At 64.1% G+C, this 55336-nt stretch carries 53 protein-coding genes, 1 tRNA gene and 1 riboswitch (1 of these 55 cut by a window edge); of the genes, 23 read left to right on the top strand and 31 right to left on the bottom strand.

The features are described 5' to 3' along the window. Nucleotides 1–118, bottom strand: partial view of a TetR/AcrR family transcriptional regulator gene (locus ACKUUH_RS10245; protein ID WP_407949818.1) — the 5' end (the start) only. It extends 533 nt beyond the left edge of the window; only the first 118 of its 651 coding nucleotides appear in the window; the start codon lies at nucleotides 116–118; the stop codon falls past the left edge of the window. 273 nt (nucleotides 119–391) lie between these two features. On the opposite strand from ACKUUH_RS10245, the gene ACKUUH_RS10240 reads away from it, so the two are divergent. Genes ACKUUH_RS10240 through ACKUUH_RS10230 form a run of 3 tightly spaced genes read left to right on the top strand, consistent with a single transcriptional unit; the run spans nucleotide 392 to nucleotide 2663 of the window. Further along, nucleotides 392–901: a PaaI family thioesterase gene (locus ACKUUH_RS10240; protein WP_407949817.1), complete on the top strand. Its 510-nt coding sequence runs from the start codon at nucleotides 392–394 to the stop codon at nucleotides 899–901. Next, complete coding sequence (locus ACKUUH_RS10235) at nucleotides 898–1347, top strand: PaaI family thioesterase (protein WP_407949816.1); 450 nt, start codon at nucleotides 898–900, stop codon at nucleotides 1345–1347. Before ACKUUH_RS10240 ends, ACKUUH_RS10235 begins: the two co-directional genes overlap by 4 nt. Next, nucleotides 1344–2663, top strand: coding sequence for an MATE family efflux transporter (locus ACKUUH_RS10230; RefSeq protein ID WP_407949815.1), 1320 nt, complete (start codon nucleotides 1344–1346; stop codon nucleotides 2661–2663). The genes ACKUUH_RS10235 and ACKUUH_RS10230 overlap by 4 nt, the downstream gene beginning before the upstream one ends. Before the next feature lie 163 nt (nucleotides 2664–2826). Here the strand turns inward: ACKUUH_RS10230 and arsC are convergent, their stop codons facing one another. From arsC to ACKUUH_RS10215, 3 genes are read right to left on the bottom strand one after another with little or no spacing between them, the layout of a single operon-like run. Next, the gene (gene arsC, locus ACKUUH_RS10225; RefSeq protein WP_407949814.1) at nucleotides 2827–3177 is read right to left on the bottom strand and encodes an arsenate reductase (glutaredoxin); all 351 of its coding nucleotides are present in this window, start codon (nucleotides 3175–3177) and stop codon (nucleotides 2827–2829) included. 18 nt (nucleotides 3178–3195) lie between these two features. Continuing rightward, nucleotides 3196–4254 (bottom strand): quinone-dependent dihydroorotate dehydrogenase, encoded by a 1059-nt coding sequence (locus ACKUUH_RS10220; protein WP_407949812.1) that lies wholly within the window; start codon nucleotides 4252–4254, stop codon nucleotides 3196–3198. 5 nt (nucleotides 4255–4259) lie between these two features. After that, a complete protein-coding gene (locus tag ACKUUH_RS10215; protein ID WP_407949811.1) occupies nucleotides 4260–4628 on the bottom strand; it encodes a DUF952 domain-containing protein in 369 nt (122 codons plus the stop codon). Between the two features lie 189 nt (nucleotides 4629–4817). On the opposite strand from ACKUUH_RS10215, the gene ACKUUH_RS10210 reads away from it, so the two are divergent. Further along, nucleotides 4818–5462, top strand: coding sequence for a S24 family peptidase (locus ACKUUH_RS10210; RefSeq protein ID WP_407949810.1), 645 nt, complete (start codon nucleotides 4818–4820; stop codon nucleotides 5460–5462). A 3-nt stretch (nucleotides 5463–5465) separates the two neighbouring features. On the opposite strand, the gene ACKUUH_RS10205 is transcribed toward ACKUUH_RS10210, so the two are convergent. Continuing rightward, nucleotides 5466–6311: a hypothetical protein gene (locus ACKUUH_RS10205; protein WP_407949809.1), complete on the bottom strand. Its 846-nt coding sequence runs from the start codon at nucleotides 6309–6311 to the stop codon at nucleotides 5466–5468. Between the two features lie 100 nt (nucleotides 6312–6411). Next, nucleotides 6412–8070 (bottom strand): lysine--tRNA ligase, encoded by a 1659-nt coding sequence (locus ACKUUH_RS10200; RefSeq protein WP_407949808.1) that lies wholly within the window; start codon nucleotides 8068–8070, stop codon nucleotides 6412–6414. A 188-nt stretch (nucleotides 8071–8258) separates the two neighbouring features. On the opposite strand from ACKUUH_RS10200, the gene ACKUUH_RS10195 reads away from it, so the two are divergent. The 3 genes from ACKUUH_RS10195 to ACKUUH_RS10185 are packed head-to-tail and all read left to right on the top strand — an operon-like array spanning nucleotide 8259 to nucleotide 13559. Then, complete coding sequence (locus tag ACKUUH_RS10195; protein ID WP_407949807.1) at nucleotides 8259–10142, top strand: sensor histidine kinase; 1884 nt, start codon at nucleotides 8259–8261, stop codon at nucleotides 10140–10142. A 54-nt stretch (nucleotides 10143–10196) separates the two neighbouring features. Beyond that, nucleotides 10197–13118 (top strand): ATP-dependent DNA helicase, encoded by a 2922-nt coding sequence (locus tag ACKUUH_RS10190; protein ID WP_407949806.1) that lies wholly within the window; start codon nucleotides 10197–10199, stop codon nucleotides 13116–13118. A gap of 30 nt (nucleotides 13119–13148) precedes the next feature. After that, entirely contained in the window at nucleotides 13149–13559 is a 411-nt protein-coding gene (locus ACKUUH_RS10185; protein WP_407949805.1) for a tellurite resistance TerB family protein, read from the top strand. Between the two features lie 73 nt (nucleotides 13560–13632). Here the strand turns inward: ACKUUH_RS10185 and ACKUUH_RS10180 are convergent, their stop codons facing one another. Then, the gene (locus ACKUUH_RS10180) at nucleotides 13633–14364 is read right to left on the bottom strand and encodes an XAC2610-related protein (RefSeq protein ID WP_407949804.1); all 732 of its coding nucleotides are present in this window, start codon (nucleotides 14362–14364) and stop codon (nucleotides 13633–13635) included. Between the two features lie 232 nt (nucleotides 14365–14596). Here ACKUUH_RS10180 and ACKUUH_RS10175 point away from each other — a divergent pair, with 232 nt between their 5' ends. Both ACKUUH_RS10175 and ACKUUH_RS10170 read left to right on the top strand, forming a co-directional pair. Beyond that, nucleotides 14597–15436, top strand: a complete 840-nt coding sequence (locus tag ACKUUH_RS10175; RefSeq protein ID WP_407949803.1) for a sterol desaturase family protein — start codon at nucleotides 14597–14599, stop codon at nucleotides 15434–15436. After that, a complete protein-coding gene (locus ACKUUH_RS10170; RefSeq protein ID WP_407949802.1) occupies nucleotides 15433–15966 on the top strand; it encodes a SixA phosphatase family protein in 534 nt (177 codons plus the stop codon). The genes ACKUUH_RS10175 and ACKUUH_RS10170 overlap by 4 nt, the downstream gene beginning before the upstream one ends. Before the next feature lie 14 nt (nucleotides 15967–15980). Here the strand turns inward: ACKUUH_RS10170 and ACKUUH_RS10165 are convergent, their stop codons facing one another. Further along, entirely contained in the window at nucleotides 15981–16964 is a 984-nt protein-coding gene (locus ACKUUH_RS10165; protein ID WP_407949801.1) for a transporter substrate-binding domain-containing protein, read from the bottom strand. Between the two features lie 375 nt (nucleotides 16965–17339). Here ACKUUH_RS10165 and ACKUUH_RS10160 point away from each other — a divergent pair, with 375 nt between their 5' ends. Together ACKUUH_RS10160 and ACKUUH_RS10155 are read left to right on the top strand one after the other, a co-directional pair. Continuing rightward, entirely contained in the window at nucleotides 17340–19199 is a 1860-nt protein-coding gene (locus ACKUUH_RS10160; protein WP_407949800.1) for a glycosyltransferase family 2 protein, read from the top strand. A gap of 66 nt (nucleotides 19200–19265) precedes the next feature. Then, a complete protein-coding gene (locus tag ACKUUH_RS10155) occupies nucleotides 19266–19790 on the top strand; it encodes a PleD family two-component system response regulator (protein WP_407949799.1) in 525 nt (174 codons plus the stop codon). Between the two features lie 4 nt (nucleotides 19791–19794). On the opposite strand, the gene ACKUUH_RS10150 is transcribed toward ACKUUH_RS10155, so the two are convergent. Continuing rightward, complete coding sequence (locus tag ACKUUH_RS10150; protein ID WP_407949798.1) at nucleotides 19795–21327, bottom strand: malonate--CoA ligase; 1533 nt, start codon at nucleotides 21325–21327, stop codon at nucleotides 19795–19797. A gap of 71 nt (nucleotides 21328–21398) precedes the next feature. Next, on the bottom strand, nucleotides 21399–23375 hold the full coding sequence (locus ACKUUH_RS10145) for a BCCT family transporter (protein ID WP_407949797.1): 1977 nt from the start codon (nucleotides 23373–23375) through the stop codon (nucleotides 21399–21401). 212 nt (nucleotides 23376–23587) lie between these two features. Here ACKUUH_RS10145 and ACKUUH_RS10140 point away from each other — a divergent pair, with 212 nt between their 5' ends. Further along, a complete protein-coding gene (locus ACKUUH_RS10140) occupies nucleotides 23588–24208 on the top strand; it encodes a hypothetical protein (RefSeq protein WP_407949796.1) in 621 nt (206 codons plus the stop codon). A 256-nt stretch (nucleotides 24209–24464) separates the two neighbouring features. Here the strand turns inward: ACKUUH_RS10140 and ACKUUH_RS10135 are convergent, their stop codons facing one another. From ACKUUH_RS10135 to ACKUUH_RS10125, 3 genes are all read right to left on the bottom strand, one after another. Continuing rightward, entirely contained in the window at nucleotides 24465–25778 is a 1314-nt protein-coding gene (locus ACKUUH_RS10135; protein WP_407949795.1) for a DsbA family protein, read from the bottom strand. Nucleotides 25779–25887: 109 nt separating this feature from the next. Continuing rightward, a tRNA-Gly gene (locus ACKUUH_RS10130) sits at nucleotides 25888–25961 on the bottom strand. A 46-nt stretch (nucleotides 25962–26007) separates the two neighbouring features. After that, nucleotides 26008–27027, bottom strand: coding sequence for a DUF2804 domain-containing protein (locus tag ACKUUH_RS10125; protein WP_407949794.1), 1020 nt, complete (start codon nucleotides 27025–27027; stop codon nucleotides 26008–26010). Between the two features lie 85 nt (nucleotides 27028–27112). Here ACKUUH_RS10125 and ACKUUH_RS10120 point away from each other — a divergent pair, with 85 nt between their 5' ends. Further along, on the top strand, nucleotides 27113–28063 hold the full coding sequence (locus ACKUUH_RS10120; protein WP_407949792.1) for a radical SAM protein: 951 nt from the start codon (nucleotides 27113–27115) through the stop codon (nucleotides 28061–28063). A gap of 134 nt (nucleotides 28064–28197) precedes the next feature. Then, complete coding sequence (locus ACKUUH_RS10115; protein WP_407949791.1) at nucleotides 28198–28614, top strand: hypothetical protein; 417 nt, start codon at nucleotides 28198–28200, stop codon at nucleotides 28612–28614. 66 nt (nucleotides 28615–28680) lie between these two features. On the opposite strand, the gene ACKUUH_RS10110 is transcribed toward ACKUUH_RS10115, so the two are convergent. The 3 genes from ACKUUH_RS10110 to ACKUUH_RS10100 are packed head-to-tail and all read right to left on the bottom strand — an operon-like array spanning nucleotide 28681 to nucleotide 30948. Further along, on the bottom strand, nucleotides 28681–29406 hold the full coding sequence (locus ACKUUH_RS10110; RefSeq protein ID WP_407949790.1) for an LrgB family protein: 726 nt from the start codon (nucleotides 29404–29406) through the stop codon (nucleotides 28681–28683). After that, entirely contained in the window at nucleotides 29403–29780 is a 378-nt protein-coding gene (locus tag ACKUUH_RS10105) for a CidA/LrgA family protein (RefSeq protein WP_407949789.1), read from the bottom strand. The genes ACKUUH_RS10110 and ACKUUH_RS10105 overlap by 4 nt, the downstream gene beginning before the upstream one ends. Before the next feature lie 10 nt (nucleotides 29781–29790). Beyond that, complete coding sequence (locus ACKUUH_RS10100) at nucleotides 29791–30948, bottom strand: 2'-deoxycytidine 5'-triphosphate deaminase (RefSeq protein ID WP_407949788.1); 1158 nt, start codon at nucleotides 30946–30948, stop codon at nucleotides 29791–29793. Between the two features lie 140 nt (nucleotides 30949–31088). Next, nucleotides 31089–31168: riboswitch (SAM riboswitch) on the top strand. A gap of 39 nt (nucleotides 31169–31207) precedes the next feature. Here ACKUUH_RS10100 and metZ point away from each other — a divergent pair. From metZ to argE, 3 genes are all read left to right on the top strand, one after another. Next, nucleotides 31208–32398: an O-succinylhomoserine sulfhydrylase gene (gene metZ / locus ACKUUH_RS10095; protein WP_407949787.1), complete on the top strand. Its 1191-nt coding sequence runs from the start codon at nucleotides 31208–31210 to the stop codon at nucleotides 32396–32398. Nucleotides 32399–32590: 192 nt separating this feature from the next. Continuing rightward, nucleotides 32591–32983, top strand: a complete 393-nt coding sequence (gene apaG, locus ACKUUH_RS10090) for a Co2+/Mg2+ efflux protein ApaG (protein ID WP_407949786.1) — start codon at nucleotides 32591–32593, stop codon at nucleotides 32981–32983. A gap of 85 nt (nucleotides 32984–33068) precedes the next feature. Next, a complete protein-coding gene (gene argE, locus ACKUUH_RS10085; RefSeq protein WP_407949785.1) occupies nucleotides 33069–34247 on the top strand; it encodes an acetylornithine deacetylase in 1179 nt (392 codons plus the stop codon). Between the two features lie 3 nt (nucleotides 34248–34250). On the opposite strand, the gene ACKUUH_RS10080 is transcribed toward argE, so the two are convergent. From ACKUUH_RS10080 to ACKUUH_RS10060, 5 genes are all read right to left on the bottom strand, one after another. Further along, nucleotides 34251–34871, bottom strand: coding sequence for a hypothetical protein (locus ACKUUH_RS10080; protein ID WP_407949784.1), 621 nt, complete (start codon nucleotides 34869–34871; stop codon nucleotides 34251–34253). A 14-nt stretch (nucleotides 34872–34885) separates the two neighbouring features. Then, nucleotides 34886–35845, bottom strand: coding sequence for an Hsp33 family molecular chaperone (locus tag ACKUUH_RS10075; RefSeq protein WP_407949783.1), 960 nt, complete (start codon nucleotides 35843–35845; stop codon nucleotides 34886–34888). Between the two features lie 28 nt (nucleotides 35846–35873). Then, complete coding sequence (gene argF / locus ACKUUH_RS10070) at nucleotides 35874–36803, bottom strand: ornithine carbamoyltransferase (RefSeq protein ID WP_407949782.1); 930 nt, start codon at nucleotides 36801–36803, stop codon at nucleotides 35874–35876. Continuing rightward, on the bottom strand, nucleotides 36800–38011 hold the full coding sequence (locus tag ACKUUH_RS10065; RefSeq protein ID WP_407949780.1) for an aspartate aminotransferase family protein: 1212 nt from the start codon (nucleotides 38009–38011) through the stop codon (nucleotides 36800–36802). Before ACKUUH_RS10065 ends, argF begins: the two co-directional genes overlap by 4 nt. Nucleotides 38012–38381: 370 nt before the next feature. Further along, entirely contained in the window at nucleotides 38382–39191 is an 810-nt protein-coding gene (locus tag ACKUUH_RS10060; RefSeq protein WP_407949779.1) for an ABC transporter permease, read from the bottom strand. 379 nt (nucleotides 39192–39570) lie between these two features. On the opposite strand from ACKUUH_RS10060, the gene ACKUUH_RS10055 reads away from it, so the two are divergent. Further along, nucleotides 39571–40086, top strand: a complete 516-nt coding sequence (locus tag ACKUUH_RS10055) for a GcrA family cell cycle regulator (protein ID WP_407949778.1) — start codon at nucleotides 39571–39573, stop codon at nucleotides 40084–40086. Nucleotides 40087–40196: 110 nt separating this feature from the next. Here the strand turns inward: ACKUUH_RS10055 and phoB are convergent, their stop codons facing one another. From phoB to ACKUUH_RS10020, 7 genes are all read right to left on the bottom strand, one after another. Beyond that, nucleotides 40197–40892, bottom strand: coding sequence for a phosphate regulon transcriptional regulator PhoB (gene phoB / locus ACKUUH_RS10050; protein WP_407949777.1), 696 nt, complete (start codon nucleotides 40890–40892; stop codon nucleotides 40197–40199). A gap of 142 nt (nucleotides 40893–41034) precedes the next feature. Next, the gene (gene phoU / locus ACKUUH_RS10045; protein WP_407949776.1) at nucleotides 41035–41751 is read right to left on the bottom strand and encodes a phosphate signaling complex protein PhoU; all 717 of its coding nucleotides are present in this window, start codon (nucleotides 41749–41751) and stop codon (nucleotides 41035–41037) included. A 46-nt stretch (nucleotides 41752–41797) separates the two neighbouring features. Next, nucleotides 41798–42619 carry a phosphate ABC transporter ATP-binding protein PstB gene (gene pstB, locus ACKUUH_RS10040; protein WP_407949775.1) on the bottom strand — a complete coding sequence of 274 codons (822 nt, stop codon included), beginning with the start codon at nucleotides 42617–42619 and terminating at the stop codon, nucleotides 41798–41800. 40 nt (nucleotides 42620–42659) lie between these two features. After that, nucleotides 42660–43943: a phosphate ABC transporter permease PstA gene (gene pstA, locus ACKUUH_RS10035; protein ID WP_407949774.1), complete on the bottom strand. Its 1284-nt coding sequence runs from the start codon at nucleotides 43941–43943 to the stop codon at nucleotides 42660–42662. After that, a complete protein-coding gene (gene pstC / locus ACKUUH_RS10030; RefSeq protein WP_407949773.1) occupies nucleotides 43936–45315 on the bottom strand; it encodes a phosphate ABC transporter permease subunit PstC in 1380 nt (459 codons plus the stop codon). Before pstC ends, pstA begins: the two co-directional genes overlap by 8 nt. Nucleotides 45316–45400: 85 nt before the next feature. Further along, entirely contained in the window at nucleotides 45401–46441 is a 1041-nt protein-coding gene (locus tag ACKUUH_RS10025; RefSeq protein WP_407949772.1) for a substrate-binding domain-containing protein, read from the bottom strand. 190 nt (nucleotides 46442–46631) lie between these two features. Beyond that, a complete protein-coding gene (locus tag ACKUUH_RS10020; RefSeq protein ID WP_407949771.1) occupies nucleotides 46632–47942 on the bottom strand; it encodes an ATP-binding protein in 1311 nt (436 codons plus the stop codon). A gap of 220 nt (nucleotides 47943–48162) precedes the next feature. Between ACKUUH_RS10020 and ACKUUH_RS10015 the strand changes: the two genes are divergently transcribed. Next, nucleotides 48163–49014 carry an SDR family NAD(P)-dependent oxidoreductase gene (locus ACKUUH_RS10015; RefSeq protein ID WP_407949770.1) on the top strand — a complete coding sequence of 284 codons (852 nt, stop codon included), beginning with the start codon at nucleotides 48163–48165 and terminating at the stop codon, nucleotides 49012–49014. Nucleotides 49015–49158: 144 nt separating this feature from the next. Here ACKUUH_RS10015 and ACKUUH_RS10010 read toward each other — a convergent pair whose 3' ends face one another. Further along, complete coding sequence (locus tag ACKUUH_RS10010; protein ID WP_407949769.1) at nucleotides 49159–49791, bottom strand: TetR/AcrR family transcriptional regulator; 633 nt, start codon at nucleotides 49789–49791, stop codon at nucleotides 49159–49161. A 103-nt stretch (nucleotides 49792–49894) separates the two neighbouring features. Here ACKUUH_RS10010 and ACKUUH_RS10005 point away from each other — a divergent pair, with 103 nt between their 5' ends. From ACKUUH_RS10005 to ACKUUH_RS09990, 4 genes are all read left to right on the top strand, one after another. Further along, a complete protein-coding gene (locus tag ACKUUH_RS10005; RefSeq protein WP_407949768.1) occupies nucleotides 49895–50809 on the top strand; it encodes a metal-dependent hydrolase in 915 nt (304 codons plus the stop codon). Next, nucleotides 50806–51318, top strand: coding sequence for a hypothetical protein (locus tag ACKUUH_RS10000; protein ID WP_407949767.1), 513 nt, complete (start codon nucleotides 50806–50808; stop codon nucleotides 51316–51318). Before ACKUUH_RS10005 ends, ACKUUH_RS10000 begins: the two co-directional genes overlap by 4 nt. A gap of 365 nt (nucleotides 51319–51683) precedes the next feature. After that, a complete protein-coding gene (locus ACKUUH_RS09995) occupies nucleotides 51684–52574 on the top strand; it encodes an alpha/beta fold hydrolase (RefSeq protein ID WP_407949766.1) in 891 nt (296 codons plus the stop codon). Nucleotides 52575–52655: 81 nt separating this feature from the next. Further along, entirely contained in the window at nucleotides 52656–53096 is a 441-nt protein-coding gene (locus ACKUUH_RS09990) for a GFA family protein (protein ID WP_407949765.1), read from the top strand. A 169-nt stretch (nucleotides 53097–53265) separates the two neighbouring features. On the opposite strand, the gene ACKUUH_RS09985 is transcribed toward ACKUUH_RS09990, so the two are convergent. Both ACKUUH_RS09985 and ACKUUH_RS09980 read right to left on the bottom strand, forming a co-directional pair. Further along, nucleotides 53266–53955, bottom strand: coding sequence for a TetR/AcrR family transcriptional regulator (locus ACKUUH_RS09985; RefSeq protein ID WP_407949764.1), 690 nt, complete (start codon nucleotides 53953–53955; stop codon nucleotides 53266–53268). 31 nt (nucleotides 53956–53986) lie between these two features. Beyond that, the coding region (locus ACKUUH_RS09980) for a hypothetical protein (protein WP_407949763.1) at nucleotides 53987–55336 on the bottom strand (1350 nt) is incomplete at its 5' end.

The raw sequence follows: 55336 nt of genomic DNA, 5'->3' as shown, positions 1-55336 counted from the left end.
CAAAGACGATCTTCGCAGCGTCGAGAATCGCTTCCCGATTGTTCTTCTTCGTGCGTTCGCGCTTGCCGAGCGCTCTCGCCGCCTCGGCCGGCGGCGCGTCCTCAAGATCGGTGCTCACACGGCACCGCCTTCCCCTGCCGGGGTGTCCTTGTCACTCATCATCCCTCCGGAGGGACCGGAGCGTGCGGGGCTGCCCCACCCCGCCCGCCGGTCCCGCGATTCATGCCGATACGGCCAGCCTACCCGAATGACGAGAATCGTCAACTTTTCGACACGAGGAAGGAGCCTGAAAAGCTCTTTTTTTTCAATATGTTAAAATCATTACTGGCTTGCAGTGGCGCGACGGAGCCGATGGCGCTATCAGAACGTCTCCCGGACCAGAGGTATCAGAATGAGTAACCCCAACTTCACACCCGAGCACATCGCCATGATGAAGAATGTGCTGATCGAACATGTGCCGCATGCCAAGGCCATCGGCATGACCGTGGAGGACGCGAAGCGGGGCGAGGCATGGCTCTCCGTTCCCTATTCCGAAAACCTGATCGGCAACCCGGAGACGGGCGTGATCCATGGCGGCGTCATCACCTCGCTGCTCGACAATGCCTGCGGCATCGCGGTGCAGCTTGCGCTGGCAGAACGCCAGTCCATCGCGACGCTCGACCTGCGGATCGACTACATGAAACCCGCGACGCCGAAGCTCGGCCTGATGGCGCATACGCATTGCTACAAGGTGACGAAGAACATCGCCTTCGTGCGCGGCACGGCCTATCACACGGATGAGGACGATCCCATCGCAGCCTGTGTCGGCACTTTCATGCTGGCGGCGAACCGGGCGATACCCGTTCCCGTGACGGCGGAAGCGATGAAAATTCTTGCGAAGAACAAGGACGGCGCGGCATGAGCGAGAAGACCCCCATCGACGTCAATGCGCTGATGCAGGCGATCCCTTACGCGCGCTATCTCGGCATCACTGTGGACCAGCGCGGCAACGAGATCACCACGGTGCTGCATTTCTCGCAGCATCTCATCGGCAACCCGGTGTTGCCCGCGCTTCATGGCGGCGTGATCGGCGCCTTCCTCGAGACGACGGCCATTGCGCAGCTCGCTTTCGAGTTTGCGGCGGGCGATGCGAGCGCCGCCGCACTGCCGAAGCCCATTGGGCTCACCATCGACTATCTGAGATCCGGGCGGCCGATGGACACTTACGGGCGCGCGGAAATCACCAAGCAGGGACGCCGCGTGGCGACGGTGCGCGCGGAAGCCTGGCAGGACGACCGGTCGCGGCCCATCGCGACGGCCCATGGCCATTTCCTGCTGCAGGCGGCGGACGACGCACCCGCATCATGAACGCGACGACACCGGCGCGGGTGAGCCATCGAGCGGTTCTCACCATCGCGGTGCCCATCGTCATCTCGAACATCTCGACGCCGCTACTCGGCATTGCCGACACCGCCGTGATGGGGCGGATGGGCGATCCGAAATATATCGGCGCGGTGGCCATCGGCGCGCTCATCTTCACCATGGTCTACTGGACCTTCGGCTTTCTGCGCATGGGCACGACGGGGCTGACCGCGCAGGCGCTGGGGGCGATGGACGGCGAAGAGATCCGCGCCGCGCTCGGGCGCGCGCTCCTCATCGCCGGCGCCGTGGGCTTCGCGCTCATCGCGCTGCAATGGCCGATCCGCCTTGCCGCCTTCGCGCTGCTCGATGGCGGCGAGGAAGTGGAGAGCCTCGCCCAGACCTATTTCGACATTCGCATCTGGAGCGCGCCCTTCGCACTCGCCAATTACGCGCTGGTCGGATGGTTCATCGGGCTTGGCCGCGCCAATGTCGCGCTGGTGCTGCAGGTCTTTCTCAACCTCGTGAACATCTTCTTCAATATCGCACTGGCGCTGGGGCTCGGCTGGGGCGTGGCGGGGATTGCCGCCGGCACGCTGATCGCCGAGGTGGCGGCGGCCATTGCCGGGCTCGTCATTGCAGCACGGTATCTGCGCTTCTATCCGGGGCAGTGGACGCGGGCGAGGCTCATGGATGCGCAGCGCCTGGCGAAGACCGTCGCGACCAATCGCGACATCATGATCCGGACCATCGTGCTGATGTTTTCCTTCGCCTGGTTCACCGCGAAGAGCGCGGAGGCGGGCACGGTGACGCTCGCGGTCAATTCGATCCTGCTGCAATTCGTGTCGGTGAGCGCCTTCTTCCTGGACGGTTTCGCGCTGGCGGCGGAAGCGCTGGTGGGCAAGGCCTTCGGTGCCGGGCGGCGGGAGGATTTCGATCGCTCGGCCTGGCTTTCGACGGGGTGGGCGGCGGGCATCGCCTGCGTGCTGTCGCTCGGGATTTTCGTTTTCGGTGGCTTTGTCATCGACTTCCTGAGCATCGACCCGGAGGTGCGCGCCACGGCACGGAACTATCTCTTCTGGGCGGCCCTGCTACCGGTGCTGTCCGTCTGGTGCTATCAGCTCGACGGCATTTTCATCGGTGCGACGCGGGGCGCGGAAATGCGCAATGCGGCGCTCGCCTCCAGCGCGCTCTTCCTCATGCTGTGGTGGCTGTTCCTGCCCTATGGCAATCACGGATTGTGGACGGCGCTGACAGGCTTCAACCTGATGCGGGCTGCGTCGCTCGGGTTTTACTATCCGAGGTTGAGAAGAGAACTGGCGTAGGAACCGGCGACCGGCTCTCTGAAAAGAAAAGGAAAGACGTGGATGGCCCGAATAAATCGGGCCATGACGGAAAAAGGTAAAGTCGGCGCAAGGGGCCCTGGATGCCCGGGTCAAACCCGGGCATGACGCATTTGTTTGAAAGACGAGCGAGAACTCAGCAGCGCTAAAGGATTTCCAGCACGCTTTCGGGCGGGCGGCCGATCCGCGCCTTCGTGCCCGAGACGACGATGGGGCGCTCGATCAGGATCGGGTTGTCGACCATGGCGCGAATGAGCTTTTCGTCTGTGAGCTTCTCATTGTCGAGGCTGAGGGTCTTGTAGACCTCTTCGCCCTTCCGCATGAGATCGCGGGGCTTCATTTTCAGCTTCTTCAGGATCGCCTGAAGCTCCACGGCGCTGGGCGGGGCCTTCAGATAATCGACGATCAGCGGATCGGCCCCGTGCTCTTCGAGCAGGGCGAGCGTGGCGCGCGACTTCGAGCAGCGCGGATTGTGATAGATGGTGGGGCGTGCCATCGCGTTGTTCCTCCGAAGTTAAAGCGTCACGTCCGCGCCGACCGCATCCTTCAGATGCGCGAAACCGTCCGCCGCGAGGCGGGCCGCGATGTCGCGCTTGATGCGGGTGACGAGCGCGGGGCCCTCATAGGCGAGCGCGGAATAAAGCTGCACGAGCGAGGCGCCCGCGCGGATTTTCGCATAGGCGTCCTCGCCCGAGCCGATGCCGCCGACGCCGATGATCGGCAGGCGGCCTTTCGTGAGGCGGTACATGTCGCGCAACACCGACGTCGACATTTCAAAGAGCGGCGCGCCGGAGAGGCCGCCCGTCTCGTTCGCGTTGAGGCCGGTGACGAGACCTTCGCGGGCAATCGTCGTGTTCGAGACGATGAGGCCGTCGAGACCTTCGGCCAGCGCGACGTCGGCGATGTCGGCGAGTTCCTCGGCGACGAGATCGGGCGCGATCTTGAGGAGCACGGGCGTCGGCCGCACGCGGTCCGTGCGCCTCGCCGCGAGGACGCGCGCCACGAGCCCGGCGAGTTCGGCCTTGCCCTGCAGCGCGCGCAGGCCCGGCGTGTTGGGCGAGGAAATGTTGACGGTGAAATAGGAAGCGAGCCCGTCGAAGGCGCGGATGCCGGCTTCGTAGTCGGCGACGCGGTCCGCCGAATCCTTGTTGGCGCCGATATTGACGCCGACGATGCCGGGCCGGCCGCGCCGCGCGAGAAGACGCTTCTTCAGCGCCTCGTGGCCTTCATTGTTGAAGCCCAGGCGATTGATGACGGCGCGGTGAAGCGGCAGCCGGAAGACGCGGGGACGCGGATTGCCGGGCTGCGGGCGCGGCGTCACCGTGCCGACCTCGGCAAAGCCCATGCCCAATGCCAGCATGGCGTCCGGCACCTCGCCGTTCTTGTCGAAGCCGGCCGCGATGCCGACCGGATTTTCGAAATGAAGACCGAAGAGATCGATCGCAAGCGAGGCGGGATCGGGTTCGCGCTGACGCGGAGCAAGCCCCAGGCGAAGCGCGCGGATCGTCAGGCGATGCGCGGTTTCGGGCTCGATGAGGCTCGTGAAGGGCCGGGCAAGCGGGAAAAGATCCATGGCGCTCAGCCTTTCTGCCCGGCGACATGCGGCGGGAAAACATGCTCCCCGTCCTCGCCGACCGGCAGCGGATCGACGCGGGCGACCGCTTCGAGCGAAAGCACGTCGTAGAGATGCGGGAAAAGCGCGCCACCGCGCGAAGGCTCCCATTTGAGCGCCTCGCCGAGCGCCGCCGCCTCGACCGCGACCAGAAGCAGGCCCTTTCTCCCCGAAAAATGGCGCGAGGCCGTTTCCGGCGCCTGTTCGGCGGTCGAGAAGTGGATGAAGCCGTCGTCGAGATCGACCGCGGAGCCGATGTAGCGGCCTTCGGCCTCGGCGGCGATCCAATCGTGTTCGCTCACGATCTTGTAGACGAGGCCGGCATCCGGCGGCATGGCGATCCTTTCGGGAAGGCGGAAGACGCGGCACTTTAACGAGCACGCCTGCGAGCGACAAGCCGCGCCCCGCGCCCGGAGATGGGAATTCGATCCGCATTTCGGCTGGGCCAGAAGGCAAGGCCTGTGGCATGATTTCCATATTCTGGCCCTCGCGCCCGCGCGGAAGACAGGAATTCATTCAGGCCCATGACCCGCTCGCTTTCCCATGGCCGTCTCTGGGCGGCGATCGACAGGCTTGCCGCCCGGCACCGGCTGACAGCTTCCGGCCTTGCCAAGGCGGCGGGGCTCGATCCCACGACCTTCAACAAGTCGAAGCGCGTGACGGCGGCGGGGCGGCCGCGCTGGCCCAATACGGAGAGCCTGGCGCGGGTGCTCGATGCGACGGGCTCGTCGCTCGAGGCCTTCCTCGCGCTTGTCGCGGATGGCGAGAGCCCTGCCCGGCCGAAAAGGCATGTGCCGCTGATCGGCCTTGCGCAGGCGGGACGCGGCGGCTTTTTCGACGATGCCGGCTTTCCGGCGGGCGCGGGCTGGGAAGAGGTCGCCTTTCCCGACTTCAAGGACGAGCATGCCTATGCGCTCGAAGTGAGCGGGGACAGCATGGAGCCCTTCTACCGCGAGGGCGACATTATCGTCGTGTCGCCCGCCGCCGATGTCCGGCGGGGCGACCGCGTGGTGGTGAAGACGGTGGCCGACGAGGTCATGGTCAAGGTGCTGGCGCGCATGACGGCGAACCGCGTGGAACTCAAATCGTTCAACCCGGCCTATGACGACCGCGTGCTGAAGCCGGAGGAGATTCTCTGGATGGCGCGGATCATCTGGGCGAGCCAGTAAGCCTCAGCGCTTGCCGGGCACGGGAGCGCCATCGGACTTCGGGACCGTGCGGCGGCCAAGGCCCACGGCGACAAGCCGCGCAACCTCCGCCCTGTCATCCCTTTGCAGCGCTTCCCTCAGCGGCAGGGCGGAATCACGCAGGATGGTTTCGAGCGCGGTGCGCGGCTCACGGGCGAGCAAGCGATCGAGCAATTCCTCCGCGCGGGCGCTGTTCGCCGCGCCGTCAATGCCGGCGAGCTGGAAGGCATATTGCCAGGCAATGGAAACATTGTCCGGATCGAGGATGAGAGCGCGCTCATAGGCCTCGATCCCGGCGCGGAGGGAGGCGCCATAAATCGCGGCGCCGATCATGCCGCCTTCATAGACGATTTCGAGGTGCCAGCCGCCGAGCGCGGCATGGGCCCAGGCATTGTCCTCGTTTATCGCAAGCGCCCGGTCGATATGGTCGCGGGCTTCCGAGCCCCATCCCTCGAAATGCGCCTTGATGCCGCCCATGCTGCGCGACACGAGGCCGAGCCCGACGGCGACGGCGAGATGCGCCTCGGGCACGTCGGGTCCGCGCGCGACGGCGCGGCGCGCATCCGCAAGTCCGGCATTGAAACGGCGGAGACGCTCATCGCCCGTGGACCGGAATTCGCCGCGCACCATTTCCGCGCGCGAGGCGAGCGCATCGCCCTTCGCAGAGCGGAGCTTGCGCGCGAGGGCGGCGGCATGAGCGAAATTTCCGGCGTCGAAAGCGGACTGCGCTTCGGCGAGGCCGCGCTCCAGCGCGCCCGCCGGGGAGACGGCAAACAGAAAAACGAGAAGCAGAACGGCGCTTCGCCAGGGCCGTCCCCACAATTTCCGCACGCTTCCGCTCCCCGTGCCATCCAACCGGGCGACACCCGACCGGCCCATGTTCGGCCATGAGACAAGAGGGAGCAACGCCGAAAACGTAGCGAAGAGAAGATCAGTCTTTCGAGAGGTCCTCGCCCGCGAGCGCGCGGCGGATGAGTTCACGCGTGTTGTCGATGCCGTAGAGCGCGGCGAACGAACCGAAGCGCGGTCCGCGGTCCTGCCCGAGCAGCACCTGATAGATCATCTGGAAGAAAGCGACGGAGACGCCGGGGCCGCCTTCCGGGCTCTTCTTCGCGTGATCCTGATAGCGCTCGATGCCGCGCGCCACATCGAGCAGGGCATTCTGGATCGTCTCGCCATCCGCGCCGGAGGGCAGCGTGGCGAGCTTGCCGGAAAGCACCTGCAGCGCCGCGGCCTCAACCTCGTCGGGCGCACGAAACACCTTGGCCGGCTTCACGAAATCCTCGAAGTACCGGATCGCATAGCCGGCCAGCCGGTCGAGTTCGGGATGCGTATCCGGCGTCACGCCGGGCACATGACGCAGGATGAAGCCCCAGAGCACCGCCTTGTCATGGGCATGGGAAGCGCTGACGAGGTTCAGCAGCAGCGCGAAGGAAACCGGCAGCTCGATCGCAGGCGGGTTGCCGTTGTGGATATGCCAGACCGGATTGTTCAACCGTTCCTTCAGGTCCTGACGCGGATAAGCGGCAAGGTGCTGGTAGTACTCGTCGACGGCGCGCGGAATGACGTCGAAATAGAGCTTCTTCGCCTGGCGCGGACGCTGGAACATGTAGAGCGCGAGGCTCTCGGTCGGCGCATAGGCCAGCCATTCGTCGATGGTGAGGCCGTTGCCCTTCGACTTTGAAATCTTCTCGCCCTTTTCATCGAGAAAGAGCTCGTAGACGAAATGCTCCGGCGGACGGCCGCCAAGCGCCCTGCAGATATTGTCGTAGATGCCCATGTTCGGCCCGTGATCCTTGCCGAACATTTCGAAATCGACGCCGAGTGCCGCCCAGCGCGCGCCGAAATCCGGCTTCCACTGGAGCTTCACATGGCCGCCGGTGACAGGCAGCGTGGTTTCCTCGCCGTCCTCGTCGTCGAAGGTGATGGTCGCGTCCGCGACATTCACCTTCTTTATCGGCACGTAGAGCACGCGGCCGGTCTTGGGCGAGATCGGCAGGAAGGGCGAATAGGTGGCGCGGCGCTCCGGCCCAAGCGTCGGCAACATTATCGCCATGATGTCGTCGTAGCGTTCGGCCACGCGCTTGAGAATCGCGTCGAAACGGCCCGACTTGTAGTAGTCGGTTGCGCTGGCGAACTCGTATTCGAAGCCGAATGTGTCGAGGAAGCGCCGCAACATCGCGTTGTTGTGATGGCCGAACGAAGGATATTCGTTCGTGAAAGGATCCGGCACCGAGGTGAGAGGCATGTGCAGATAAGGCTCGAGGAAGGCGCGGTCCGGCACGTTGTCCGGAATCTTGCGCATCCCGTCCATGTCATCGGAGAAGCAGATGAGGCGCGTCTCGACACCCGGCATCAGGACTTCAAAGGCGCGGCGCACCATGGTCGTGCGCGCCACCTCGCCGAACGTGCCGATATGAGGCAACCCGGAAGGTCCGTACCCGGTTTCGAAGAGGACGGTGCGCGAGGCACCGCCTTCCCTCTCAAGCCGGCTCACGATTTTGCGCGCTTCCTCGAAGGGCCAGGCCTTGCTGACGCGGGCGGCTTCAAGAAGTTCGGACGGCGCTATGGCGGCGGCTTGCGAGGACATCTAGTCTACCTGGAGAAAAGGCTTAAGGCTTTGTCAAGCGGGCGGACCCTATGCTCTGCCCTATCCTCAGTCAATGCGGGGATCGCCCCGCATGACGGGCTCTGGGCAAACCTCGCAGCGACGAACAGGCGCTTGTCCGGGAGGCCACATCCCAGTGTTTTGCGGCTGTATGCCCGGAGAGACAGAAAGTGACGAATAGCCGGCCCGCCCCATCCGGCGAGGGCAAAAACCCGCCCGAAGACCCCGCGCCCATGTTCGGGCCGGTTCGTCGCGCCTATCCCATCGAAACAAGAATCGACGCCGAACAGGTGAAACTGCTGCTCTCGCTCGGCGAGGCGAGCCGCTTCACGATCTTCGGCGCAATTGCGGTGGTGGGCGCCGCGTTCTACGAGACCGCGCCGCTGTGGACGATCGCGGTTGTCGCGGCGATCCAGCTCGTTGCTCAGTTCCTGTTCGACCGCGTGCGCGCCGGATTCCACGCCGATCCGGATGCGGACGTCAATGCGCCCAAATGGGCACGCCGCTATGCATTGGTGACGATCATCAGCGGTTCGACATGGGGCGTGGGAGCTTTGCTCTGGCTTCCCGGAGCGTCCTTCGCACATGAAATCTTCTACGCCCTGGTTCTTGCCACGCTCATCATGGCGACGGCGATCACGCGCGCAAACCATCCGCCTGCCGTGGTCTTCTATTCCATCTCCGCCTCGCTTCCCGCTGTGGCGATGCTGCTCTGGCGCGCCGATCCGCTTTCGATTGCGACGGTGCTTCTCGCCGCCATGTTCTTTGCGACCGTCGTGGGCTGGACGCGCCGGATCAACGACCGCTACCGCGAGGCGTTTCATCTGCGCTTCGAGAATGCCGACCTCGTGGAACGCATGGCACGCGCCCATGCGGCGACCGAGCAACGCCGCCGCGATGCGGAGGATGCGGAGACCCGAGCCAGGGCGGCCGCTGCAGCAAAGCAGGAATTCCTCGACATCATCAGCCACGAATTGCGCACGCCGCTCGACAGCCTGCGCAACATGGCGCGCTATCTCGCCGACGAAGCGACGACCGACACGCAATTCAAGATCGCCGCTTCGGTGGAGGAGACGAGCCAGCTTCTCCGGCGGCTCGTGGACGACATGCTCGATTTCTCGGAGATCGAAGCGCATTCGCTGGAACTGAAGCCGAGCAGCTTCAATCCGGTGGAACTTGCAGCCGGCATCGTGCGCATGACGCGGCATCAAGCGGTCGACCGTGGGCTTTCGCTCGAACTCAACGCGGCGCCCGACACGCCACCCCAAATGCATGCCGATCCCGACCGCGTGCGGCAGGTGCTGATGAACCTCGTCAGCAACGCGATCAAGTTCACCTATCAGGGCGGCGTGGTGGTGAGCGTGGCGCCGCTGAAGGCGCCCGGCGGCGAGACCGTGCTGCGCTTCTCCGTGACGGATACGGGCCCCGGCCTTTCGACGGAGGCGAAGAGCCACCTTTTTGAAGCCTTCGCGCAGGGCGCGGATGCACGCGATTTCCGCTTTTCAGGCAAGGCCGCCGGGGCGGGCCTCGGGCTGCCGATCAGCGACCGGCTTGTGCGCATGATGGGCGGACATATCGGCGTCGACAGCACGCCGGGCCAGGGAAGCTCGTTCTGGTTCCTGCTGCCGCTGGAACCGGGCGAGGCCGCCGATTACTTCGCCTCGCTGCGCGCCGAAGCTCAGCCCGGGCCGGAAGTGAGGCCGGAGAGGCTGATCGACCACGACCATCTCTATGCGCTGGAGCTCAAGCTGGGCGGACAGCACATCACCGACTACCTCGTGGCCGCCCTCGAGCGCGTGCTCGAAATTCATCGCGAAATCGAGCATGCGCGGACGATGCGCGACGGCGGCGCGCTGGCGCAGCATGCGGGCGAGCTCAAGGCGGCGGCGTCCGATATCGGGCTCACGGCCGTGGCGCTTGTCGCGGAGGATATTGCCAGGGCGGCGTCTCACGGGGAGGCGGATGCCGCGCTCGGCGCCGTTCCCCGGCTGCAGCAGAAGATCACCGCGACCTGGCGCGCTCTCGCCAAGGCCTATCCGAGCCTGGCGGCCTGAGGCCGGGCCGTCCGGCAATTTCATTGCGGCGGCGCATGGCTATACTCGCCGCCAATGCCACAGCGTTTCCCACCCGATTCGAGCTTTCCTTCCGGCCCCGCCGCCGGAGACGGCCGCTTTCTGCCCGAGGCGGCGGCGATCGTGCCCGCGCGCGGCATGAGCGGCGGTGCGATATCGGTCGATGCCGAGGGCGAAATCGAGGAGCTCGCGCCCGATGAGGCGCTGAAGCGGATCGCCAGCGAGCCGGTGATGCTCGTCCATGCAGGTTTCACGGCGCGGCGCATCGCAAGGGGCCGCAACTTCCGGGAGCCGGGACCGCAGGTCTTCGACCTGATGGAACTCTTCGCCTTCGTGCATCCGGCGCGCACCTGCCTGCCGACGGTGGCGGGGCTTGCGCGCGCACTGGGGCTCGATGCGGGCAAGACGCCGGAAGACCATGCGCTGATGCTGCACCGGGCGGCGGCGCAGATGCTTGCGGCGCTCCAGCAGCCTTCCTATCCGGACCGGCCCTCGGCGGCACGCACCGCCTGGCGCATGGCCGAGGGCGGCTGGTCCTGGGGGCCGGGTGTCGTGGCCGCGCTGCGCGATGCGCTGGGACGGGAGGGAAAGCCGCCCGGCGCGCGCGGTTTCGACGTCTGGAACGAGCTTCCCGAATGGGAGGAACGTGGCCCCCGCCCGCCCGCGGGATCGCTGCCCGTGAGCGAGCAGGAAGCCCGCGACCAGCTTGCGCTGCTGGCGGGCGCCGATGCCGAAGAGAGGCCCGGACAGGCCGCCTTCGCGGCGGCAGCCTCCCATGCCTTCGCGCCGCGCGAGGCCGCGGGCGCCCCCAATGTGGTGCTCGCGGAAGCGGGCACAGGCATCGGCAAGACCATCGGCTATATCGCGCCCGCAAGTCTCTGGGCGGCGCGGAACAAGGGCACGGTCTGGATCTCGACCTATACGAAGAACCTGCAACGCCAGCTCGACCAGGAACTTTCGCGGCTCTATCCCGATCCCGCCGAAAAGGCGGAGAAGGCGGTGATCCGCAAGGGGCGGGAAAATTATCTCTGCCTCCTCAACTTCGCGGAAATGGCGGACCGCGCGGCCATCGGCGGCGGCGCGGTCGCGATCGGGCTCGTCGCGCGATGGGCGAAGGCGAGCCGCGACGGCGACATGGTGGGCGGCGATTTCCCGGCCTGGCTCGCGGCGCGGCTTGGCGGCGTCACGGGGCGGACGGGGCTGACCGACCGGCGCGGCGAATGCGTCTACACGGCCTGCCCCTATTACAAGAAGTGCTTCATCGAGCGCGCGATCCGCAAGGCGCGGCGCGCCGAGATCGTGGTTGCAAACCATGCGCTTGTGATGCGGCAGGCGGCGCTCGACCAGGCCATGGGACCGCTTGTTCCGGCGGCGCCGAAAGAAACGGAAGCAGCGGGCGGCGCGGAAGACGAGGCACCGAGCGGGCGGGAGGCACGCTCCCGCTTCGTCTTCGACGAGGGACATCACATCTTCGACGCGGCGGACAGCGCCTTTTCCGCCTCGCTGTCGGCGCTTGAAACGGCGGAGCTTCGCCGCTGGATTCGCGGCGCGGAAGGCCAGCGCGGACGGCGCGGGCGCGGACTCGACGAGCGCGTGGGCGATCTTCTCGGCGAGGACAGGCTCGCGGAGGAGGCGCTGCAGGCGGCACTTTCGGCGGCCGCCGCCCTGCCCGGCCCGGGCTGGGGCACGCGGCTCAACGAAGGTCAGCCGCGCGGCGCGGCGGAGAAGTTCCTCGCGCTGGTGCGCCAGCAGGTTCACGCCCGGACGGAAGATGCCGGCACGCCCTTCTCGCTCGAAGCGGAGACGGAGCCGCCCGTTGCCGGGTTGCCAGAAGCGGCGGCGGAACTCGACGACGCGCTGAAGCGGCTTGCGGCACCGCTCGCCCTGATCGCCGACCGGTTGCGCGCGCGGCTCGACGAGGAGGCGGAAGATCTCGACACATCGACACGCATCCGCATGGACGCGGCGGCGCGCGGGCTGGAGCGGCGGGGGCGCATTCTCATCCCCGCCTGGCGGAGCATGCTTGCAAGCCTCAACGCGACGCCGCCCGGGATGTTCGTCGACTGGTTTTCCATCGAGCGCCTGTTCGGGCGCGAGGCCGATGTCGGCATGCACCGGCACTGGCGCGATCCGACCGTGCCTTTCGCGGGCGCCGTGCTCGAACCGGCGCATGGCGTGCTCATCACATCGGCGACGCTGCGCGACGAGCTTCCCGAAACCGAGAGCGAGGACGGGGGCTGGGAGAGCGCCGAAATCCGGACCGGCGTGTCGCATCTCGCGCTGCCCGCAAGGCGCTCCTTCATGGCCTCGCCTTTCGACTATGCCGCGCAGGCGCGCATCTTCGTCGTGCGCGATGTGAGCCGCACCGACATGAACCAGATCGCGGCGGCCTATCGCGAACTCTTTCGCGCGGCGGGCGGCGGGGCGCTCGGCCTCTTCACCGCCATTCACCGGCTTCGCGCCGTGCATGAACGGATCGTGACGCCGCTCGAAGAAGAGGGGCTACCGCTTTACGCGCAGCATATCGACGCGCTCGATACCGGCACGCTGGTCGATATTTTCCGGGCGGAGCGCAATGCCTGCCTGCTCGGCACGGATGCCGTGCGCGACGGGGTGGACGTGCCGGGAGATTCGCTGCGCATGATCGTGTTCGACCGCGTGCCCTGGCCGAGGCCGGATATTCTGCACAAGGCGCGGCGCGAACAATTCGGCAAGGCGCGCTACGACGACATGATTACGCGGCTCAGGCTGAAGCAGGCCTTCGGGCGGCTGATCCGGCGGGCGAGCGACCGGGGCGTCTTCGTGGCGCTCGATTCCCGCCTGCCGACGCGGCTGACCACCGGGTTTCCGCCGGGCGTCACCATCCACCGGGTCGGGCTTGCCGAAGCCATCGCCGAGACAAGGGCCTTTCTGGGGACCGGCGCGCCCGAGCTTGCCCCAGCCAAAGGCAGCCCCTAAGCTCCCCGCGAAATTTCACGAGGAAGACCCATGTCGACGATTTCTCCGGAACATGCCCTGATCTACATCATGGTGACGATGAGCGCGGTGGACCGCGCCATGAGCGACAATGAGCTGAGAGATATCGGCACCATCGTGAAGACGCTGCCTGCCTTCCGCAATTTTCATGCGGAGAAGCTCATTCCGGCGGCGCGGGAATGCGCCGCGATCCTGCAGGAAGATGGTGGGCTCGACGCGGTGTTCGGTCTGGTGAGGGACGCGCTGCCGCCGCATCTGCGCGAAACGGGCTATGCGCTTGCGGTCGAAATCGCGGCGGCGGACGAGGCGGTCGGCGCGGAGGAAATCCGGCTGCTGCAACTGCTGCGCGACACGCTCGACATCGACAAGCTCACCGGCGCCGCGATCGAGCGGGGCGCGCGGGCGCGGCACATGCCGCTTTGATTTTCTGTTCTTTCGCAATTCCGGACGGAAAACCGCAAGAAGAGAACGGTTTTCCTGGAATTGCTCCAGCGCGTCAGCCGCAGGCGCCCGTTCCCGTCTCGCGCAATTCACCGTCGATGCGGTCGAAGAAGGTGCGGGTGCAGGCCGACGGTCCGGCATACCGGTCCGTCTCGCGGTGGATCAGGACGGTCCGCCCCTCCTCCCAGATGTAGATGTCGACGCCGCCCTCCTCCGCGCTCGAGCGCCAGCGGCTGACGATCTCCTGCGTCTCGGGATCGAACTCGGGCGAAACGAGCTCATCAAGCGCGGCGTTGCCGACGAAGGCTTCCTCGTCCGGCTCCCACAGCCAGTTGCGATAGAGAACATTCGGCCCCGCCGTTCCCGCCGCGATGAGGCGGAAGTCATGGTAGCCGTCGAAATTGACGTCGATCAGCTCGAAGTCGTTGTTGGGAATCTGCGACGCGGCAAGCGAAGCCACGTTCCCGATCGTCTGGAAGGGCTCGACCTCGCCCTTGCGCCGGATGTGGACGGTCTCGATGGCACGGTCGCCGAACTCATCGAGATGCCATGAAAGCGAAAAATACAACTCGGGCAGAACGGGACTGATGCTGCCTTCGCAAACAATGGGCGCCTTGTCGGACGCGCCGGACGGCGATACGCAGGTGTAGCTGCTCTGGAACGTTTCGTCGCCGCGCACATTCTCGCGCCTTGCATCGGCACCTGCCGCCGCTTCGGCCGCCACGCCTTCCACATGCGCACCGGCGGGAGCCGGCTCCTGCGCAAGAGCGGAACCGGCGGCCGCCATCAAAGGCGCCGCCACGAATGGCAAAGTCCAAAGGCAGAAACGAAGCCACATGAGCGGTGCAGCCCTCTTCACGCATTGTTGAGTCGCGTGGGAGTGCATTCTAGCGCAAGAGGGACGCGGGCGGCCTTTTTCTTGCGGGGCCCGACCCTCTATACTCCGTCTCCCTTTCCAGGTCTCCCGGCGGCCCCTCGGGTTCCGCGGATGAGCGGGGCAGACCAAACCCGGCCAGCGAATGTTCGACTTCCTCACCCTGCACGAACCTGCCTTGAGGCTTGCCGCCTTTGCCGGTGTGCTTGCCCTGATGTTGCTGCTGGAATTCGCGATTCCGCGGCGCGGCCGCAGCAGCCCGAGGCTTCGGCGCTGGACGACCAACCTCGCGCTGGCGGGTGCGGGAACGCTGCTGCTTCGCATCGCCGTTCCCCTGCTCGCGGTCGGCGTCGCTGTGCTCGCAGAGCAAAACGGGTTCGGTCTTTTCAACTGGACAGCCACGCCCGAGGCCGTCGCCTTCGTGCTGTCGTTCGTCGCGCTCGATCTTCTCGTCTATGTTCAACATGTTGTGTTTCACAAGGCCGGGCTGCTCTGGCGGCTGCACCGCGTACATCACGCGGACCCGGATGTCGATGCGACGACGGGCATTCGCTTCCATCCCGTCGAAATCCTGCTCAGCATGGGGATCAAGATGGGCGCGGTCGCGCTGCTCGGCGCGCCTGCCGCCGCCGTCATCCTGTTCGAGGTGGTGCTCAACGCCACTGCAATGTTCAACCATTCGAACATCGACATCGGCGGCGCCGACAAGTGGATCCGCCCTCTCATCGTGACGCCCGACATGCACCGGGTGCACCATTCCATCCACCGGGACGAATACAACACGAATTTCGGTTTCAACCTTTCGGTCTGGGACCGGCTCTTCGGCACCTACCGCGCCTGCCCGCGCGAGGGCCACGAGAAGATGCGGCTCGGCCTTTCCGAATACCCCGCACCCGGCCCGCAGAGACTTGGCTGGAGCCTCATAAATCCGTTTTGGAGCGGCGCGAATCCGGACAATACTCGCGGCCGGGAGAATGGGACATGAAACGGCTCTGCCTGCTGCGCCACGCAAAATCCGACTGGGGTGACCCGTCGAAAGACGACTTCGAACGCCCACTCAATGCGAGGGGGGCGAAGGCCGCCGGCTTCATGGCGAGCTATATCGCGGCATCGCCCTACCGCCCGGACGCCGTGCTCTGCTCGACAGCCGCCAGGGCGGCGGAGACCTGCGCGCCGCTCTGCGCCAAGCTCAAGAATGTTCCCGTCACCTATCGCGACGAGCTCTATCACGCGATGCCCGACGTTATGCTCGCCGAGATCAGAGGCGTTTCCGACGAGGTCGAGACGCTGCTTGTCGTCGGCCACAATCCGGGGCTCGTGCTGCTCGCGATGGCGCTGGCGGAAGATCCCGATGACGAGACGGCGTTGCGCGTGGCACATGGCGTGCCCACGGGCGGTTTCATCGTCTTCGAGTTCGACACGGATCGCTGGTCCGAGATTGCCGAGGGTGAGGGGCGCACCGTATTTTTCGGCAGGCCTCGCGACCTCATGGCGGACGCGTCCGAAAACGGCTGACGATCCCTGCGGATCTAGTAGATGCTTGCGGAGAAATAGCGCGCGCTGATCCGGGCATAGGTGCCGTCGGCGACAAGCTCCTGCAATGCCTCGTCGAAACGGTCGCGCAGCTCCTCATTTCCCACGCGCAGAACGATGGTGGCGCCCTTTCCGAAATAGGTTGCGTCACCATAGTCCGGCCCGACCAGACGGCAGCATGCGCCATCGGACGAGGCGCTCCAGCGCAGCAAGGCATTGCGGTCGGCGAAAAGGAGATCCGCCTTGCCCTGCGCAAGCGCCTGCTGCGCTTCGTCGAGCGAGGGATAGGCCAAGAGCTTCGCGTTGGAGAAACGCATCGACGCATAGGCCTGATGGATCGAACCAGCCTGAACGGCAATGCTCCGGCCGGCCAGCGCAGCCGGCGTCGCAGCGGCAGGCACGGCGTCGCGGCGAGCGGCGAAATGACCGGGGGTCGAATAATAGCGGTCCGTGAGGATCAGGTCGGTGCCGGATGCAGGGCTTTCCCGGCCGGGCGCCGGGATCAGCATCGAGGCAATTACCGCGTCGCCCTCGCCTTGCCTCAGCGACGGCAGGAGATCGCCCCAGCGCTTTGCCACGATATCGCATTTCGTCCGGACGCGGGCGCACAGGGCCTGTGCGAGCTCGACGTCGAACCCCGCCAGCGCACCGCTTTCATCCCGGTAGTTGAAGGGCGGATAGGCGCCTTCCGTCAGAATGACGAGGTCGCGTTCCGCCGCCAAGCCGGGCGCGGCTTCCGGTTCCGATGAGGGGCGCGCCGGATTGGGCAAAGGGAGCTGCAGCGCCATGATCTGTTCGATCGTGAGAGGCGAAGACGATCCGGACGGAACGGCGGCTACTTCCTCTTTGGGGGGCGCCGGGATGGCTACCGTTTCATGACGCTGCCCGCGCCAGGGCAAAGGCTCGCCCTCGTAGAGGCGCGCCAGCGAACCCGCGAGCAGGATGATCGCTATCAGGTTCGCATAAAGAAGAAACCGCATCGGCCCTGCCCGCTTGATGCCGCCCACCCCGCACATCGGAGCGGACGTTTCATTATGGCACAAGCTCAGCCCCCCGGTCCCGCCCGGGCGGGGAAAGCCAGTACCCAACGCCGGAACCAGCAAGCTTTGTGCCTCGTCTTTGCGTCTCTTCTGGGCCTTTCGGTCTATTAAGCTTAATGCCCCTCTTTTCTAGTCTCTATTTACAGAACGGCATTTCCGCATGCGATCGATAAGTCGAGGCGGGAAGAGGGGGAGCCGGAATTGGAAAATGACCCAATAAAAACGCTTGGTTTACTTAAAGCGCAAAATGAAGCTTTTCCACTGCGCCGATCAGGGCGGGGACGCAAGCGGACCGACCGGCCGCTTTTCGGCGAAATGGCTGTCACGGCCGGTCTCCTGCGCGAGGACATGCTTGCTGCCGCGCTCGAGCGGCAAAGGCGCTGGGGGAGCCGGCTCGGCTCGGTTCTGGTGAGCACGGGCGCGATGCGCGCCGCCGATGTGGCGAGGGTCTATGGCCGCCAGCGCGGGGTGCCGGTTGTCGATCTGGACCTCGAGCCGCCGGACCCGTCGCTCGCCGATCCGGCGGCGCTCGGCTTTTATCTGAAAGAGGGATGCCTGCCCTGGCGGCGGCGGGCGAGAGAAACGGTCTATGTGGCGAGCGATCCGGACGCGGCGAGGGCGGCGATCGCCGAGCGGGAGGGCCGCCATCTGCCCGTGTTCGTGACCTCGCAACGCGGCCTGCGCCGAACCATGACGAGAGACTTTGCCGCCACGCTGACGGACTGCGCCACATTCGACCTGATGCGGCGAATGCCGGAGAGTTCGGCGGCGAGGCGCCTGACGCCGGTGCAGGTGCGCATACTCGCGGTTTTCTCCCTCCTCATTCTCGGCGCCCTGCCCTTCCTTGCGTCCACGATCCTGACCGCCGCGAATATCGCACTCGGCCTCGTCTTCATTGCCCTCGCCACGCTTCGCTACATCTCGATCTTTGTCGGCCTGACCTCGCCTCCCAGCAAGGAAGAGACGGCCTATGTCAATTACGGGACGCCGCCGGACAACGAACTTCCCGTCTACACCGTGATGGTGCCGCTTTTTCGCGAGGCCCGCGTTCTGCCGATCCTCGCGCGGGCGCTGCGCGAGATCGACTACCCGGCATCGAAGCTCGACATCAAGCTGATCTTCGAGGAGAGCGATCCGGAAACGCTCGAAGCGGCGAAAGCCTTGAAGCTTCCCGACCATTTCGAATTCATCGTCGTGCCGGACAACCTGCCGCGCACCAAACCGAAAGCCTGTAATTTCGTCCTGCCTTTCGCGCGGGGAGAGTATCTCGTCATCTACGATGCGGAGGACTCGCCGGAGCCGCTACAACTGCGCAAGGCCGTTGCGGCATTCACGGCGGGCGATAGCAAGCTCGCCTGCGTGCAGGCCCAGCTCAACTATTACAACTGGAACGAGAACTGGCTCACACGCCAGTTCGCCATCGAATATGCGGCCTTTTTCGATCTGCTGCTGCCGACGATGGTGCGGCTCGGCATGCCGATCCCGCTCGGCGGCACGTCGACCCATTTCCGCACGTCTGTGCTGCGCGAAGCAGGCGCCTGGGATCCGAACAACGTTACGGAAGACGCCGATCTCGGCCTTCGCCTCGCGCTGCTCGGCTATCGCTGCGGCATCATTCGCTCGACGACGCAGGAGGAAGCGAATTGCCAACTGCCGAACTGGGTGCGGCAGCGCTCGCGCTGGATCAAGGGCTGGATGCAGACCTATCTCGTGCGCATGCGTCACCCGGTGAAACTTTATCGCGCTCTCGGTCTCAGGGGATTTGCGGGATTTCAGCTTCTGATCGGCGGCTTCACGCTTTCAAGCCTTGTCCACCCGCTGTTCTACGCGGCCGCGGGGATCGCGCTGGCAAAACGGGGAGTGCCCGGCGATTTTTCCGATGGGGCGGGGCTCGCGCTCTTCAACATCCTCGTGCTCGTTTCCGGCTATTCGCTCTCGATTGCGGCCGGCATGGCCGCCGTTTCGGCGAGAGGGCTGCTGCCGCTTTTCGGGCAGACGCTGATGATGCCGGTCTATTGGCTGCTTATCTCCGGGGCCGCCTACAAGGCCCTGTGGCAGTTCGTTACCCGGCCTTTCCATTGGGAAAAAACGGAGCATGGCATCAGCCGGATGGTCGATGGCCGGTTGCTGGGCACGACGGCGACAGAAAATCCTCGCAGCCATCCCGTCCACTAACTATTCGCTAAAGACTTCTGGCGGATAGTGGCGCCTGAACCCGCAGGGAAGGCTTGAGAGACGTCGATGTCGCAGGAAGCGGAAAAAAATCGCAGGCAAATCGGACCCGAAGTCTACGCACAGCTTGGCGTGCTGATCGTCGAGGACACGCTCTACATGGCGAACCTGCTTCGCGGCGTCCTGAGCGGCCTCGGGGTGCGGCACATCGTGAGCGCGCGTACGGGCGAGGATGCCTTGAGCGCCCTTATCAAGAACAGGATCGACCTTGCGATCATGGACGATCTGGAGCCGCCGCTCGATGGACTTTCCGTGGTGCGGGCGATCCGCACATCGGAAGAAGGCCACCTCAACGATCTTCCCGTGATCTACGTGACCACGCGGCGCGAGCGCGGCTCGATCATCGAAGCGCGGGATGCGGGCGTGACGGAAATCCTTTCCAAGCCCTTTTCCGCACAGCAGCTGATCGACCGGATCGACACCGTGTTGATGCGGCCACGCTCTATTGTCCGCTCGGCGAGCTTTACCGGCCCGGATCGCCGCCGGCGCGACGGCAAGGCGCCCATCAAGCGCCGCGAAAGCGACCGGAGCTGACGCCTCAGCCGCCCTCGCAGGCGCCGCGCCAGGTTTCCCTCAACAGATTTTTCTGCACCTTGCCCATGGTGTTGCGCGGCAGGCTTTCGACGAAGAAAGCGCGCTTCGGCACTTTGTAATTCGCGACCTTGTCCTTCAGGCGCGCGATGAGCGTTGCCTCGTCGAGCAAGAAGCCATGACGCAGAACGACGACGGCCGCACCCGCTTCGCCGAAATCGGCATGGGGCACGCCGACGACCGCCGACTCGAGTACTTCGGGCATGTCGTCGATGAGTTCCTCGATCTCTTTCGGGTAGACATTGAAGCCACCTGAAATGATGAGGTCCTTCGCGCGGCCGACGAGATGGACATAGCCGTCCGCGTCGATCATCGCGACATCGCCTGTCCTGAACCAGCCGTCTTCCGTGAATTCCTCGGCCGATTTTTCCGGCATGCGCCAGTAGCCGCGGAAGACATTGGCGCCGCGCACCTGAAGACCGCCGACCTCGCCGGCGGCGAGCGGCGCGCCTTCGTCGCTCATGACGCGCAGCTCGACGCCCGGCAAGGGAAAGCCCACCGTGCCCGGCCGCCGTTCGCCGTCATAGGGGTTCGACGCATTCATGCCGGTTTCCGTCATGCCATAGCGCTCGAGGATGGCGTGCCCGGTGCGCGCGCGGAATTCCTCGAAGGTCTCGGCGAGAAGCGGCGCGGAGCCGGAGGTGAAGAGCCGCATGTGAGCCACGGGTTCGCGGCAGAAGTCGTCGCCGGAGAGAAGCCGCGTGTAGAAAGTCGGCACGCCCATGAAGGTCGTGGCGCGGGGAAGTTCGCGGATCACGTCCTCGCGGTCGAATTTCCGCAGCCAGATCATCTTCGCGCCCGAGAGCAGCGCGCAGTGGCAAGCAACGAAAAGACCGTGAGCGTGGAAGATGGGAAGCGCGTGAAGCAGGACGTCCGCCTCCGTGAAGCGCCATGCATCGCGAAGGGCGACGCCGTTTGCGGCAAGGTTACCATGCGTGAGCATCGCTCCTTTCGGTTTGCCCGTCGTGCCGGAGGTGTAGAGGATTGCCGCGAGATCATCGGCACTGCAGGCGGCCGGCTCATCGTATTCCGCCACACCCGCGGCGGCGTCGACAAAGCTTCCGCCCGCTTCCCAGTCGAGCGTGAGGAGATGCGGCGTCCCGCGACGCGTGCATATTTCCTTCAGGGAGGTTTCAACGGAAGGGTCGCAGATCACGAGGGAGGGTTCGGCGTTGCCTACGAGGTAATCGACCTCGTCCGCGCGGTAGGCCATGTTCATCGGCAGGAAGACGAAGCCGCCGCGCAGGCAGGCGAGATAGACGGCAAGCGCTTCCGGCGACTTTTCGACCTGAAGTGCGACACGGTCTCCGCGCGCCAGCCCAAGCCGCGCAAAAAGAGCCGCATAGCGCGCTGCCGTTGCCAGCAGGTCGTTGAAGGACCAGATGCGCGGGCCGCGGGAACGATCGGGCGCTTCGATTGCCGTGCGCGTTCGGTCCTGCGGAAGGGACGCTTCGATGAGCGTATAGAGAGAGGGGCTCATTTGATCTCGCTGTCTCGGAAAGCCGATCCGCCCTTATAGCGGAGGTGGCCCCTTGCCGCATCATTCTCTCGCTAGCCCGCCGCGTGCATGTTCAGGTAGTGCATGTGCCGCTCGTACTGACCGAGAAGGTCCGCGATCACCTGTTCTTTGCCGAAACCCAAGATGTCGTAGCGCTGACCGCCCTCGCGCAACGCCACTTCGGCGCGCCATGTGCGGTCCGGCCCTTCGCGTTCGCCTTCGAGCGCGGTCACGGCGAAACTCGGCACGGGAACGCTGCGTAACGTCACGCCGTAAACAAAGACATCTTCGCCATGCGTGACGACGATGCGGACATCGCGCTCGGCAACCTCGACTTCGGCCGACATGCCCCGACCGCGAATTTCCTCCGCCACCTCCTTCAGCGCGGGCGCCACCGTGTCGCGCAGGAAGGCGACGGCGCGCTCGCGCGTGGGCTGGTGCAGCAGCACGGCGAGCCTGTGCTTCCACGGGACAGGCGGATGGCCCATGGCCAGGCCCGGCGCCGCCTGCAGACTTTGCTGGCGGTGCGTTTCGTGCCGAAGCGCCGTGAAGAGGCCGTAGCAGACGACGAGGAGGATAGCCGCGAGCGGAAAGCCGCTTGCGATTGCGCCCATCTGCAGCGCGGCAAGACCGCCCGCAAGGAGAAGCACCGCCGCGACCGCACCTTCCATCACCGCCCAGAAGACGCGCTGCCAGACCGGCGGCTCCGGCTCGCCGCCCGAAGTGATGATGTCGATGACGAGGCTTCCGGAGTCCGACGAGGTGACGAAGAACGTCACGACAAGGAGCGTCGCGATCGTCATGGATATGCCAGCAAAAGGCAGATGCCCGAGGAACTGGAAGAGCGCGACGGCAACATCCGCCTGCACGGCATCGACCATTTGCGCCGATCCATCAAGCTGCATGGCGAGCGCCGTGTTGCCGAAAACGGTGAACCAGAGAAAGGTGAAACCGGAGGGAACGAGCAACACGCCGATGACGAATTCGCGAATGGTGCGGCCGCGCGAAATGCGCGCGATGAACATGCCGACAAAAGGCGACCAGGAAATCCACCAGCCCCAGTAGAAAAGCGTCCAGCCGCCGATCCACTCGTTCGGCTGGTAGGCATAGAGCGTGAACGTCTTGCCGACGAGGTCGCTGAGATAGGCGCCGGTATTCTGCATCGCCGCTTGAACCAGGAAAACCGTCGGCCCAACGGCAAGCACGAAGAGCATAAGTGCGATTGCGAGACCGAGATTGAGTTCCGACAGACGGCGAATGCCCGCATTGATGCCGGAAACGACGGAGCCCGTCGCCAGCAAGGTGATGCCCGCGATGAGCATGAGCTGTACGGCGATGCCGGGTTCGATGCCGAAGAGATAGTTGAGACCGGCATTGACCTGCAAGACGCCGAGGCCGAGCGAGGTTGCGACGCCGAACATGGTGCCGAAGACGGCGAAGATGTCGACCAGGTGACCGATCGGCCCGTAAATGCGCTCGCCGATCAGCGGATAGAGCGCCGAGCGGACGGTGAGCGGCAGGCCCTGCCGGAAGGAGAAATAGGCGAGCGCCAGACCCATGACGGCATAGATCGCCCAGGCATGGAGCCCCCAATGGAAGAAGGAAAGCTGCATGGCGTTGCGGGCGGCTTCCACCGTGCCGCCCTCGCCGACGGGCGGCGACGCGAAATGGAGCACGGGCTCCGCCACCCCGTAGAACATGATGCCGATGCCCATGCCGGCGCTGAACAGCATGGCGAACCAGGAAGCCGTCGAGAAATCGGGCTCGGAATCGTCGGGCCCGAGCTTGATCGCGCCCATGGAACTCGCCGCAATGCCGATGGCGAAGACGAGAAATGTCGCCACCGCCGCAACATAGAACCAGCCCATCTCGTGGACGATCCACGACTGGATGGCGGCAAAAACGATGGAAGCGTCGTCTGGATCGTGAACAACAAGGAGGAGTGCCGTGAAAATCAGCGCCGCGGAACCCACAAAGACAGGCACATTCGCCTGAAAGAAACGGGGCCGTTTTCCTTCCGTATCCGCCATACGCGGTCTCCCTTCGATAATTTGCGCACAAAAAAAGACGCATTGACGGCGAAGGAGATCGCCGCGCTTTCGACTGTGGTTATGTGATTTCGCAGGCAGCATTACACAGCTCACGCCGGTGGCCAAGCTGCCTGGCATGACCGGTTCCCCCGGAAGCGCTGGCGGGTTAGACTCTCCGCGTTCGGTTGGGGGCCGGAGCAGGGAGAGAATTCATGCGTATGGTCCTTTTTGCGGCGCTTTTCGCCTTTGCCGCCTCCGCGTTGCCGGCACGTTCAGCCGTGCTGATGCCACCGGAAACCGGATATAGCGCGACACGCATCGTGAAAACCGGCGGCAACGAGATTGCCGGCAAGGTCTACTCGCAGGGCCGCAACGAGCGATGGGAAATGTCGGTGCAGGGCACGCGCCAGGTTTCCATCCTGCAGCACGACGCGGGCCGCGCCTTTCTCTACATGCCGGACATGAACATGGCGATGACGATGAACACAGCCGACGCGAAGAAGTATGGCGTCAGCGAAGTCTTCACCGGCATCGAAGCGGAAGAGGCCGGGACGGAAATCGTCGATGGCGAGGAGACAACGCGCTATCGCATTCCGCCAACCCCGAAGAACGGCAACACGGAGACGATGGTGTGGATCACCGATGACGGGATTCCGGTGAAGGCGGAGGGCGAAGGCTCGCAGGGCACCTTCTCGATGGTGCTGAAGGACCTGAAGCGCGCGCCGCAGGACGCCTCTCTCTTCCGGCTACCCGACGGAGTGACGCCGATGACCATGCCGGCAGGCCTGCCCGGAATGATGCAGGGCGGCTTGCCCGCGATGCCGCTGCGCTAGCTCTTTCGCGCCCGTTCAGGCGAGAATCGCGCCTGCCGCTATGACGAAGAAGGCAAATGTACCGAGCAACAGGCCCAAGAGGCCCGCAGCGGCGTGTCGAAGGACACTGTGTTGAAAGACGCTATGCTGAAACACCGGCATTCTCCCCTCCTGGGTCCGTTTCCCGGTTCCGTCGAACAAGGATCGTCGTCAGGCGTGAAGACTGCCTTAACGGGAGAAATGCCCGCATGACCCGTTTGGACCATGCGGCTCTTTTTCAGCGGTGAGCGGTCATGGCCGCGAGGATGTCCTGCTCGAGTGCCCAGAAGCGGTCCTGCCCCCAATGAGCGGGCATACCGTCGACACGGAAGGTCGGCGCGCCCCAGAGACCCGCATCGAAGAGCGCCTTGCGGTTTTCCTCGGCCACCTGTTGCCAGCTGTCGTCTGCAAGCGCTTCCTTAACCACGCTGGCAGAAAGTCCCGCGCGCTTCGCCACGTCGAAGAGTCCTTCGTCGCTCGATATGTCGATTCCGTCGGCGAAGACGGCGCGGCAGCCGAGTTCGGCAAAGGCCTCGCCCCGACCGAGAGGAATCGCATGGTGGATGACGGCGAGCGCGCGCGCCGCACCGCGGCCCACCGAATCGACCATGCGGCCGAAGGGCAGGCCGGCGCGATCCGCTTCGCGCTTTGTATCGAGAACGATGTAGAAGCGCTTGGTGCGGGGTACCGGCAGGCCGCGCATGACCATCGGCAGAATGAAGCGCAGCCGGAGTTCGGCATTGTAGTGATGCGCGAGCTTCAGCATGCGCGGCACCGCGATCCATGAATAAGGACTGCGGAAGGAGAACCAGAAGTCGATGACCGGGCAATGCCCGCTCTCGGGCACGGGACCGAGCTTCAGGTCGCGGTAAGGAGCGAGCGGCGGCGTGCCGGCGGGCGCCTTGTCGAACCCCATACCGGCAAGGCGCTCCTCCAGATGGTTCAACCGGTCGATGCCCCAGTACCATTCGCCTTCGAACCAGAACATGCCGCTGAGGTAATGGCCGAGTTTCCGGCGCTTCGCTGTGCCGCTCTTCAGAGCGCGCTGCGTTTCCCGCGCCGAGGCGACACCGTGGCTCTCGACGAGGCGGTCGATGGCGGCGGCGTCACGCGCGAAGAGGGCGCGGCCCGCTTCCACCGCCTGATCCGCGAACTTGCCCTTGCGCAGTGCGGAAGCGAGCAGCGCATTCACGCGCGCGATTTCGCGCTCTTCCGGGCGCGCCGCATCGGCGGGAAATTCAACGCCATACTCGCGCGCGACGCGCACCGCATCGCGCAGGGCGTAATCCTTCAGCTTGCCATATTCGGGGGCCGCGGCTTCGTCCGGCGGGACGACAAGCGAAATGTCGAGAGCGACGCCGTAGCGCGCAGCAAGCGGCGCCAGCATCTGCACCGCCAGATGGCTGTAGGGATCGTCGGCCTGATGGAAATAGTGAACGGTCGGCTTTCCGCCGCCGAGGCGCCGCCTGAGCGCGTGGAGCGCGCGGCGGGTGTTGCGCAGGCCCCGGCTCGTCAGAAGCGCGGACAAGTTACGGCTGATGAGCGCCTTCACGGTTCGTTCCTCCCTGCCCGGTTCGATCCTGAAATCGAGTATATAATGACACTCTTAATGTCAAATATTTGCGAGAGGGCGCGCGAAAGGGACGGCGGCTTGGGGGAACTGGAGCGGGTGAAGGGAATCGAACCCTCGTCGTAAGCTTGGGAAGCTTCTGCTCTACCATTGAGCTACACCCGCCCGGTCTCCCGACTAGTTACGTTTTCGGCGGAATTTTCGCAAGGGGCTACCAGCGGTTGCGGACCTCCTCCGCGAAGCCGAGAAGCTCCTTCACCTCGATCCGGCGGCCATCGTCGAGCACGGCCACGCCCGAAAAGCGCCCGAAAACCTGATGCTGGATCGAGCGCAAAAGCTTCAGGTCCACCGCGCTGTGGCGGTCGACGATGGGCTCGAAACGCATTTCGAAGCAGCCATCATTGCTGGTGAAGGACCAGGGCGCACCATCGAAAGTATCCGGCGGGATGTGGAAGGTCACCTGGTCGAACTTGTGGGCCTTGCCGTCGAAGAAGATCATGTTTTCGGAGGCGGCGGAGGTGTCGCCGAAGCCATAACCGATGTTGAAGCCGAAGGATTTTCCGTCCGCCATGCCCGAAGCCGAACCCCAGTACCAGACATTGTCGTAGGTCCAGACGCCGCGCCCCCAGTCGAGAACGCCGAAGGCGGAAGAAGGCTCGAAGGCGAAATGTTCGCCGCCGACCGAGACGCTGCCCGTGGCGGGCATGCAATTGATCTTCTGGTTGTAGTAGAAGGCGTGCGGCGCACCGGCGAAGGGCGTCGCGATCACCATGCGGTCCATTGGCGGCTGGCTGAGAAAGAGTTCCGCCTTGAGGCCGCGTCCCTTGCCGAACCCCGGACAATCGACGGTGAGGCGGCGTCCGCCCCGCTCGCGGCGGAAGGCCAGGTGGATCTTCGGGTGTTGCTGGAGGATGTCGCCGCTGTCGGCGCTTTCCGGCAGCTTCATGCGGCCGCGCGGCAGGAGGGTGACGATGCTTTCCTCCGTCGCCCGCGGTTCCTCGAAGTCGAACCAGGTGGCGCCGAGGAGCCCCATATAGCCATTGTCGGCGACGACGCAGGAAAGGCCGTAGCGCCCTGCCAGCACGCAGTAGTAGTCCCATTCCTTGATGCGGTACCAGGGCGCGCCGATCGCCGCACGGCTGTAGCGCCGGACCTCGCGCCGCGCCCAGCCCGCTTCGGCAAGGCGGCCCTCCGCGTCCAGTAGATCGCCCTCGCCCAATTCGTGCTGCATCGCCGCCCCTTTTGCTCGCGGAAAGACTACCAGTCCTCCCGGATTTGTGAATGGCCAAGGCCAGTGGCGGTGCTAGCTTTTCCCCATGAACGACGCAACACCGATCAAATTCACTCATCCGGACATTACCGCCAAGGGCGAGGCGCGCGCCTCCGTCACCTTCCGGCGGCTCGAGACGCTGTGGATCAACACGGGCACGCTCTGCAACATCGAGTGCGCCAACTGCTATATCCATTCGAGTCCGACGGATGACCGGCTCGTCTATTTCACGGCAGCCGATGCGGCGCGGCTCTTCGACGAAGCGGCGGCGATTGCGACGGAGAGCGGGCAATCCCTGCCCGAAATCGGCTTCACGGGCGGCGAGCCCTTCATGAATCCGGACATGCTCGTCATGACGGAGGATGCACTGGTACGCGGGCATGAGGTGCTCATCCTCACCAATGCGATGCAGCCGATGATGAGGCCGAAAGTGAAGCAGGGCCTCCTCTCGCTTCGCGAAAGGTTCGGCGAGGCGCTGAAACTCCGGGTGAGCATCGATCATCACACCGAAGCGCTGCACGACGCCGAGCGCGGGAAGGGCAGTTTCGCGAAAGCGATCGAAGGATTGCGCTGGCTCGCCGCCAACGGATTTTCGCTCGCCATTGCCGGGCGTACGATTTCCGGCGAAACCGAAGCCGACGAGCGCGCGGGCTATGCCGCCTTCCTCGCCCGTGAGAGCATTGCGCTCAATGCGGACGACCCTTCCGCGCTTCTTCTCTTTCCCGAGATGGACGAGCGGGCAGAGGTGCCGGAAATCACCACGGCCTGCTGGGACATCCTGCACAAAAACCCGGCCGACATGATGTGTGCGACGAGCCGGATGGCCGTGAAGCGGAAGGGCGCGGCGGCGCCTGTACTGGTCGCCTGCACGCTGCTGCCGGACGACCCGCAGTTCGAAATGGGACAGACGCTCCGCGAAAGCCTCTTGCCGGTGAAACTCAACCACCCGCATTGCGCGAAATTCTGCGTGCTGGGCGGGGCAAGCTGCTCGGTCTAGCGGCCTGAATGCGGCAGAGCGTCGCTTTCCCGATTATTGACTTGAGTCAATGAACCTCGCGCCCCGCGGTGCAAATCTTCTCGCCTAGACGGAATGCATGGATCTTCCCCGTCCCCCCAGCGAGGAGACAAAACATGAAATCGACGTCGTTTCTGATGACCGGTTGCATCCTGGCAAGCATGCTGGCCGGTTCTGCCTTTGCCCAAGTCTACATGACGGGCGAAGAGGTGGCGAAAGTCGTGGTCGGCAATACCATCGAAGGCCGCTACCGCGAATGCGGCGTGGGCCGCAACGATTTCCGCGAGTACTACGATCAGGAAGGCCTCATCCATGGCGCCGAGCGCGCCTGCCGCATGGTCGGCAACTGGTCGAAATATAGCGGGCATTGGGAGGTCAAGGACGGCAAGTTCTGCGTCCTCCTCGGCTCTGGCCGCGACGGTGGCTGCTTCGACTACACCATCGACAGCAAAGGCACCTTGTATCGTTACGACGAAAAGGGTGTCAGCGACGTCGAATTCCAGATTTACGACGGAAACCCGAACCACCTTTGAGTTTCCGTCCGGATTGCGCGGCCGGCCTTTCTCCCCCACCCCCCTCCGGCCGCGCAATTCTCCTTTTCAGCCTGCGAAGGCAAGCCAGAGCAAAGGCAGGACGAGCGCCGTCACGATGCCGTTCAGGGCCATCGCCACGCCGGAGAAGGTTCCCGACACCTCATCTTCCTGAAAGGCACGCGCGGTGCCGATGCCATGGGCGGCAATGCCCATCGCGAAGCCACGGGCGCGCGCATCGCCTATGCGGCAGAGATTGAAGAACATCGAACCGAAGACCGCACCGATGATGCCGGTGATGATGACGAAGGCCGCCGTGAGCGAGGCATAGCCGCCGATCTCCTCCGCGATCCCCATGGCGATCGGTGTCGTCACGGATTTCGGCGCCAGCGAGCGCACCGTTTCAAGGCTCGCGCCCATCGCGTCGCCAATGAGGACGGCAGAGAGCACGGCGACCGCCGATCCCACGGCAAGCGAAACGGCCATCGGAACCAGCGCCGAACGAACGCGCGCGAAGTTGCGATAGAGCGGCACCGCGAGCCCGACCGTTGCCGGCCCCAGAAGCCAGATGAGCGCCTGACCGCCACCCATATAGTCGCCTACCCATATATCGGCCGCGACGAGCAGGGCGATGATCGGGGCCGATGCGAGAAGAACCGGGTTGGCAAGCGGCGTTCCGCCAAGCGCACGCTGGATGCGAAGCGCGAGGTAATAGAAGAAGAGGGTCAGCAGGATCCAGAAGCCCGCCTCCAGAACCCTGTCCCAGTATATGAGCTTGATGCCGATATCGCTCATGCGCCACCGTCCTTGCCGCGCGTGAGACGGGACGTCCATTGGAAGGCAAGCCCGGCCGCAAGCATCGCGAGGAAGGTGCTCGCGAAAAGCGCGACGAGGATCGGCCAGAGGTCGTCGGCGAGAAGCGCCGCATAGGCCATCACGCCGACACCCGCCGGGATGTAGAAGAAATTGAGATGGGCGAGCAGGAACTCCGCCGTCTCTTTCAGCGGCTCCGGCACGCGCCGCAAGGCCACGATCGCGGCAAGCAGAATGAGAATGCCGATAACCGTGCCGGGTACGGGTAGCGAAAGCCCCCAGACGATGACACGGCCGGCCGTGTCGCAGGCGACGAGCGCAAGAAAGGCGAGAGCGAGGCGGGAGAAAGCGCGCATTCCGCCGTTCTCAGCCCGCGCGGAAGTGCTTGGAGAGCTTGAGGCCCTGACGCTGGTAGTTCGAGCCGAGCCCCGAGCCGTATAGAACGGAGGGCCGGTCCGTCAGGCGTTCGAGCACGAAGCGGCCGATGGTCTGGCCGTTCTCGAGAATGAAGGGTACGTCGTGCGAGCGCACTTCGAGGACGATGCGGCTGCCCGCGCCGCCGGCCTCGCGCGCGCCGAAGCCGGGGTCGAAGAAGCCCGCGTAATGGACGCGGAATTCACCGACCAGCGGGTTGTAGGGCACCATCTCGCCCGCATGGGTCGCTGGAATGTGCAGCGCCTCGGCGGAGGCAAGAATGTAGAATTCGTCCGGGTCGAGAATAAGCCCCTTGCCGGGGCGCACATGCACCGGGTCCCAGAAGTCGCGCACGTCGTAGGCATTCACTTTGTCGACGTCGATGACGCCGGAGTGCCGCTTCGCGCGGTAGCCGACGATCTCGTCCTCCGCGTCCGTGCGCAGATTGACCGTGAGGGCGATGCCGCCATCGATATCGGCTTCGCCGTCGACGAGCCGCAACTCCTCATGGAGCCGCTTCATCTCCGCATCGGTGCATGTGTGCGTGCCGCGGCGAAACCTGATCTGCGCTAGACGCGAGCCCGGGCGCACAAGGATAGGAAAGGTGCGCGGGCTGATTTCCAGATAGAGATGCCCCTTGTAGCCGGCCGCCACCTGATCGAACTCGTTGCAGAAATCGGTGATGAGACGCGTGAAGACATCGAGGCGCCCCGTCGAGCTCTTCGGGTTCGCCGAGGCCGAGGTGCGTTCCGAAAGTGCGAGCGCTTCGACCAGCGGCACGAGATAGACGCAGCCCGTTTCGAGCACGGCACCTTCGCTCAGGTCGATCTTGTGGAGCATCAGCTCCTCGACGCGCTCCATCACGCCGCATTCGGGGCCAGGCAGGAAGGAGGCGCGCAGGCGGTAGGCGGTGGCGCCGAGCCGCAGGTCGAGGCTTGCAGGCTGCAACTGGCTCGGGTCGATTTCGTGACCGCCCCAGATTTCCTTTTCGCGGATCAGTGTCGCAATGCCATGCGACGGCAGAATGCCCGTCGTGTGCAGCTGGCCGGGGCCGACGCGGCGGGGCTCGTCGTTGTGATGGGGAAAGAGGTCGTCCGCCGCTTTTGTCATGCAATCCCTCGGGGCAGCGGGGCCTGCCCGCCTCGTCTTTTCAAGCCTCGTTTATAGTTGCCGTAGCAGGACGGGGAAAGCCCGGAAGACCGGCTCGCGCAATCGAGCCTTGACGGCGGTGGTCCCTCCGCCTTAAATGCGCCCGATCCCGTGGTGATTTGAGCCGACCGGCTTGCGGCCACGTTAAACAACTCGCTAAAAAGGTCGGGACGTGAGCCCCGATCCCATACGGTCGGGGTTTTTTTATGGGGTAGCCCAGATGAGCAAGACGACACGAGATGGCCGGACGCTTCGGCCCCGCACCGAAGCCGTTCACGGCGGCACGAACCGCACGCCTTTCGGCGAGACCAGCGAGGCCCTGTTCCTCACGTCTGGCTATGTCTACGACTCCATGGAGGCGGCCGAGCGCCGCTTCAAGAATGAGGAGCCGGGCTTCGTCTACAGCCGCTTCTCCAACCCGACGGTGCGCATGTTCGAGGAGCGCATGGCCGTGCTCGAAGGAGCGGAAGATGCGCGCGCGACCGCAACCGGCATGGCAGCCGTGACCTCCGCCCTGCTCTGTTATCTCAAGGCGGGCGACCATGTGCTCTCGTCGCGCGCCCTTTTCGGTTCCTGCCGCTACATCGTGGAAGACCTGCTGCCGCGCTTCGGCATCACATCGACGCTTGTCGACGGGCGCGATATCGATGCCTGGAAAAAGGCCGTGCAGCCGAACACCAAGGTGCTGTTCCTCGAAACGCCGTCGAACCCGACGCTCGAAATCATCGACATCAGGGCGGTCGCCGATATCGCACATGCGGCAGGCGCGAAACTCTTCATCGACAATGTGTTCGCGACGCCCACGCTGCAGCGGCCGATGGAGCTCGGCGCGGATGTCGTCGTCTATTCGGCGACGAAGCATATCGACGGCCAGGGCCGCTGCCTCGGCGGCGTTGTGCTCGCCGACCAGGCATTCATTTCGGACCATCTTGCGAACTTCCTGCGCCAGACGGGCCCGAGCCTCAGCCCGTTCAACGCCTGGGTGATGCTCAAAAGCCTCGAGACGCTCGATCTGCGTGTGCGGGAACATGCCCGCAATGCCGAAGCCGTCGCGCGGTTCCTCGAAGGCCACAAGGGGATCGAACGCGTCTTCTATCCCGGCCTGCCGAGCCATCCGCAGCATAATCTCGCGAAGAGCCAGATGGAGGCCGGCGGCAATATCGTCGCCTTCGAGGTGAGGGGCGGCAAGGCCGGCGCCTTCCGCTTCGCCAATGCGCTGCAGGTGGTGAAGATTTCAAACAATCTGGGCGACTCGAAGAGCCTCATCACGCATCCCGCGACAACCACCCATCAACGGCTCACACAAGACGTGCGCGAGGAGCTCGGCATCAATGAGGGTCTGGTGCGGCTGTCGGTCGGGCTCGAAGACATGGCCGACCTGATCGAGGACATGGAAAGGGCGCTGGCGTAAAGCGTTAACCCTGCGCCTCAAAATCGCCGCCATTAACAGGAAGTTAGAGTGTATCCGCTAAGGTTTTAATCCTGCGGGGGAAGGGTTTTTCGGCAACTTGCCGGAAAGCACGATGCGGTACATATCCCTTGCAGGACGCGGCCAGAAAGCCGGGTCCCGCATTCACAGACGTCTTCGTGCAAGGATCGCCCGATGTACAGCGCCATGACCCGGTCCATCAATATTCTGGTCGAGCCGACCTATCTCGAGGACCAGTCCGAACCCGAGCAGGACTATTACGTCTGGGCGTATCACGTCACGATCGAGAATCGTGGGCGTGAAACGGTGAAGCTGCGCGCGCGCTACTGGAAGATCACGGATGCTTGCGGCCATGTGCATGAGGTGCGCGGGCCCGGCGTTGTCGGCGAACAGCCGGTGCTCAAGCCCGGCGAAACCTTCGAATATACGAGCGGCACACCGCTCGGCGCTCCATCGGGCATCATGTTCGGCAACTACGAGATGGAGACCGATGCGGGCGAGACCTTCGAGGTCGACATCCCCGCCTTCTCGCTCGATTGCCCACATGCGATGCGGATGCTGCACTAAAACCTCGCACGCCTCGCTTCCCGCGCCGCACCGGTTTAGGATGACGCACGCTATCGCCGTCCTCTAATGCTGGAAACCGGTGCCCATGGCCTCGCCGCAAATCTTCACGCCCCGGGAGATGATCGAAAAGCTCGTCTCCTTCGACACGACGAGCCATCTTTCCAATCTGGCGCTGATCGAATTCGTTGAAAGCTATCTTGCAAGCCACGGCGTCCCGTCGCGGCGGGTGACGAATGAGGACGGCACCAAGGCCAATCTCTTCGCGACGCTCGGGGACGAAACGGAGCCCGGCGGCATCGTGCTTTCCGGGCATACGGATGTCGTTCCCGTCGAAGGGCAGGACTGGTCGAGCGACCCCTTCGGCATCGTCGAGAAGGACGGCAGGCTTTTCGGACGCGGGACGAGCGACATGAAGAGCTTCATCGCCATTGCGCTCGCCTATGTGCCGAAGTTCCTGAAGGGCGGGCCGAAGATGCCGGTTCACCTCGCGCTTTCCTATGACGAGGAAGTGGGCTGCCTCGGTGTCCGCCCGATGATCGAGAGCATCATCCGCACGATGCCGCGCCCCCAGGTCGTCATCGTCGGCGAACCCTCCTCCATGAAGGTCGTGAACGCGCACAAGGGTATCCAGTCCTACACCACGAAAGTGACGGGCCTCGAATTCCATTCGAGCCAGACGCATCTCGGCGTCAGCGCCATTCAATATGCGGTGGAACTTATTTCCTTCCTGATGACGCTCGCCACGGAGATGCGCGAGCGCGGCGATGCGTCCGGACGCTTCAGCCCGCCCTATACGACGATCAATGTCGGCACCATCAGGGGCGGAACGGCGCTCAACATTATTCCGAAAAGCTGCTCTTTCCTCTGGGAATACCGTTCGCTTCCGGATGCCGACCCGTCCGAGATCATCTCCCGATTCAATGCCTATGCGGAAGAGGAGGTGCTGCCGCGCATGCGCGCCGTCTTCCCCGGCGCGAAGATCGAAACCGTCGCCCGCGCGCAGTCGCCGGGCCTTGCCGCCCTTGACGGCGATCCGGGCGAAACGCTCGTCATGAAGCTCGCGCAGTGCAACTCGGCCGAGGCCGTTTCCTACAACACGGAGGCGGGGCTCTTTCAGCTTGCGGATATTCCGACCGTCGTCTGCGGTCCCGGCGACATCGCGCAGGCGCACAAGCCCGACGAATTCATCGAGCTTTCGCAGATCGCCGAATGCGAGACCTTCATGGGGCGGCTGGCCGACTTCGTGTCCGGGCGGCCGATCTGAGCGCTATCGCAGCACCGGAGCCATACTGCGCTGCACTTCCGCCGTCAGCTCGGCATCGAACTTCGCCGCCAGCGCCTGCATCAGCGCCGCATAGGCGGCGTCGCGCTCGTTGAGGCTCGCGCTTTCGAGGACCGTACGCTCGGCGGTGGCATCGACGTCAGCGGACCATGTGCCCGAGCCGCCATCCGGCGTCGGACGCTCCACGACAAGCCGCGCCTTGAGGCGAGCCTTCAGCCGCGTGTCGAGCTGGTCGCTGAAAAGGCCGGTAAGGCCGCCTTTCTTTTCGAGCCGCTCCTGCGTCACCGTGCCGTCGAGAAGGGTGAGCACCGCCGTGCCGCGATTGCCGCTCGCGACGAGGCGCGCATCGGCCCACCCCCGCGCGATCGTCGAAGGTGTCACCTTGTGAAGATGCTCGACATAAGGCTCGCGGCCGGAGGAATTGAACCGACTGTCCATCGTCACGCTTGCGATGTCCAGGCGGAGCGCGGGCCTTGCCTCGAAGGAAACGGAGGCCGGTCCGGCAGGCGCCGGAGGATCGCCAGCACAGGCCGCAAGAAAGGGAAGGAGGAGCGCCAGGCAGAGGGCGCGCGGCAGGAATGAGCAGGAGCGGTGGGGAGGGTTCACTTCAAGAGCCTCGTTCAGTTCAGCCCTTCCTTCAATTCGGCGGGCTCGAAGACATGGACCTCGCTGCAGAATTCGCAGGTCACGGTGATGACACCGTCCTGCACCATTTCGTCTATTTCATGGCTGCCGAAGGAACGTAACACGGACGACATACGCTCGCGCGAGCAGTGGCAGGAGAATTCGACCGGGGACGGATCGTAGGCACGCACACCGTCCTCGTGAAACAGGCGATAGAGCAGCCGGTTCGGCTCGAGGTCGGGATCGAGGAGTTCGTGATCCTCTACCGTGTCGAGCAGGATCGAGGCGCGGTTCCAGGCTTCCTCTTCGTCCGTATAGGGGTTTTCGTCCCGGTCTTCACGGTAACCGGTAAGACCGCCGTCCGGCGCGATGTGCTGGATCATGATGGCGCCAGCGCGCCAGTTCTTCTCCGGCCCCGTCGCTTCGCGGTGGTAGAAGGGCCCCGCCGCAAGGCGGATGCGCGTCGCAACCTGCTCGGAATTCGCGAAATATTCGTGCGCGCTGTGGCTGAGCCCGCCCGGGAGGAGCGCGACAATCCCCTGATAGGGCTCCATGCCGGGGCCCTGATCGATGGTGAGCGCAAGATGCCCCTCGCCCATCAGGTCCGCCGGTCCGGTGCGGCCCGCGCCGAGCGCCTCTGCAAGGCGCTCCTGGTTCATCATCGCATAGCCGCGCAGCTTTCCCGGCGACTCATAGTCCGCGACGATCATGTTCACCGGCCCGTTGCTCTGCGTCTGCAGAATGAAGCGGCCGTCGAATTTCAGCGCGGAGCCGATCATGGCGGTGAGCGCCAGCGCTTCGCCGAGAAGACGCGAGACGGGTTCGGGATAGGCGTGGCTCGTCAACACGCGGTCGACGAGCGGACCGAGGCGGACGACCCGGCCGCGGATGCCCAGATCCTCGATCTGGAACGGCTGTACGAGGTCGTCGATGCCGGTGCCGTTCGAACTGCTCACGAAAATTCTCGATCCTGCTTTACGTATTTCACTGGAAACACCAGGCGAGAACGCCCTTCTGTGCGTGAAGCCTGTTCTCGGCCTCATCGAATACGACCGAGGCCGGACCGTCGATCACATCGGCGATCACTTCCTCTCCGCGGTGCGCGGGCAGGCAGTGCATGAAGATCGCCTCCTTGCCTGCCGCCGCCATCAGGCGCTCGTTCACCTGATAGGGAGCGAGGAGATTGTGACGACGCGATGCCGTTTCCTCGCTATCGCCCATCGAGACCCAGGTGTCGGCATTGATGCAATCGGCATCCTTCACCGCTTCATAGGGATCGGTCGTGAGCAGGATGTCCGCACCGCGGGACTTCGCCCAGGAGATCGCGTCCGCGCTCGGCGCGAGTTCCGGCGGACAGGCCAGCCGCAGCTCGAATTCGAGCTGCGCGGCGGCCTGTATCCAGGACGTCACCATGTTGTTGCCGTCGCCAACCCAGGCAATGCGCCGTCCCTTGATCGGCCCCTTGTGCTCCTCGAAGGTCATCACATCCGCCATCAGCTGGCAGGGGTGGGAGCGATCGGTGAGGCCATTGATGACGGGCACGCTTGCATATTCCGCAAGCTCCAGCAGGTGCTTGTGGTCTGTGGTGCGGATCATGATCGCGTCGACATAACGCGAAAGCACGCGGGCCGTGTCGGCGATGGTTTCGCCGCGGCCGAGCTGCGTGTCGTTACCGTTCAGCAGCAGCGTTTCGCCGCCGAGCTGGCGCATGGCGACGTCGAAGGAAACGCGCGTGCGCGTCGAGGGCTTTTCGAAGAGCATCGCGAGGAGCTTGCCCTTGAGCGGCTTGTCCGCGTCAGGCTCGGCCTGACCGAGACCGGCGCGCCCCGCCTTGCGCTTCTTCGAGCTTTCGAGGATCGCCCGGATATCGGCAGGCGCAACATTATCGAGATCGAGGAAATGGCGCGTGCTCATGACTTCGCTCCCGCTGCCGCGGCTTCGTTGCCGAGCGCCGCATCGAGCTTTGCGCAAGCCCTGCCAAGTTTTTCCATTGCCTCTTCGAGATGCACTTCCTCGATGATGAGCGGCGGCAGGAGGCGCACGACATTGTCGCCGGCGCCCACCGTCAGCATCTTCTCCTCGCGCAATGCCGCCACGAGATCGGTGTTCGGCACCCGACACTTGAGGCCGAGCATCAGACCCTCGCCGCGCACGCTTTCGATCACGCGGGGATACTGGTCGGCGAGCATGGCGAGCTTCTGCCGGAGCTTGAGGCCGAGCATGTTCACATGCGGAAGGAAGTTTTCGTCGAGCGCGAGGTCCATCACCGCGCTTGCCACCGCCATCGCCAGCGGATTGCCGCCGAAGGTCGAGCCATGCGTGCCGACGACCATGCCGCGCGCGGCCGCTTCGGTCGCGAGGCAGGCACCGACGGGGAAGCCACCGCCCAGCGCCTTCGCAACGCCCATGATGTCCGGCGTGATTCCGGCGAGTTCATGCGCGAAGAGCTTGCCCGTGCGGCCGATGCCCGTCTGCACCTCGTCCAGCACGAGGAGAATGCCGGCCTCGTCGCACATTTGCCGGATGCGCCGGAGGTCTTCGTTCGGGATGACGCGGATGCCGCCTTCGCCCTGGATCGGCTCGATCAGGATGCCTGCCGTCGCCGGGCCGATCGCGGCCTGAAGCGCCTTCAGGTCGCCGAAGGGCACCTGCGGGAAGCCGGGCATGGCAGGGCCGAAGCCTTCGAGATATTTCGGCTGGCCGCCGGCCGCGATGGTTGCGAGCGTGCGTCCGTGGAAGGCGCCTTCCATGGTGATGAGTTCGTAGCGCTCGGGCGCGCCGCCAGCGGCATGATATTTGCGCGCCATCTTGATCGCGCATTCGAGCGCTTCCGCACCCGAATTCGTGAAGAAGACCGTGTCGGCGAAGGTCGCTTCGACGAGCCTGCGGGCGAGCCGCTCCTGGCCGGGAATGCGGTAGATGTTCGATGTGTGCCAGACCTTCTGCGCCTGCTCCGTCAGCGCGGCGATGAGGCGCGGATGGGCATGGCCGAAAGCGTTGACGGCGATGCCGGCGCCGAAGTCGAGATAGCGCTCGCCCTTGGCGGTCAGAAGCCAGGGGCCTTCGCCCCGCTCGAATTCAAGATCGGCCCGCGCATAGGTCGGCAAAACAGGCGTAATCACGGAGGTCAGTCCTTCTCACAAATTTCCCGAGCGATGCTGTTCGTGGAACGACGGAGGAATTGCCGCGGGTTTTCCATGCGGCGGGAGGGGCTCCGACAGACCGGCGAGACAGCAGTTTCCTGCAAGGCCCGAACGCGCATGCGCTCCGGCCCTCTCGCTGTCAGCCTCGTCGTTTCCCGCTCAGGATCATGACGATCACACCCTTTTCGACCCCGTTTCGGGGGCTCCCCGCCGGTTCCATGACCGGTGCGCAATAGAAAATGCCGCCTGCAAGGGGCGGCAGTTCGAGAAGCAATGGAGTATTAGGGCGAGGAACCGGGTCTGTCAATCTGGCGCACAACGAACGCCGCCCCGCCCTTTTCTCCTCAAATCACGCCTTCAGGCGGTATCCCGTGCGGAACAGGATGTGGCAGACGGTCCAGAGCACGAGGTTCATGCCGATGACGACCGTGACCCCTGTCGCGATGGAGCCGTCGGCATGGCCCGTGACGCCATAGCGGAAGCCGTCGATCAGGTAGAAGACCGGGTTCCATTTGGTCAGCTCATGGGCGAAATCGGGGAGCTGCGTCACCGAATAGAAGGTACCCGAGAGGAAGGTCAGCGGCAGGATGATGAAGTTCGTCACCGCCTGCAGGTGATCGAACTTCTCCGACCAGATGCCGCCCAGCATGCCGAGCAGCGCCAGCATCAGCGAGGCGCCGACCGCGAAAAAGACGATCGCCCAGAGATGCGCGAGGCCCATATGCACGAAGGGCAGCATGGCAAGCGCGGTCGCGCAGCCGCAGACGATGCCGCGCGTCACCCCCGCCATCGCTATCCCGACGTTCAGTTCACCCGCCGAAAGCGGCGGCATCAGCACATCGACGATATTGCCCTGGATCTTCGAGATCAGGATCGAGGAAGAGGTGTTGGCGAAGGCGTTCTGGATCATCGTCATCATGACGAGGCCTGGCGCCAGGAACTCGACGAAGGGCACGCCATGGACGTCCGGCCGGAACTTGCCGATGGCCAGCGCAAAAATCGCGAGATAGAGGAGCGTGGTAATGACGGGCGCCGCCACCGTCTGGGTCATCACCTTCCAGAAGCGGCGAACCTCCTTCAGGTAGAGCGTCCAGACGCCCAGCCAGTTGATCGCGCCGAAGCGGCGGGCGCCTTCCTGCGGATAAGGAGTGAGGCTCATGGCTGTCTCTTTCTCGGCTTCTGGTGGCAGGTTTTGGTGGTGAGTCCCCCGGGCCCCGAGGCATACGCCAGACAAGGGCGGGGGGCAATGAAGGGGGCGGCAAGGCCGCCGGAACCTTCCCCATGTGAGGCCGGGTCGGCCGTCCCGCAAGGGCCGACCGGCCTGCGCCAGACGCTCTTTTCTGTGGATAAGGCCCCTTCACATACACCCGCCGGTTGCGGATTTTGCCCCTGATATTGTATATTCTCCGTTAATGCCCACGAAATCTAGTGGTGGCCTCGGGGTGCCACGAGACCGGATTTCAGGGCGATGCCGGGGTCAGGCGGGCCCTCGAGCATCCAACCGGGCCGGAGGAGGCCCCGAAGGGGAAGGTAACATCATGTGGACCGATGAACGCGTGGAACTGCTGAAGAAGCTGTGGGCCGAAGGCCTGAGCGCCAGCCAGGTCGCCAAGCAGCTCGGCGGCGTGACCCGTAATGCCGTGATCGGCAAGGTGCATCGTCTGGGGCTTTCCGGGCGGGCCACACCGAGCCGCCCTGCCCGTGCACGCCCGCAGGCGCCCCGCACGCTCGTTCGCGGGCGGCCCGATCCGCTGACGGCGGAGATGCGCGAGGAAGAGCAGCAGCGCAGCCAGAGCGCCCAGAAGGCCGAGGCGGCGCATGTCGAGGAGCGTGGGCTCGAACCCGTGCAGCGAGCGACGGTGCTCACACTGACCGAGCACACCTGCAAATGGCCGATCGGCGATCCGGGCCGGCCGGGCTTCCATTTCTGCGGCCGCGGCGCCGACCATGGCTCTCCCTATTGCACCGAGCATGCGCGCCTGGCCTACCAGCCCGTGCAGGCGCGGCGGAACCGCGAGCGCGACCGGATGCGCAAGGACCGGCTGGTCAGCTGACGGCGCACCAAACCGGCTTCCGGCGGGGCAACCGGGGGGACTTGAGGGGAGGAACCGGCATCCACAGAAGGTGGGTGCCGGTTTTCTTGTATGGGGACCTGTGAAGGCCGTCAGCCGTGGAACTGCTCGTCCAGTGAGTAGCCTGCGGAACGGACGGTGCGGATCGGGTCCTTCTCGCCCTTCTGGCTCAGCGCCTTGCGAAGGCGGCCGACATGCACGTCCACCGTGCGCGCCTCGACATAGACATCGGACCCCCAGACGGCGTCGAGCAACTGCTCGCGGCTGAAGACGCGGCCCGGATACTGGATCAGATGATCGAGCAGGCGATACTCGGTCGGCCCGAGATGAACCTCGCGTTCGCCACGGCGCACGCGATGTGCTGCCCGGTCGATGATGATGTCGCCGAAGGTGACGAGATCCTCGGTGAGTGCAGGGCGGATGCGCCGCATGACCGCACGGATGCGGGCGAGCAGTTCCGTCATCGAGAAGGGCTTGGTCACATAGTCGTCGGCGCCCGTATCGAGCCCGCGAATGCGGTCCGTCTCCTCGCCGCGCGCCGTGATCATGATGATCGGCACGTTGCGGGTTTCGGGCCGGCCACGCAGGCGGCGGCAAAGCTCGATGCCGGAGAGCCCCGGCAACATCCAGTCGAGGAGGATGAGGTCCGGCGTCGTCTCGCGAATCATCAGGTCGGCCTCTTCGCCATCGGCGGCGGCCATAACCTTGTAGCCTTCCTTGTCGAGGTTGTACTGGAGGAGCGTGGAAAGCGCTTCCTCATCCTCGACGATCATGACGGTCGGTTTCATTCTGCGTTCAAACTGGCTGCGCTCGGATTGTCCCTGTTCGGCACTTTCGGACAAGGAGCGAATCTTTTCCAAGCTTTCCATTGAAGCCTGACCCTGTTCACCGCGACGGGCAAGCGTTATTCCCATGGCTCAGATGCCTCCTCTAACTGCCGCTCTGCACGGCTGTGGTACTCGTCGTGTCGCCCTTCGGACGTTCATCGCTCACCCATTCGCCGGTCACGAGATAGCTGATGGTTTCGGCGATGTTGGTCGCGTGGTCGCCGATGCGCTCGATGTTCTTCGCCACGAAGAGCAGATGGGTCGAGACACCGATCGTCCGCGGATCTTCCATCATGTAGGTCAGGAGTTCGCGGAAGACGGAGTTGTACATCGCGTCGATTTCCTCGTCGTCGCGCCACACCTCCATTGCCGCCTGCGCCTCGCGGCTCGAATAGGCGTCCAGCACATGCTTGAGCTGGCGCTGGGCGAGACGGCCCATGCGCGAGATGCCCTGGATAAGACGGTTCGCTCCTTCGAAATCGTTCTGAAGGACCATGGCGCGCTTGGCGATGTTCTTTGCGAGGTCCCCGATACGCTCGAGATCGATCGAAATCTTGATCGCAGCGATCGCCTCGCGAAGGTCGGTCGCCATCGGCTGGCGCAGTGCGATCATGCGGATCGCGTGCGCTTCGATCTCACTCTCGAGGGCGTCGATGCGCTGGTCCTCGCGAATCGTGCGTTCGGCGAGCTGCAGGTCGCGGCGAACGACCGCTTCGATGGCCGCGGAGAGCTGGGCTTCGGTGAGCCCACCCATCTGCGCAATGTTCGCCGCAAGCGCGTCGAGCTCTTCCTGGAAGGATTTTACCGTATGCTGGGTCACGCCCAAATCTCCTGTTGGCCTCGGCACATCTGTCCGCCGGTGGGGTTCAGCCGAAGCGGCCCGTGATGTAGTCCTGCGTGCGCTGGTCGCTCGGGTTGGTGAACATCTTGTCGGTTTCGTCCACCTCGATGAGATTGCCGAGATGGAAGAAGGCCGCCTTCTGCGAGACGCGCGCTGCCTGCTGCATGGAGTGCGTCACGATCACGATGGTGTATTGCTCTCTCAATTCGTCGATCAGTTCCTCGACCTTGGCGGTCGCAATCGGGTCCAGTGCCGAGCAGGGTTCGTCCATCAGGATAATGTCCGGATCGACGGCAATCGCGCGCGCGATGCAAAGACGCTGTTGCTGGCCGCCAGACAGGCCCGTGCCCGGCTGGTCGAGGCGATCCTTCACTTCGTTCCAGAGAGCCGCACGTTGAAGGCTTCGTTCCACGATCTCGTCCATCGCGGGTCCCGGCTTCGCCACGCCATGAATGCGCGGGCCATAGGCAATGTTGTCGTAGATCGATTTCGGGAACGGATTCGGCTTCTGGAAAACCATGCCGACGCGCGCGCGCAGCAGAACCGGATCGATCTTCGGGTCGTAGATGTTCGCGCCGTCGATCTCGATCGTCCCCTTCACGCTGCAAATGTCGATTGTATCGTTCATACGATTGATGCAGCGCAGGAAGGTCGACTTGCCACAACCGGACGGGCCGATGAAGGCCATGACCTGCCGCGCGGGAATGTCGATCGAAACGTCGAACAGCGCCTGCTTGTCGCCATAGAAAACCGAAACCTTGCTGGCCGCGATCTTCGTTTCGTGCCCGGCCTTCGCGGTCGATACCGCTTTCGCCAGCGCACCTGCCTCGTCAGCCGTCTTGTTCATGATCATCCCCGACGCTTCAGTGGTATCCAGCATTGTCATGTCACCACCTTCTTTCAAACCGTTTACGCATGTAAATCGCTATTGCGTTCATGCAAACAAGGAACCCGAGCAGAACGATGATCGCCGCCGAGGTGCGGGACGTGAACCCCCGTTCCGGGCTGTCCGCCCAGATGTAAATCTGGGTCGGAAGAGCGGTCGAGGGATTGAACATGCTGTCCGGAGCGGCGGTGATAAATGCATTCATGCCGATCAGGAGAAGCGGAGCCGTTTCGCCAAGCGCCTGGGCGAGGCCGATGATCGTGCCCGTCAGGATGCCCGGCATGGCGAGCGGCAGGACGTGATGTCCGACCGTCTGCATCCTGGAGGCGCCGACACCGATGGCGGCTTCGCGGATCGAGGGCGGCACTGCCTTCAGCGCCGCGCGCGTCGCAATGATGATGGTCGGCAGCGTCATCAGCGAGAGCACGAGGCCGCCGACAATCGGTGCCGAGCGCGGCATGCCGAAGAAATTGAGGAAGACCGCGAGACCGAGAAGACCGAAAACGATCGACGGCACGGCGGCGAGATTGTTGATGTTGACCTCGATGAGATCGGTGAAGCGGTTCTTCGGCGCGAATTCCTCGAGATAGACAGCGGCCGCGATGCCGACGGGAAAGCTGACGAGGAAGCAGATCAGCAGCGCATAGAAGGAGCCGACGAGAGCACCCCACAACCCGGCAAGTTCCGGAAAGCGGCTGTCCGCGTTGAAGATCAGCCCCCAGTTCAGCGGCGCGGAAATGCGGTCCTGTTCGACAAGGCGGTCGTACCAGCCGATCTGTTCGTCGCTGACACGGCGCTGCTCGCGCGGGAGGTCCCGGTCGATCACGCCCTTGTGGAGCTGGTCGCCGATGTCCGACAGCGGAAAGGTGATCTCGAAGGTGCGGCCGATCAGCGACGTGTCGGCGGCGACCTTGTCGCGGAGTGCATACTGGCCGCCATTGCTGAAGAGCTGGCGCAGTTCCCTGAGTTCACGCGGCGTGTCGACCTCGGGGAAAATCCGCGCGACGGACTCGTTCAGTATCTTCTGGTAGCTGCCGCCGCGCGGGTCCGAAGGATCCACCGCGCCTTCCGGCACCTCGACATTCAACGTCACCATGGTTTGCGTAACGGCGGGTGCCGCCGTGATCGCAATGGTACCGACAAGTGTCATCAGCATGGTGAGCGCGAAAACGATCGCGGCAACGCCATAGGCTCGCAAACGCCGGTCCGCGGCGTGACGGCGTTTCAGCTTCGCATCCGGCTCGTACCAGGCGCGCCTGCCCGTTCCCTGTGCGGTATCACTCATAGCGTTCCCGATAGCGCTTGACGACCTGGAGCGCGAGGATGTTAAGCACCAGCGTCGAGATGAAAAGGACAAGACCGAGGCCAAAGGCCGCGAGCGTCTTGGGGCTGTCGAATTCCGTGTCGCCGATAAGCAACGTCACGATCTGGACGGTGACGGTCGTCACACCTTCGAGCGGATTGACCGTCAGCGTTGCGGTGAGGCCCGCCGCCATGACCACGATCATTGTTTCGCCGATGGCGCGGCTCACAGCCAGAAGAACACCGCCGACGATGCCCGGAAGTGCGGCAGGCAGGAGCACCTGACGGATCGTTTCCGCCTTGGTCGCTCCGAGCGCATAGGCGCCGTCGCGCATGGATTGGGGGACAGCGGTGATCGCGTCGTCGGAGAAGGACGAGATGAACGGGATGATCATGATGCCCATGACACCGCCGGCGGCGAGCGCGCTGTTCGAGGCGACGCTGAGACCGAGCGAGGTGCCGAAATCGCGGATGAAGGGCGCCACGGTCAGCACGGCGAAAAAGCCGTAAACGATGGTCGGTATGCCCGCAAGAATTTCGAGCAGCGGCTTCACGACGGAACGGACGCGCTTGTCCGCATATTCGACGAGGTAGATCGCCGAGAAGAGGCCGACCGGCAGAGCCACCAGCATGGCGATGACGCTGATGAAGATCGTTCCCCAGAAAACAGGAACCGCGCCGAACGCTCCGGTGGAGGCTACCTGGTCGGCCCGGATCGGCGTTTGCGGGCTCCAGCTCAATCCGAAGAGAAACTCCGAGACCTGCACGTGGGAAAAGAAGGCAAGACTCTCGATGACGAGCGAGAGGATGATGCCGAGCGTCGTGAGCACGGCGAGGATCGAGCAGATAATCAGCAACCAGCGAAGGATGCCGTCGACACGGTTGCGGGCCCTGAAATCGGGCGACAGGCGCGAGCGCGCGAAGGCAATGCCGGCGACGGCAGCCGCGAGGGTGCATACCACCATGGCGAGCGATGCCATGTTCTGCAGCGACCGGTAGCGCGCGGCGGCATCGATGGTGATCTGATCGGGCGTGCCGAAAATGCGTCCCGCCGCGACATTCTTGATTTCGCCGAGCATCAGCGAAATGCGGGCCGGTGTCGCGCCTTCCGTCAGGTGCGACGGCAAACCCGCCAGCAGCAACCGGTCGACGACCGTGTTCTGGGCCGCCAGCCAGATCAGGACGAGAAGAAAGGCAGGCAGTCCGCACCAGAGTGCGACGAAGTAGCCGTGATAGGGCGGGATCGAATGAAGATTGTTACCTGCGGCTTTCAGGCCGGATGCATTGGCGCGGCCGAGCAGGTACCCGGCAAAGGCAAGGGCCAGAACGATCGCGAAAAGCAGCGTGACGGACATGAATTTCGGCCCTGAAGGATATCCAATGGCACCGGACAGCGAAGAGATCACCCGGCGCCCGAAGGCGCCGGGTGATGACGTCTCATTACTTCGGCGCAGCCATGTCCGTGCCGCTCGTGGCGGCCTTGCGGACGGCTTCGCGCTTCTCGGCGGAGAGCGGGATCAGACCGCGCTCGGAGAGATAGCCGCCGTCGCCCATCGAGTCTTCGCTGACATACTCGGCAACGAATTCGTTGAGGCCGGGGATCACGCCGCGGTGCGCATTCTTCACATAGAAGAAGAGCGGGCGGGAGACCTTGTAGGAGCCGTCGGCGATCGTCTCGGTGCTCGGCGCAACGCCCTCGACCATCACACCCTGCAGCTTGTCCTGGTTCTCGTAGAGGAAGGAGTAGCCGAAGATGCCGTAGGCGCTCGGATCGGATTCGAGGCGCTGGACGATGAGGTTGTCGTTTTCGCCGGCCTCGACGAACGGGCCGTCGGTGCGCATGCGCTGGCAGACTTCCTTCTTGGCGTCCTTTTCAAGCGCCGCGATGGCCGGGAACTCTTCGCAGCCTTCCTCCATCACGAGTTCGACGAAGGCGTCACGCGTGCCGGATGTGGGCGGCGGGCCGAAGACCTCGATCTTGGTGTCCGGAAGCGACTTGTCGATCTCGCTCCACTTCTTGTAGGGATTGTCGACGATCTTGCCGCCGACTTCGACCTTCGCGGCAAGCGCCTGGAAGAGCTGCGCCTTCGTCAGGTCGAGTTCGGTGCCCTTGCGGGAAACCGCGATGGAGAGACCGTCATAACCGATGAGCACTTCGGTGACGCTCTTCACGCCGTTCGCCTGGCAGGTTTCGTACTCGGACGCCTTCATGGCGCGCGAGGCGCCCGTGAGGTCGGGATGCTCGGCGCCGACGCCGCCGCAGAAGATCTTCATGCCGCCACCGGTGCCGGTCGACTCGACGACGGGGGCCGGGCTGCCGGTCTCGTTCGCGAACTGCTCCGACACGGCCTGCGTGTAGGGGAACACCGTCGAGGAGCCGACAATCGAAATCTGGTCGCGGGCGTGCGCGACGCCGGCCACCGAAAGAGCAGCAACGGCAACCGTCGCGGCCATCGTCAGGGATTTGAGTTTCACGTTCATTCTCCAGTCATGTGAATGCCGGGCACCGGGCAAACCACGTCAGCCCCCCAGCGCGCCCGAGCCTTTGAGTGAATTCGCCAGGTGAATTCGAATGGCTGCTAACCTTCAGGCGGGCGCACGCTACCGGGGCGTCGCAAAATGTTTACGACGGTTCCATGACAGTTTTGCGAATGTCAGAAAAATTACTATTTTAGTATTGGGGCGCGACCGGCAGAAGGACCGAAAAGGCAGAGCCTTGGCCGAGTTCGCTCTCGATCGAGAGCGTGCCCTGATGGCGGTTCACGATGTGCTTCACGATGGCAAGCCCAAGGCCGGTGCCGCCGCGGGCACGACTCGCCGCCGGGTCGACACGGTAGAAGCGTTCCGTCAGCCGCGGGATGTGCTCCTTCGCGATGCCGGGTCCGTAGTCGCGGACGGTCAGGCGGACGACGGGCTTGCCGCCCTTTGCGTCCGGCGCGAGAGAGATGTCGATACGTTTTCCCGAACGGCCATAGCGCAGTGCATTGTCGGCGAGGTTCTGGACGACCTGCGCGAGCTCGTCGCGATCTCCCATTACCTTCGGTAGCGAGGCTGGCGCGGTGACGCCGATCTCGACACCGTATTGATCCGCGAGAGGGGTGAGCCCATCCGTCACGTCGTTGACGACGCCGAAGAGATCGACCGCATCGGAAGGCCGCACATGCTCGCGCAACTCGATGCGCGACAGCGAGAGCAGGTCTTCGATCAGCCGGCGCATGCGCGTTGCCTGGTCGGCCATGATGCCGAGAAACTTGTCGCGCGCTTCCGGGTCGTCCTTCGCGTGGCCACGCAGCGTGTCGATGAAACCGGACAGCGAGGCGAGCGGCGTTTTCAACTCGTGACTTGCGAAAGCAACGAAGTCCGCGCGCATGGCTTCGACGCGGCGCGCCTCGGTGACATCGCGCAGCAGAACCAGAATCTGCTTCGATGCCGGGCCGCCCTGCGCAGCGACGGGCGCGACGAAGGCGCTGTAGTTCCGCTGCACGGGAACGGGGACGGTATATTCGATGGTGCGCACGGCACCATCCCGGGTGACGGCATTGATCGCTTCGATAAGCGGCGCACTGCGCAGCACCGTTGCGACATGGCGTCCGATGACGCTCTTTCCGAGGAGCGGTTCTGCCGCGCCATTCGCGTAGAGAACATGGCCTGCGTCGTCCACGACGACGAGCGGGTCCGGCAGGCGATCGAGGAGCGCCATGGCCGTGCCGCCGCCAAGCGCCGATGCGTCCTCGTCCCGCGTGGAGCCGATGCGAATGGCCGATGCCTCGCCGACCGCCATCAGCCGCGTCGCCGCGATCCCTGCGAGGAAGAAAAAGGAAACAACGGCGGCAACAGGATGCAGGGCGCCCGAAAGCGCGAGCAGCAGGAAAATGGCCGCAGCCGAAACAATGAATGTGCGCGTGCCCGTCCACCGGGACGCAAAATCCCTCAGTCTCGCCTTGCCGCGCACAAGCCTCGAACCACCATCCGCCGCCGCCATGTTCCCTACCGTCAGACTCCGAAATCCCGATACACGCCATCGTGGTAGCACTTGAGCACGGATTTCGCGACGACAATACGATGCACCTCGTCCGGCCCATCGGCAAGGAGGCGCGTCGCGTGCCTGCCGGACGACAAAAGAAAGCGTTACGCGACGTGACAATTGCATGAATATGCCTAGGCTGACGCCAAATCGAACGACCCATGGAGACAGGACGGCAATGACGACGATCAGCGGTAAACTGGCAGTGGTGACGGGCGCGGCGAGCGGCATCGGACGGGGCACGGCAATCGAGCTCGCGCGGCGCGGTGCACGGCTTGCTATCACCGATCTCGACCGGACGGGGCTTGCCGAAACGGCAAAACGCATCGAAGCGATGGGCGGCAAGGTTTCGACCTATCTCGTGGACGTCGCCGACCGCGACGCCGTCTATGCCTTCGCGCAGGAAATCGAAAGCGCGCATGGCGGCGCCGACATCGTGATCAACAATGCCGGCGTGGCACAGATCGCCCGCGTGGACGAGCTGTCCTACGAAGACTTCGAATGGGTCATGAACATCGACTTCTGGGGCATGGTCTACGGCACCAAGGCCTTCCTTCCGCAAATCCGGAAGAAGGGTGAAGGACATATCGTCAATGTGTCGAGCATCTTCGGCATCATCTCGGTGCCGAGCCAGGCGGCCTACAACTCCGCCAAGTTCGCGATCCGCGGCTTCACCGAAGCGCTGCGCCACGAAATGAAGGGTACACGGATCAAAGTGTCTTGCGTGCATCCGGGCGGCATCAAAACGAACATCGTGCGCAACGCGCGCTTCCTGCAGAGCACGCAGATGACAGCGCGCGAAGAGGCGGCATCGGGCTTCGACAAGCTTGCGCGGACGACGCCAGAGAAGGCGGGCGAGACGATCGTGAACGGCATCGTCAAGGACAAGGGTCGCATCCTGATTGGAACCGACGCAAAGATCATCGATCTGTTGCAGCGGATCCTGCCTTCTTCCTACGGCAAGATCATGTTCCGGCGCGAGATCGGACCGCTCTCCGGCGCGGCGGAAACGGGCGAAGCGAAGGCCTGATTTCGTATCGTCCGTCTACGGACAGTATGGCCTTACTTGTCCCCGCAGGCGGGGATAGACAAGGCCAGATGTCATCGAAATGTCATTGAACTGTCAAGAAGGGCGGCGATATCCCCGGTAGCGGGGACAAGTCCCCTGCCCCGCTCAGCGCGGCAGGTTGCGGGCGAGAGCGCGGCGGGCCGACTTCTCGAAGGCCGGATCGAGATAGGGGGCGAGCACGTCGAAGAGCTGGCTTGCGCCCGCCGCCATGTCGGAGGGCTGGATGACGTCCTTGCCGGAAATCTGCAGGAAACGAATCCAGTTCATCCAGATGAGCCAGGTGTTGAGGGCGACGGAGCGGAGCCCCTCGCGCCCACGCGGACGCGACATGCTGCCATCCCTCACGAGCTGGCCGGCGATGCGCTCGAGTTCGGTGAGCGCCCAGTCCTGGAGCGCGCGGTAGCGGGCGGCAAGTTCCTCGTCGCGGCGCAGAAGGCCGAGCAGGCCGCCGAAGAAGAAACGGTAGCGCCAGGCGAGGTCGAAACTCCTGAGATAGAAGGCGGCGAAACGCGCGGGCGGGATCGGCGGACCGACATCCTCCACCAGCACGGCGCGGAACTCCACCTCCAGCGCGTCGAAGAGGACGCGGACAATCTCCTCCCGGTTGCGGAAGTGATAGTAGAGGTTGCCCGGGCTGATGCCGAGGGCCGACGCGATGCGCGTCGTGTTGGCGGCCTCCGCCCCCTCCTCGTTCATGAGGATGAGGGCAAGGTCCAGAATGCGGTCCCGGTTGCTCATGGGTTCTTCATACCCTGCCCCGGCGGCGGGGCACAGACTTGACAGAGACACAATTTAGAGCATTTAGTCTAATTAGAGGAAACACTCTAGAGGGAGAGAGACCATGCCGGCCGACGCGGGGGGAGCCGCAGCCAGCCAGGCGGCAACGCGCATGACCGTGCGGCGGATGGGCTTTTCCTATCCGCCCGCGATGAGCGGCCACTGGAATGCGAAACGGCCCGAGTTTTCCCAGATCGTGAACGCGGCCTCGCTCGCCATGCCCTATCTGGAGCCCTACCTCATCCGCAGCATGCAGGCGGCGCGGGAACACATTACCGACGAAGCGCTGCGGCGCGACCTCGATGCCTATGTGGGCCAGGAGGCAACGCATTACCGCCAGCACCGCAAATTCAACGAGGAGCTGAAGGCGCGCGGCTATCGCTGCATCGAGGGGCTGGAGGCGGCGATCGACGCTTCCTACAAGCGGATCGAGGCGAAGGGCACGCTCGCCGCGAACCTCGCCTATGCGGAGGGCTTCGAATCCATGGCGCTGGCGATCGGCGAAATGCTGATCGAGGACCGTGAGTTCCTGTTCGGCGGCGCAGAGAGCGGCGTCGCCTCGCTGGTGCTGTGGCACTTCGTGGAAGAGATCGAGCACAAGAATGTCGCCTATGACGTGTTCGAGCATGTGGCGGGAAATTATTTCAGGCGCGTGGGCGGCGTCCTGCACGCGACGAGCCACATCTTCGCGCTGACGCGGACGGGCTATCAGGCGCTGCTGAAGGAAGACGGGCTGTGGCGGGATGCGCGCTCGCGGATCGCGCTGGGGCTTCTGCTCGCGCGCATCTTCGCGAAGCTCGCGCCGAAGCTCCTGCGCATTCTCGTGCCGGGATATTCGCCGCGGCAGGTGAAAGACCCTTCATGGGCGAGCGCCTGGGCGCGGCTTTTCACGCGCGACGGGGAAGCGGCCGGACGGCTCGACACGGGCCGGCTCGACGCGGCCGAACCCATCGCCATCAATGCAGGAGGGGGCGAATGACCGAGGCAGGAGCCATGAACGAGCGCATGCGGGCGCTCCTCTTCTTCAACGGGGTGGCGCTGATCGCGCTCGCCGTTCTCATCGGCTGGACATGGTTCTTTGCGCTGCTCGGCCGCATCGTGCTGTGGCCGCTGCCCATCGACATCGCGGTGACGATCCCCGATGACGGGCGCGCCTGGCGCATGGCGCATATGGAAGGGATCACACAGGGGCTGATGCTGATGGCGCTGGGGCTTGGCGGACGCTTCATGGTGCTGACGGCGCGGCAATTCGCGTGGTTCTTCTGGTCGGCGCTCGTCACCGCATGGCTCTTCACCGTGCCGACCATCTTCAACGCGCTGTTCGGCACGCGCGGGCTCGCCTTTGGCGGCGGGCCGTTCAAGCCGGGAACGGCGAACGACGTCATCTATCTCTTCGGCTGGCCGCCCGTTGTCGCCGTGCACATCATGCTGGGGCTGGCGCTTTACGGATTGTGGCGGCACATGAAGATTTCGCGACAGGCGCGATAAGGGCTTGCGGCCAAGCGGTGCGAGGGCAATATGACTGGCAGACGCGCGGGCTCGTAACCAGCGGGCCCGGAGGGTAAGAGGAACCGGATGTACGTTCCTGTTGCCCGATCCGCGTCGCCCTCTCCGATCTCTTCGGGCCTTCCCCGGCCCACGAGCGCCCTCCCAGTTGGAGGGCGTTTTCGTTTGTGTACGGATTGATTTCAGCACGGCTCCTCTGACACCCCCCGCCCCGAAAAATTCTCCGAATTTTTCGACCCTCCCCAAAGGGAGGGTGGGTTGAGAGGCTGAAACCGGGGCGTTTGGCGGGCGGGGCGGTTCACGGTAATCTCGCGCCAAGCGACGATACCAGGAAGGACACTTTATATATGACAGACAGCGCCAGCTCGCAGATCGGCCCGGCCTCGCATATCTATTTCTCGCAGAGGCTCCGCCTCCACTATGTGGACTGGGGCAACGAGAGTGCGCCGCCGATGCTGATGATCCATGGCGGGCGCGACCATTGCCGCAACTGGGACTGGACGGCGGAGGCGCTGCGCGACCGCTATCACATCATCGCGCCGGACCTGCGCGGCCATGGCGACAGCCAGTGGATGGTGGGCAGCGCCTACGAGATGAACGATTATGTCTATGACATTGCGCAGCTCATCCACCAGAAGGGGCTGGCGCCGCTGACCATCGTGGCGCATTCGATGGGCGGCGCGATCGCGCTGCGCTATGCGGGGCTTTATCCCGAAAACGTCAAGAAGCTCATCGTCATCGAGGGGCTCGGGCCCTCGCCCAAGATGCTCGCCGACCGCAAGGCCGTGAGCAACGACCAGCGCATCCGCAACTGGATCGACGAAGTGCGCCGCCTCTCCTCGCGCCAGCCGCGCCGCTACGAGAGCATCGAGGAAGCCTACAAGCGCATGCAGGAGGAGAACCCGCACCTCTCGCCCGAGCGCGCGCGGCACCTGACCGTGCATGGCGTGAGCCAGAACGAGGACGGCACTTACAGTTGGAAGTTCGACAATTACGTGCGCGCCTTTTCGCCCGCTGGCTTCGACGAGAAGGTGACGGCGGAACTGTGGAGCCGCATCACCTGCCCGACGCTGCTCATTCGCGGCACGGAAAGCTGGGCGAGCGATCCGTTGGAAGACGGGCGGGCGAAGCATTTCCGCAATGCGGAAGTCGTTGCCGTGGAAGGCGCGGGGCACTGGGTGCAGCATGACAAGCTGGACGAGTTCCTCGGCCTGGTGAACGGGTTTCTGGGGGCGTAGGCGTTCCCCTCCCCCCGCCCCAAACCACCTGCGGCGGTTTGACCCTCCCCGAGGGGAGGGTGGGAAGAAAGGATTTCGGCAATGACGAGCGGCGACGTGCATCGCGGTTCCTGCCTGTGCGGGAACGTCCGCTTCGAGATCGAGGGGAAGCTCGGGCCTTTCGGCTTCTGCCACTGCACGAGTTGCCGGAAGGCGAGCGGCACGGCCTTTACGGCGAATTCCTCCGTGCAGAGAGTGAATGTTCGCTTTCTCTCCGGCGAGGAGACGATAAAACGCTACGAATCGAGCCCCGGCAAATATCGCTGCTTCTGTCCGAATTGCGGCTCGCCGATCTACAAGGAGGCGGACGACACGCCCGGCGTCATCCGCATCCGGCTCGGCATTCTCGACACGCCCGTGGGCGCGAAGCCGCTGGCGCATGCCTTCTGGGGCGAGAAGGCCGACTGGTACGACGATCCGGGCGGCATGCCGGTTTATGAGGCATGGGCGCCGGTGCTGAAGGGGAAGGTGAAGGAAGAATAAGGCACGCAGAGGCCTTCAAAATAAACCCGTCATGCCCGGGCTTGACCCGGGCATCCAGAGCCAAGCTCTGGAACAGATATTTTTGCGAAGAGAGACGCCGCTTCGCGGCTACTGGATTGCCGGGTCACGGACTACGTCCGGCCCGGCAATGACAAAATTGTGGTGGAGCTCAGCCCTTCGAGACCACCCGGAGCGCGGCGAGGGTTTCGGGCGAGACCGGGGCTGTCAGCGCGCCCGCGACCGCGTCAAACAGGCTTTCGACGAAGAAGCGGCGCGCGGGCTCGTTCGTCATCGCGTCGGGACGGCGCGTCCAGAGCGCGAGCGAGGTCAGCACCATCTCGACCATGAGGCGCTGGCGCTGCACGGCGACCTCGGGCACGAGATCGCCCAGCGCCGCGACGATGAGCGCGTTGGCGCGGGAGATGCCCTTGAAGCCGCTTTTCAGCGCGACGGCCGGCAGGTCGAAATCGGGATCGTTGAGCACCTGGGCGGCGAAGCGGACGAAGCGCACGCCCTCCTCCGTGTCGAGGAGTTCGGTCAAGGGCCCGAAGGTCACGCGGATAACCGCCTTGAGATCCTGCGCGTTGCCGCTCGCGATCAGCGCCTCGACGCGGGCAGCGCGCACGCGGTCCACGGCGCCGACGCGGGCGTTCAGGATCGCATCGACAAGGCCGGTCTTGGAACCGAAGTGATAATGCAGCGCGGACTCGTTGCGCTGGCCAGCGGCGGCGTTGATCTCCTTCAGCGTGACGGCATGGAGCCCGCGCTCGCCGAACAGCCGCTCGGCCGCCTGCATCAGGCGCAGACGCGTGTCGCCGCGCTTGCCGGTGGTTTTTTCGGGTGTCTCAAGCTCGCTCATACCGCTAGCGTAATGAAGGGCATTATGAAGATCAATTGGAGTTGGGACTAGCAGGTTCACTCGCAGGATTCCATTCCGGCTTAGCATCGTCCCGGAACTCGATCGTGTCGCCACCTTCGTTCGGCTCTCGAATTTGGTCTCCCTCAACTACCGCCCCACTGCCAGTTGCCGGACCATACTGGCCCCGTTCGACGCTGGATGCTGGCTTAGGCTCCAAGTCTGTGAGTTGGTGAAAGGCTACAGTGGCAAAAATGGCGCCACCGACTGCAAAAGCTGCAATCACACCCAATGCAAATCGGTGCCAACATATTCTGGTTGAAAGGCTTCCAAACACATCTGCAAACTGTCCGCTGATCTCAGCAAAACTTGTCGTCAACTTTGTGTTTTGCCGGCTCACATCAGCGCTAATTGCGCTCAACGTGAACCACTGATTCACGCACGAGCCAAATAACAAAAGGGCAAACAACCAAGCTCCGGCAAGCACTGCAATGTTGCCCCAAGCAGCAGCCCCCCAACCCTCCACGGGCTTCAGCTGTGTTGCCACCACAACGGTCGCAACTGGGAGACCCAGCAGTTGGCCTTGGATATCCACAAACGTCTTATGGATCCGTGAGATAAACTCGGACTGTGCGGCCTCTACTTCCCCACGAATTTTATCGTATGAAAAGTTAGAGGCGAACAGACGGTATCCGTCATTGACTCTTTGAGCGAGCTCTCCAACGTTCCGCACAAGGTAGGTGAAGCGACTTTCGGCAACCTGAGACAATACCAAGTCCGTGATCGCACTATCCAATATCGCAAGCCGTTGTTCTGCGTGTACGTCCCCGTGCAAAGCCTTGTCTAGAACGCCCACAGAATCGCTATCTGCTAGCGGAAGGTCATCTTCTGTGTAGAGGACAGGCACTTCGATCTTCTGTGTTTTAAAATAAATGAGAACCTGTCTTTGTTGGTCAAGAAATAGGGCCGCCTGCTCTAGCAACGAGACAATCATCAACATGGTGCGGTATTGACGGAGTTTTTCCCCCGGCGCATCCATTCCGCTGTAGGTACGATCTTCTTTAATAAAATAGGAAACCGGCTCGCGTGTCCTCGCCTGGGGAGCCAGCAGGAACCGCGCCCAGTCCTCTGCCAAAATACCAAGCGCCAAACGAGGTGGCCCAACCCTAGCGTCTATGGTCCGCCCTACTTGCACGTCTTCGATAGGACATAGAGCAGCTAAATTGGCGTCGGCTTCTGCTTTCTCGGATTCCTCGACCAGCCGAAATAGAGCTTGTATAGCCTCATCCCTAACCTCAACTCGAGCGGTATCGTCGCCTACCCACTCGGTGTGACCTGCGCCCCAAGTTTCATCCAGTCGGAAGTAGAGTCTCGTGACCATTTG

The sequence above is a fragment of the Parvibaculum sp. genome (assembly GCF_045863935.1).
Classification (GTDB): domain Bacteria; phylum Pseudomonadota; class Alphaproteobacteria; order Parvibaculales; family Parvibaculaceae; genus Parvibaculum.
This window is presented reverse-complemented; position numbering and strand designations above follow the sequence as displayed.

What these genes read in the sequence shown, in the direction of transcription:
- ACKUUH_RS10180 (WP_407949804.1), bottom strand. Translation starts at nt 14,364, where the DNA reads ATGGCGGCCGCCGGTTCCGCTCTTGCGCAGGAGCCGGCTCCCGCCGGT.
- ACKUUH_RS10170 (WP_407949802.1), top strand. Translation starts at nt 15,433, where the DNA reads ATGAAACGGCTCTGCCTGCTGCGCCACGCAAAATCCGACTGGGGTGAC.
- ACKUUH_RS10155 (WP_407949799.1), top strand. Translation starts at nt 19,266, where the DNA reads ATGTCGCAGGAAGCGGAAAAAAATCGCAGGCAAATCGGACCCGAAGTC.
- ACKUUH_RS10230 (WP_407949815.1), top strand. Translation starts at nt 1,344, where the DNA reads ATGAACGCGACGACACCGGCGCGGGTGAGCCATCGAGCGGTTCTCACC.
- apaG (WP_407949786.1), top strand. Translation starts at nt 32,591, where the DNA reads ATGTACAGCGCCATGACCCGGTCCATCAATATTCTGGTCGAGCCGACC.
- ACKUUH_RS10010 (WP_407949769.1), bottom strand. Translation starts at nt 49,791, where the DNA reads ATGAGCAACCGGGACCGCATTCTGGACCTTGCCCTCATCCTCATGAAC.
- ACKUUH_RS10005 (WP_407949768.1), top strand. Translation starts at nt 49,895, where the DNA reads ATGCCGGCCGACGCGGGGGGAGCCGCAGCCAGCCAGGCGGCAACGCGC.
- arsC (WP_407949814.1), bottom strand. Translation starts at nt 3,177, where the DNA reads ATGGCACGCCCCACCATCTATCACAATCCGCGCTGCTCGAAGTCGCGC.
- ACKUUH_RS10025 (WP_407949772.1), bottom strand. Translation starts at nt 46,441, where the DNA reads ATGAACGTGAAACTCAAATCCCTGACGATGGCCGCGACGGTTGCCGTT.
- ACKUUH_RS10235 (WP_407949816.1), top strand. Translation starts at nt 898, where the DNA reads ATGAGCGAGAAGACCCCCATCGACGTCAATGCGCTGATGCAGGCGATC.
- ACKUUH_RS10200 (WP_407949808.1), bottom strand. Translation starts at nt 8,070, where the DNA reads ATGTCCTCGCAAGCCGCCGCCATAGCGCCGTCCGAACTTCTTGAAGCC.
- ACKUUH_RS10145 (WP_407949797.1), bottom strand. Translation starts at nt 23,375, where the DNA reads ATGGCGGATACGGAAGGAAAACGGCCCCGTTTCTTTCAGGCGAATGTG.
- ACKUUH_RS10060 (WP_407949779.1), bottom strand. Translation starts at nt 39,191, where the DNA reads ATGAGCCTCACTCCTTATCCGCAGGAAGGCGCCCGCCGCTTCGGCGCG.
- ACKUUH_RS10020 (WP_407949771.1), bottom strand. Translation starts at nt 47,942, where the DNA reads ATGGCGGCGGCGGATGGTGGTTCGAGGCTTGTGCGCGGCAAGGCGAGA.
- ACKUUH_RS10215 (WP_407949811.1), bottom strand. Translation starts at nt 4,628, where the DNA reads ATGCCGCCGGATGCCGGCCTCGTCTACAAGATCGTGAGCGAACACGAT.
- ACKUUH_RS10115 (WP_407949791.1), top strand. Translation starts at nt 28,198, where the DNA reads ATGAAATCGACGTCGTTTCTGATGACCGGTTGCATCCTGGCAAGCATG.
- ACKUUH_RS10120 (WP_407949792.1), top strand. Translation starts at nt 27,113, where the DNA reads ATGAACGACGCAACACCGATCAAATTCACTCATCCGGACATTACCGCC.
- ACKUUH_RS10150 (WP_407949798.1), bottom strand. Translation starts at nt 21,327, where the DNA reads ATGAGCCCCTCTCTCTATACGCTCATCGAAGCGTCCCTTCCGCAGGAC.
- pstA (WP_407949774.1), bottom strand. Translation starts at nt 43,943, where the DNA reads ATGAGTGATACCGCACAGGGAACGGGCAGGCGCGCCTGGTACGAGCCG.
- ACKUUH_RS10100 (WP_407949788.1), bottom strand. Translation starts at nt 30,948, where the DNA reads ATGACAAAAGCGGCGGACGACCTCTTTCCCCATCACAACGACGAGCCC.
- ACKUUH_RS09985 (WP_407949764.1), bottom strand. Translation starts at nt 53,955, where the DNA reads ATGAGCGAGCTTGAGACACCCGAAAAAACCACCGGCAAGCGCGGCGAC.
- metZ (WP_407949787.1), top strand. Translation starts at nt 31,208, where the DNA reads ATGAGCAAGACGACACGAGATGGCCGGACGCTTCGGCCCCGCACCGAA.
- ACKUUH_RS10210 (WP_407949810.1), top strand. Translation starts at nt 4,818, where the DNA reads ATGACCCGCTCGCTTTCCCATGGCCGTCTCTGGGCGGCGATCGACAGG.
- ACKUUH_RS10185 (WP_407949805.1), top strand. Translation starts at nt 13,149, where the DNA reads ATGTCGACGATTTCTCCGGAACATGCCCTGATCTACATCATGGTGACG.
- argF (WP_407949782.1), bottom strand. Translation starts at nt 36,803, where the DNA reads ATGAGCACGCGCCATTTCCTCGATCTCGATAATGTTGCGCCTGCCGAT.
- ACKUUH_RS10015 (WP_407949770.1), top strand. Translation starts at nt 48,163, where the DNA reads ATGACGACGATCAGCGGTAAACTGGCAGTGGTGACGGGCGCGGCGAGC.
- ACKUUH_RS10175 (WP_407949803.1), top strand. Translation starts at nt 14,597, where the DNA reads ATGTTCGACTTCCTCACCCTGCACGAACCTGCCTTGAGGCTTGCCGCC.
- ACKUUH_RS10110 (WP_407949790.1), bottom strand. Translation starts at nt 29,406, where the DNA reads ATGAGCGATATCGGCATCAAGCTCATATACTGGGACAGGGTTCTGGAG.
- ACKUUH_RS10055 (WP_407949778.1), top strand. Translation starts at nt 39,571, where the DNA reads ATGTGGACCGATGAACGCGTGGAACTGCTGAAGAAGCTGTGGGCCGAA.
- ACKUUH_RS09995 (WP_407949766.1), top strand. Translation starts at nt 51,684, where the DNA reads ATGACAGACAGCGCCAGCTCGCAGATCGGCCCGGCCTCGCATATCTAT.
- argE (WP_407949785.1), top strand. Translation starts at nt 33,069, where the DNA reads ATGGCCTCGCCGCAAATCTTCACGCCCCGGGAGATGATCGAAAAGCTC.
- ACKUUH_RS10160 (WP_407949800.1), top strand. Translation starts at nt 17,340, where the DNA reads ATGGCTGTCACGGCCGGTCTCCTGCGCGAGGACATGCTTGCTGCCGCG.
- pstB (WP_407949775.1), bottom strand. Translation starts at nt 42,619, where the DNA reads ATGAACAAGACGGCTGACGAGGCAGGTGCGCTGGCGAAAGCGGTATCG.
- phoB (WP_407949777.1), bottom strand. Translation starts at nt 40,892, where the DNA reads ATGAAACCGACCGTCATGATCGTCGAGGATGAGGAAGCGCTTTCCACG.
- ACKUUH_RS10125 (WP_407949794.1), bottom strand. Translation starts at nt 27,027, where the DNA reads ATGCAGCACGAATTGGGCGAGGGCGATCTACTGGACGCGGAGGGCCGC.
- ACKUUH_RS10220 (WP_407949812.1), bottom strand. Translation starts at nt 4,254, where the DNA reads ATGGATCTTTTCCCGCTTGCCCGGCCCTTCACGAGCCTCATCGAGCCC.
- pstC (WP_407949773.1), bottom strand. Translation starts at nt 45,315, where the DNA reads ATGTCCGTCACGCTGCTTTTCGCGATCGTTCTGGCCCTTGCCTTTGCC.
- ACKUUH_RS10105 (WP_407949789.1), bottom strand. Translation starts at nt 29,780, where the DNA reads ATGCGCGCTTTCTCCCGCCTCGCTCTCGCCTTTCTTGCGCTCGTCGCC.
- ACKUUH_RS10190 (WP_407949806.1), top strand. Translation starts at nt 10,197, where the DNA reads ATGCCACAGCGTTTCCCACCCGATTCGAGCTTTCCTTCCGGCCCCGCC.
- ACKUUH_RS09990 (WP_407949765.1), top strand. Translation starts at nt 52,656, where the DNA reads ATGACGAGCGGCGACGTGCATCGCGGTTCCTGCCTGTGCGGGAACGTC.
- ACKUUH_RS10165 (WP_407949801.1), bottom strand. Translation starts at nt 16,964, where the DNA reads ATGCGGTTTCTTCTTTATGCGAACCTGATAGCGATCATCCTGCTCGCG.
- ACKUUH_RS10000 (WP_407949767.1), top strand. Translation starts at nt 50,806, where the DNA reads ATGACCGAGGCAGGAGCCATGAACGAGCGCATGCGGGCGCTCCTCTTC.
- ACKUUH_RS10140 (WP_407949796.1), top strand. Translation starts at nt 23,588, where the DNA reads ATGCGTATGGTCCTTTTTGCGGCGCTTTTCGCCTTTGCCGCCTCCGCG.
- ACKUUH_RS10240 (WP_407949817.1), top strand. Translation starts at nt 392, where the DNA reads ATGAGTAACCCCAACTTCACACCCGAGCACATCGCCATGATGAAGAAT.